This window comes from Micromonospora sp. NPDC050200, assembly GCF_040656135.1.
In the GTDB taxonomy this organism is placed as follows: Bacteria; Actinomycetota; Actinomycetes; order Mycobacteriales; family Micromonosporaceae; genus Micromonospora.
In genome coordinates this window covers 54791-111004 of the sequence record NZ_JBFALG010000009.1, presented here as the reverse complement: position 1 = coordinate 111004, position 56214 = coordinate 54791, and the positions used below count along the sequence as shown (strand labels likewise).

General features: G+C 72.4%; 54 protein-coding genes, 1 tRNA gene and 1 pseudogene (1 of these 56 running past the window's edge). 25 read left to right on the top strand and 31 right to left on the bottom strand.

From position 1 onward, the window contains the following. The 7 genes from AB0I41_RS08945 to AB0I41_RS08915 all read right to left on the bottom strand — a co-directional run. Nucleotides 1-419, bottom strand: the start of a protein-coding gene (locus tag AB0I41_RS08945) for a type II secretion system F family protein (protein ID WP_357103915.1). 439 nt of this gene lie to the left of the window's left edge; 419 of the gene's 858 nt are visible here — the first part of the coding sequence; the start codon lies at nucleotides 417-419; its stop codon lies off the left edge, out of view. Further along, entirely contained in the window at nucleotides 419-1318 is a 900-nt protein-coding gene (locus tag AB0I41_RS08940; protein ID WP_357103775.1) for a type II secretion system F family protein, read from the bottom strand. The genes AB0I41_RS08945 and AB0I41_RS08940 overlap by 1 nt, the downstream gene beginning before the upstream one ends. Before the next feature lie 114 nt (nucleotides 1319-1432). Continuing rightward, a complete protein-coding gene (locus AB0I41_RS08935) occupies nucleotides 1433-2965 on the bottom strand; it encodes a CpaF/VirB11 family protein (RefSeq protein WP_357103772.1) in 1533 nt (510 codons plus the stop codon). A 20-nt stretch (nucleotides 2966-2985) separates the two neighbouring features. Continuing rightward, on the bottom strand, nucleotides 2986-3786 hold the full coding sequence (locus tag AB0I41_RS08930) for a ParA family protein (protein ID WP_357103769.1): 801 nt from the start codon (nucleotides 3784-3786) through the stop codon (nucleotides 2986-2988). Nucleotides 3787-3788: 2 nt separating this feature from the next. Beyond that, nucleotides 3789-4439 carry an SAF domain-containing protein gene (locus AB0I41_RS08925; protein WP_357103766.1) on the bottom strand — a complete coding sequence of 217 codons (651 nt, stop codon included), beginning with the start codon at nucleotides 4437-4439 and terminating at the stop codon, nucleotides 3789-3791. Next, nucleotides 4436-5314 (bottom strand): hypothetical protein, encoded by an 879-nt coding sequence (locus tag AB0I41_RS08920; protein ID WP_357103912.1) that lies wholly within the window; start codon nucleotides 5312-5314, stop codon nucleotides 4436-4438. The genes AB0I41_RS08925 and AB0I41_RS08920 overlap by 4 nt, the downstream gene beginning before the upstream one ends. A 56-nt stretch (nucleotides 5315-5370) precedes the next feature. Then, nucleotides 5371-5937, bottom strand: a complete 567-nt coding sequence (locus AB0I41_RS08915) for a hypothetical protein (protein ID WP_357103764.1) — start codon at nucleotides 5935-5937, stop codon at nucleotides 5371-5373. A 526-nt stretch (nucleotides 5938-6463) separates the two neighbouring features. Between AB0I41_RS08915 and AB0I41_RS08910 the strand changes: the two genes are divergently transcribed. Beyond that, nucleotides 6464-7192, top strand: a complete 729-nt coding sequence (locus AB0I41_RS08910) for an A24 family peptidase (RefSeq protein WP_357103909.1) — start codon at nucleotides 6464-6466, stop codon at nucleotides 7190-7192. Nucleotides 7193-7220: 28 nt separating this feature from the next. On the opposite strand, the gene AB0I41_RS08905 is transcribed toward AB0I41_RS08910, so the two are convergent. Continuing rightward, nucleotides 7221-7838, bottom strand: a complete 618-nt coding sequence (locus AB0I41_RS08905) for a phosphatase PAP2 family protein (RefSeq protein WP_357103762.1) — start codon at nucleotides 7836-7838, stop codon at nucleotides 7221-7223. A gap of 177 nt (nucleotides 7839-8015) precedes the next feature. On the opposite strand from AB0I41_RS08905, the gene AB0I41_RS08900 reads away from it, so the two are divergent. Further along, nucleotides 8016-8501 (top strand): GNAT family N-acetyltransferase, encoded by a 486-nt coding sequence (locus tag AB0I41_RS08900; RefSeq protein ID WP_357103759.1) that lies wholly within the window; start codon nucleotides 8016-8018, stop codon nucleotides 8499-8501. A gap of 28 nt (nucleotides 8502-8529) precedes the next feature. Then, nucleotides 8530-8818, top strand: a pseudogene (locus AB0I41_RS08895) (SAM-dependent methyltransferase). Between the two features lie 233 nt (nucleotides 8819-9051). Here AB0I41_RS08895 and AB0I41_RS08890 read toward each other — a convergent pair. The 3 genes from AB0I41_RS08890 to AB0I41_RS08880 form a co-directional block, all read right to left on the bottom strand. After that, on the bottom strand, nucleotides 9052-9657 hold the full coding sequence (locus tag AB0I41_RS08890; protein ID WP_357103755.1) for an FHA domain-containing protein: 606 nt from the start codon (nucleotides 9655-9657) through the stop codon (nucleotides 9052-9054). Then, nucleotides 9645-11459: a protein kinase gene (locus AB0I41_RS08885; protein WP_357103752.1), complete on the bottom strand. Its 1815-nt coding sequence runs from the start codon at nucleotides 11457-11459 to the stop codon at nucleotides 9645-9647. The genes AB0I41_RS08890 and AB0I41_RS08885 overlap by 13 nt, the downstream gene beginning before the upstream one ends. A 422-nt stretch (nucleotides 11460-11881) precedes the next feature. After that, nucleotides 11882-12322 carry a hypothetical protein gene (locus tag AB0I41_RS08880; protein ID WP_357103749.1) on the bottom strand — a complete coding sequence of 147 codons (441 nt, stop codon included), beginning with the start codon at nucleotides 12320-12322 and terminating at the stop codon, nucleotides 11882-11884. A gap of 97 nt (nucleotides 12323-12419) precedes the next feature. Between AB0I41_RS08880 and AB0I41_RS08875 the strand changes: the two genes are divergently transcribed. Together AB0I41_RS08875 and AB0I41_RS08870 are read left to right on the top strand one after the other, a co-directional pair. Next, a complete protein-coding gene (locus tag AB0I41_RS08875; RefSeq protein WP_357103746.1) occupies nucleotides 12420-15110 on the top strand; it encodes a LuxR C-terminal-related transcriptional regulator in 2691 nt (896 codons plus the stop codon). Between the two features lie 173 nt (nucleotides 15111-15283). Then, on the top strand, nucleotides 15284-16186 hold the full coding sequence (locus AB0I41_RS08870; protein WP_357103744.1) for an alpha/beta hydrolase: 903 nt from the start codon (nucleotides 15284-15286) through the stop codon (nucleotides 16184-16186). Nucleotides 16187-16523: 337 nt separating this feature from the next. Here the strand turns inward: AB0I41_RS08870 and AB0I41_RS08865 are convergent, their stop codons facing one another. Continuing rightward, a complete protein-coding gene (locus tag AB0I41_RS08865; RefSeq protein WP_357103741.1) occupies nucleotides 16524-17564 on the bottom strand; it encodes a hypothetical protein in 1041 nt (346 codons plus the stop codon). Continuing rightward, entirely contained in the window at nucleotides 17564-18061 is a 498-nt protein-coding gene (locus AB0I41_RS08860; RefSeq protein ID WP_357103738.1) for a SigE family RNA polymerase sigma factor, read from the bottom strand. Before AB0I41_RS08860 ends, AB0I41_RS08865 begins: the two co-directional genes overlap by 1 nt. 677 nt (nucleotides 18062-18738) lie before the next feature. Between AB0I41_RS08860 and AB0I41_RS08855 the strand changes: the two genes are divergently transcribed. The 5 genes from AB0I41_RS08855 (at nucleotide 18739) to AB0I41_RS08835 (ending at nucleotide 23052) form a co-directional block, all read left to right on the top strand. After that, nucleotides 18739-18811 (top strand) — tRNA-Lys (locus AB0I41_RS08855). An 856-nt stretch (nucleotides 18812-19667) separates the two neighbouring features. Beyond that, nucleotides 19668-20807 (top strand): tryptophan dimethylallyltransferase family protein, encoded by a 1140-nt coding sequence (locus AB0I41_RS08850; RefSeq protein ID WP_357103735.1) that lies wholly within the window; start codon nucleotides 19668-19670, stop codon nucleotides 20805-20807. Between the two features lie 21 nt (nucleotides 20808-20828). Next, nucleotides 20829-22271, top strand: a complete 1443-nt coding sequence (locus AB0I41_RS08845) for a tryptophanase (RefSeq protein WP_357103733.1) — start codon at nucleotides 20829-20831, stop codon at nucleotides 22269-22271. A 147-nt stretch (nucleotides 22272-22418) separates the two neighbouring features. After that, the gene (locus AB0I41_RS08840; RefSeq protein ID WP_357103730.1) at nucleotides 22419-22655 is read left to right on the top strand and encodes a transposase family protein; all 237 of its coding nucleotides are present in this window, start codon (nucleotides 22419-22421) and stop codon (nucleotides 22653-22655) included. Nucleotides 22656-22914: 259 nt separating this feature from the next. Continuing rightward, nucleotides 22915-23052 carry a hypothetical protein gene (locus AB0I41_RS08835; RefSeq protein ID WP_357103727.1) on the top strand — a complete coding sequence of 46 codons (138 nt, stop codon included), beginning with the start codon at nucleotides 22915-22917 and terminating at the stop codon, nucleotides 23050-23052. 153 nt (nucleotides 23053-23205) lie between these two features. On the opposite strand, the gene AB0I41_RS08830 is transcribed toward AB0I41_RS08835, so the two are convergent. The 5 genes from AB0I41_RS08830 to AB0I41_RS08810 all read right to left on the bottom strand — a co-directional run bounded on the left by AB0I41_RS08830 (nucleotide 23206) and on the right by AB0I41_RS08810 (nucleotide 28778). After that, on the bottom strand, nucleotides 23206-23760 hold the full coding sequence (locus AB0I41_RS08830; RefSeq protein ID WP_357103724.1) for an ATP/GTP-binding protein: 555 nt from the start codon (nucleotides 23758-23760) through the stop codon (nucleotides 23206-23208). A gap of 18 nt (nucleotides 23761-23778) precedes the next feature. Then, entirely contained in the window at nucleotides 23779-24141 is a 363-nt protein-coding gene (locus tag AB0I41_RS08825) for a DUF742 domain-containing protein (protein WP_357103722.1), read from the bottom strand. Then, complete coding sequence (locus tag AB0I41_RS08820) at nucleotides 24134-24565, bottom strand: roadblock/LC7 domain-containing protein (protein ID WP_357103719.1); 432 nt, start codon at nucleotides 24563-24565, stop codon at nucleotides 24134-24136. The genes AB0I41_RS08825 and AB0I41_RS08820 overlap by 8 nt, the downstream gene beginning before the upstream one ends. Then, nucleotides 24562-26931 (bottom strand): nitrate- and nitrite sensing domain-containing protein, encoded by a 2370-nt coding sequence (locus tag AB0I41_RS08815; RefSeq protein WP_357103716.1) that lies wholly within the window; start codon nucleotides 26929-26931, stop codon nucleotides 24562-24564. Before AB0I41_RS08815 ends, AB0I41_RS08820 begins: the two co-directional genes overlap by 4 nt. A gap of 419 nt (nucleotides 26932-27350) precedes the next feature. Next, complete coding sequence (locus tag AB0I41_RS08810; RefSeq protein WP_357103713.1) at nucleotides 27351-28778, bottom strand: hypothetical protein; 1428 nt, start codon at nucleotides 28776-28778, stop codon at nucleotides 27351-27353. A gap of 761 nt (nucleotides 28779-29539) precedes the next feature. Here AB0I41_RS08810 and AB0I41_RS08805 point away from each other — a divergent pair. Beyond that, nucleotides 29540-30019 carry an anthrone oxygenase family protein gene (locus AB0I41_RS08805; protein ID WP_357103710.1) on the top strand — a complete coding sequence of 160 codons (480 nt, stop codon included), beginning with the start codon at nucleotides 29540-29542 and terminating at the stop codon, nucleotides 30017-30019. A gap of 202 nt (nucleotides 30020-30221) precedes the next feature. Continuing rightward, entirely contained in the window at nucleotides 30222-31304 is a 1083-nt protein-coding gene (locus tag AB0I41_RS08800) for an NAD-dependent epimerase/dehydratase family protein (RefSeq protein WP_357103707.1), read from the top strand. Nucleotides 31305-31397: 93 nt separating this feature from the next. Here the strand turns inward: AB0I41_RS08800 and AB0I41_RS08795 are convergent, their stop codons facing one another. The 3 genes from AB0I41_RS08795 to AB0I41_RS08785 form a co-directional block, all read right to left on the bottom strand. Further along, nucleotides 31398-32582, bottom strand: a complete 1185-nt coding sequence (locus AB0I41_RS08795) for a GNAT family N-acetyltransferase (RefSeq protein ID WP_357103704.1) — start codon at nucleotides 32580-32582, stop codon at nucleotides 31398-31400. A 50-nt stretch (nucleotides 32583-32632) separates the two neighbouring features. Continuing rightward, the gene (locus AB0I41_RS08790) at nucleotides 32633-33352 is read right to left on the bottom strand and encodes a protein phosphatase 2C domain-containing protein (protein WP_357103702.1); all 720 of its coding nucleotides are present in this window, start codon (nucleotides 33350-33352) and stop codon (nucleotides 32633-32635) included. A 63-nt stretch (nucleotides 33353-33415) separates the two neighbouring features. Beyond that, on the bottom strand, nucleotides 33416-34609 hold the full coding sequence (locus tag AB0I41_RS08785) for a transposase (protein ID WP_357103700.1): 1194 nt from the start codon (nucleotides 34607-34609) through the stop codon (nucleotides 33416-33418). 38 nt (nucleotides 34610-34647) lie between these two features. On the opposite strand from AB0I41_RS08785, the gene tnpA reads away from it, so the two are divergent. The 3 genes from tnpA (at nucleotide 34648) to AB0I41_RS08770 (ending at nucleotide 36733) form a co-directional block, all read left to right on the top strand. Then, nucleotides 34648-35043 (top strand): IS200/IS605 family transposase, encoded by a 396-nt coding sequence (tnpA, locus tag AB0I41_RS08780; RefSeq protein WP_357103697.1) that lies wholly within the window; start codon nucleotides 34648-34650, stop codon nucleotides 35041-35043. Nucleotides 35044-35104: 61 nt separating this feature from the next. Continuing rightward, a complete protein-coding gene (locus AB0I41_RS08775) occupies nucleotides 35105-35311 on the top strand; it encodes a LuxR C-terminal-related transcriptional regulator (RefSeq protein WP_357103906.1) in 207 nt (68 codons plus the stop codon). Between the two features lie 54 nt (nucleotides 35312-35365). Next, the gene (locus tag AB0I41_RS08770) at nucleotides 35366-36733 is read left to right on the top strand and encodes a benzoate/H(+) symporter BenE family transporter (protein WP_357103695.1); all 1368 of its coding nucleotides are present in this window, start codon (nucleotides 35366-35368) and stop codon (nucleotides 36731-36733) included. Here the strand turns inward: AB0I41_RS08770 and AB0I41_RS08765 are convergent. The 5 genes from AB0I41_RS08765 to AB0I41_RS08745 form a co-directional block, all read right to left on the bottom strand. Then, complete coding sequence (locus tag AB0I41_RS08765; RefSeq protein WP_357103693.1) at nucleotides 36720-36992, bottom strand: hypothetical protein; 273 nt, start codon at nucleotides 36990-36992, stop codon at nucleotides 36720-36722. The two genes, AB0I41_RS08770 and AB0I41_RS08765, sit on opposite strands and share 14 nt — an antisense overlap. A gap of 80 nt (nucleotides 36993-37072) precedes the next feature. Further along, entirely contained in the window at nucleotides 37073-37447 is a 375-nt protein-coding gene (locus AB0I41_RS08760; protein ID WP_357103690.1) for a hypothetical protein, read from the bottom strand. Nucleotides 37448-37476: 29 nt separating this feature from the next. Beyond that, entirely contained in the window at nucleotides 37477-37749 is a 273-nt protein-coding gene (locus AB0I41_RS08755) for a hypothetical protein (protein ID WP_357103688.1), read from the bottom strand. A gap of 81 nt (nucleotides 37750-37830) precedes the next feature. Next, nucleotides 37831-38304 carry a large conductance mechanosensitive channel protein MscL gene (gene mscL / locus AB0I41_RS08750; protein WP_357103685.1) on the bottom strand — a complete coding sequence of 158 codons (474 nt, stop codon included), beginning with the start codon at nucleotides 38302-38304 and terminating at the stop codon, nucleotides 37831-37833. A 39-nt stretch (nucleotides 38305-38343) separates the two neighbouring features. Beyond that, on the bottom strand, nucleotides 38344-39027 hold the full coding sequence (locus AB0I41_RS08745; protein WP_357103683.1) for a FadR/GntR family transcriptional regulator: 684 nt from the start codon (nucleotides 39025-39027) through the stop codon (nucleotides 38344-38346). Between the two features lie 49 nt (nucleotides 39028-39076). Here AB0I41_RS08745 and AB0I41_RS08740 point away from each other — a divergent pair, with 49 nt between their 5' ends. After that, a complete protein-coding gene (locus tag AB0I41_RS08740; RefSeq protein ID WP_357103680.1) occupies nucleotides 39077-40357 on the top strand; it encodes an MFS transporter in 1281 nt (426 codons plus the stop codon). A 9-nt stretch (nucleotides 40358-40366) separates the two neighbouring features. Here AB0I41_RS08740 and AB0I41_RS08735 read toward each other — a convergent pair whose 3' ends face one another. Further along, nucleotides 40367-40723 carry an STAS domain-containing protein gene (locus tag AB0I41_RS08735; protein ID WP_088959356.1) on the bottom strand — a complete coding sequence of 119 codons (357 nt, stop codon included), beginning with the start codon at nucleotides 40721-40723 and terminating at the stop codon, nucleotides 40367-40369. A 231-nt stretch (nucleotides 40724-40954) separates the two neighbouring features. Further along, complete coding sequence (locus tag AB0I41_RS08730) at nucleotides 40955-41764, bottom strand: AraC family transcriptional regulator (RefSeq protein WP_357103677.1); 810 nt, start codon at nucleotides 41762-41764, stop codon at nucleotides 40955-40957. Between the two features lie 31 nt (nucleotides 41765-41795). Here AB0I41_RS08730 and AB0I41_RS08725 point away from each other — a divergent pair, with 31 nt between their 5' ends. The 6 genes from AB0I41_RS08725 to AB0I41_RS08700 all read left to right on the top strand — a co-directional run bounded on the left by AB0I41_RS08725 (nucleotide 41796) and on the right by AB0I41_RS08700 (nucleotide 47502). After that, nucleotides 41796-42362, top strand: coding sequence for a TIGR03086 family metal-binding protein (locus AB0I41_RS08725; protein WP_357103674.1), 567 nt, complete (start codon nucleotides 41796-41798; stop codon nucleotides 42360-42362). Nucleotides 42363-42512: 150 nt separating this feature from the next. After that, on the top strand, nucleotides 42513-42659 hold the full coding sequence (locus AB0I41_RS08720) for a hypothetical protein (RefSeq protein WP_357103671.1): 147 nt from the start codon (nucleotides 42513-42515) through the stop codon (nucleotides 42657-42659). Further along, nucleotides 42656-43357, top strand: coding sequence for an ABC transporter ATP-binding protein (locus AB0I41_RS08715; RefSeq protein WP_357103668.1), 702 nt, complete (start codon nucleotides 42656-42658; stop codon nucleotides 43355-43357). The genes AB0I41_RS08720 and AB0I41_RS08715 overlap by 4 nt, the downstream gene beginning before the upstream one ends. Continuing rightward, complete coding sequence (locus AB0I41_RS08710) at nucleotides 43354-44874, top strand: FtsX-like permease family protein (RefSeq protein ID WP_357103666.1); 1521 nt, start codon at nucleotides 43354-43356, stop codon at nucleotides 44872-44874. Before AB0I41_RS08715 ends, AB0I41_RS08710 begins: the two co-directional genes overlap by 4 nt. 91 nt (nucleotides 44875-44965) lie before the next feature. Beyond that, entirely contained in the window at nucleotides 44966-45382 is a 417-nt protein-coding gene (locus AB0I41_RS08705; RefSeq protein WP_357103664.1) for a hypothetical protein, read from the top strand. 2 nt (nucleotides 45383-45384) lie between these two features. Further along, on the top strand, nucleotides 45385-47502 hold the full coding sequence (locus AB0I41_RS08700; RefSeq protein ID WP_357103662.1) for a bifunctional polysaccharide deacetylase/glycosyltransferase family 2 protein: 2118 nt from the start codon (nucleotides 45385-45387) through the stop codon (nucleotides 47500-47502). Between the two features lie 21 nt (nucleotides 47503-47523). On the opposite strand, the gene AB0I41_RS08695 is transcribed toward AB0I41_RS08700, so the two are convergent. Beyond that, nucleotides 47524-47703, bottom strand: coding sequence for a hypothetical protein (locus AB0I41_RS08695; RefSeq protein ID WP_357103659.1), 180 nt, complete (start codon nucleotides 47701-47703; stop codon nucleotides 47524-47526). A gap of 52 nt (nucleotides 47704-47755) precedes the next feature. Here AB0I41_RS08695 and AB0I41_RS08690 point away from each other — a divergent pair, with 52 nt between their 5' ends. After that, on the top strand, nucleotides 47756-48709 hold the full coding sequence (locus tag AB0I41_RS08690) for a threonine/serine dehydratase (protein WP_357103655.1): 954 nt from the start codon (nucleotides 47756-47758) through the stop codon (nucleotides 48707-48709). Nucleotides 48710-48810: 101 nt separating this feature from the next. Here AB0I41_RS08690 and AB0I41_RS08685 read toward each other — a convergent pair whose 3' ends face one another. Continuing rightward, a complete protein-coding gene (locus AB0I41_RS08685) occupies nucleotides 48811-50907 on the bottom strand; it encodes a S9 family peptidase (protein WP_357103652.1) in 2097 nt (698 codons plus the stop codon). A 91-nt stretch (nucleotides 50908-50998) separates the two neighbouring features. Here AB0I41_RS08685 and AB0I41_RS08680 point away from each other — a divergent pair, with 91 nt between their 5' ends. After that, nucleotides 50999-52375: an FAD-binding oxidoreductase gene (locus AB0I41_RS08680; protein WP_357103649.1), complete on the top strand. Its 1377-nt coding sequence runs from the start codon at nucleotides 50999-51001 to the stop codon at nucleotides 52373-52375. A gap of 51 nt (nucleotides 52376-52426) precedes the next feature. On the opposite strand, the gene AB0I41_RS08675 is transcribed toward AB0I41_RS08680, so the two are convergent. After that, nucleotides 52427-54496, bottom strand: coding sequence for a SpoIIE family protein phosphatase (locus AB0I41_RS08675; protein WP_357103646.1), 2070 nt, complete (start codon nucleotides 54494-54496; stop codon nucleotides 52427-52429). A gap of 172 nt (nucleotides 54497-54668) precedes the next feature. Between AB0I41_RS08675 and AB0I41_RS08670 the strand changes: the two genes are divergently transcribed. Then, nucleotides 54669-56214: HAMP domain-containing protein (locus tag AB0I41_RS08670; RefSeq protein ID WP_357103643.1), on the top strand; the 1546-nt coding region annotated here is incomplete at its 3' end.

Genomic DNA, 56214 nt, shown 5'->3' with positions numbered 1-56214 from the left:
GCGTCCGCCCTCGCCAGCACCGCGCGGTGGGCCAGCAGCCCACAGACCAGCGCCATCCCGATGCTGCCCAGCACCGGTACGACCACCGGCAGCCGCACCCCGCCCAGGAAGAGCACCGCCCCCAGCACGGTCGGTGTGGCCAGCCCGATAAGGGCGGAGACCAGCACCGACAGGGCGTACTGCTCGGGGGTCCTGTCGATCAGGGCGAGCTGCCGGTGCGGCGGGCCCAGCCAACGGGAGAAACCGCCCAACCAGTCCAGGCCCCGGCCCGGGGCGACGGTGCCCGGAGGCTGGTGCAGCCGGCGCAGCGCGGGGCCGAGCGCCGGAACGGCCGGCAACGCCTCCCGGACCGCCAGGAACAGGCCCAGCCCCACCGTGGCGCCGCCGAGCACGGCGATCGCGAGCTGCCAGTTGACGATCACGCGATCGCCTCCTCCGGGTCGGGGGCGGGGAGGAAGCGGGCCGGCGGCGGGGGCTGGCTCATCGACCGCACCCAGACCAGCAGCCCGACGAAGGCCGTGCCGAGCACCGCCATCACCAGCTGCCCGAACGCGGTGCCGTACGGGCGGACGTACTCGGTGTTCAGCAGCCCGTACGCCAGCACGGCCAGGGTCATCCCGGTGAGGAAACGGACCGCGAACCGGGGCTGGGTGCGCTTGGCCTCCACCTCGCGCCGGGTGGCCACCTCGGCGGCGGCGGCCGAGGCGATCGAGCCGAGCACGTCGCCGAGGCGTTCGCCCCGGTCGGTCAGGTGCAGGATCAGCGCGGCCACCACCTGGTCGCAGACCGGGTCGCCGATCTCGTCGGCGAAGGCGAGCAGCGCGCTGCGGGCCGTCCAGCCGGCCTGGAGGCGGGCGGCGAGCAGCCGTACCTCCTCCTGGATCTCCTCCGGGACGGTGGCGATGGTCCCGATGATCGACTGCTGGAGGCCCTGACCGGTGGCGGAGACGTCCTTCAGTCGGCGGGTCCACTCGCCGACCGCCTCGATCCGGGCGATCGTCCGCTCCTCGGCCCGGCCCACCGAGAAGAGCCAGGGCACCCCCGGCACGGCCACCGCCACGATCAGCCCCACCATCGGCAGCCCGGTGAGCAGGAAGGCCAGCGCGCCGGCCGCCACCGCCACGGCCAGCCGGACCTGGTGCGCCCGCTGCTCGCGGCGGCCCACGCCGGAGCCGAGCCAGAGCCGGCGCAGCCCGCGCCCGGCCCCCGGCGGCTTGCGGGCGGGCGCCCGGGTGCCGACCAGCGCGACCACGGCCAGCACCAGCCCGGCGACGCAGGCCGCCCCGGAGACGACGGCGATCAGCTCGACGTTCGTCACGGGACCATCTCCGTTCGCGACTGCGGGGCTCGCAACCCCGGCTCACTCCTCGCGCTCACCGGACCATCTCCGTTCGCGACTGCGGGGCTCGCAACCCCGGCTCACTCCTCGCGCTCACCGGCGCACCGCCGGGCCGAGTCGGCTGTGCCGGGGGCGGCGCCACGCGCCGGTGCCGGCCTCGATGAAGCGGGTCAGCAGCCGGGCGTCGTAGCCGACCCGCAGCAGCTGGTCGCGGATGCGTTCCGGCAGGTGGCGGGGGACGGCCCGGCCGTCGGGGCCGGGACCGAAGACGGAGGTGGTGACGATCCGGTTGCCCTCGCCGACTCCGATCACCTCCTCCAGGTGGGAGACGAACCGGTGCTTGCGCCCGCCGATCGCGGTCTCGTCCTCGACGGTCACGTAGACGATCAGGTCGAGGGCGTTGCCGGCCATCCGCCGGGCCTGGTCGACCGTCATCTCCCGGCCGTGGGCCAGCGCCAGCTCGATGATCCGGTCGCTCACCCCGGCCGGGGTACGGGCGTGGATGGTGCACATCGAACCGCGGCTGGTGGTCATCGCCTGGAGCATCGGCACGATCTCCCGGGACCGGACCTCGCCGACGATGATCCGCAGCACGCCCATCCGCAGCGACACCGGGATCAGGTCGGCGATGCTCACCTCGCCCGCCGGTCGCCCGTCCAGGCCGCGCTCGCCGTGCCCCTCGCGGGACTCGAAGCTCATCACCGCCCGGTGCTTGCGACCACGGCGGGCCGGCAGCAGCTCCCGGCTCTCCTCCAGCAGCACGTACGGCTCGTCGGGCGGGATCTCGTCCATCAGCGCCCGGATGACCGTGGTCTTCCCGGCCCCGGCCAGCCCGGCGACCATGATGTTCAGCCCCGCCCGCATGGACGCGCGGAGGAAGTCGCGCAGCAGCGGGTCGATCATCTCGTCCAGGTCGGGGCGGGCGCCGGCGATCTCCTCCAGGCTCACGTCCAGCGTGTTGTGCTTGCGGATCACCGCGTACGGGCGGTGGCTGACCAGGAACACCGCCGCGAGTCGGCTGCCGTCGGGCAGTTGCAGGTCGAGTGTCGGCTTGGACGTCGACAGGGACCGCTCGGTCGCGCCGGCCCGGCGGGCCGCCGCCTGGAGGATCTCCACCAGCTCGTCGTCGCTGTCGGCGATCGGCTCGACCCAGTCGACGCCCCCGCCGTGCCGGGTGATGCGCACCTGGTCGCAGCCGAGGATGTGCACCTCCTCGATGGTGTCGTCGACCAGCAGTGTCTGGAGCCGGCCCAGCCCGACCAGCTCGGCGGTGACCTGGTCGAGCAGGATCCGTTCCTCGTCGGCGGCCATCGGGGTGCCGGCCCGGCGCACCGAGTCGGCGTACCCGGAGACCACGGCGACCGCGAGCCGGGCCCGCTCGACGTCCTCGGCGTTCGCGTCGAACTCCCGGCCGCGCTGCCACTGGGTGAGCCGTTCGCTCAGCTCCCGCCGCAGCTCGCGGACCACCGCGAAGTCCACCCGCGGGCGCGGCGGCGGGGCGGGCGCGGCCGGTGCGACCGAGCGCGCCGGCGGGTGGTGCCGGCCGTTCGCCGCGGGCAGCGGCGGCATCGTCGAGGTCGCCCCCGGCTGCTGCCGCGGGTCGTGGGAGACCGGCTCAAACCGCATGACGTGTCTCCCCGGGCCGCTCACACCACATCCGGCACCTCCTGGTGCGCGGGCCAGGCCAGGCGGGCCCGGCGGCGGTCCAGCAGCGTCCGGACCGGCGCCTCCAGGGCGCCGGCCGCGCGCATCAACGGCCGCCCGGCGCGTACGGTGCCGCCGAGGCTGAGCACCTCGGCGGTACGCGGGTCCGTCGGCACCGTGCCGATCACCGGCACCCGCAGCGCCTTGCTGATCTCGCTCTTGCCGTGACCGTCGCCGACCACCAGCAGTCGCAGCGTCCCCGGGGGCACCCGGTGCTCGGTGAAGTCCCGTTCGATCGCCCGGATCATCGACCGGGTGGCGGAGAGGTCGGGCAGCTGGGCTCGGGTGACCAGCAGCACCACCGCGGCGGCGCGCAGGACCGGCCACGGTGGACCGGGCACCTGGAGCCGCCCACAGTCGACGATCACGTCGTACGGGGGTTGGCCCTTCTCCAGACTGCCGAAGAAGTCGGCGAAGCGCTGCCAGAGCGGGGTGACGCTGCCCGCCTGGACCGGGTCGACCACGCCCGGCAGCAGCAGCCGTTCCCGCTTCGGCGCGTCCAGGTCGACCAGCTGTGACCAGAAGGCCGCCTCCAGGTTGCCGTCGCGCAGTTCGCCGACGGCCAGTTCGCCGATGCCCCGGGGCCCGTCCAGCGTGCCGCCGAGGTAGCCGGCCAGGATGGTGCCGCCGGCCGGGTCGCACTCGGCGAGCACCAGCCGCCGGTGCCAGCTCAGCGTGCAGGCCAGCGCGGAGGTGGTGACGCCGGGCGAGCCCTTGGCCGAGACCAGCGCGATGATCGCCATGGTCAGGCCGCCTCGACCAGCACCAGGGCGATCCGCTCCTGGGCGGCCAGCACCACCACGGCCGGTACGTCCCGGACGGGCAGCGCCACGTAGACCACCACGTCGTCGTTCTCCGGGGTGGCCGTGTCGATCACGGTGCCGGTGAACCGGGTGCCCGGCGCCTGGCTGTCGTCGTTGTCGGCGGGGGTGCTGACCAGCAGCACCTTGTCGCCGGGATGGAGTTTGCGGGCGGGCACCTGGCTCTGCTTGAGGCCGAGCGCGATCTGCTGCTGCCCCTCGCCGAGCAGCAGGGCGTCGGTGAGCTGCCCCATGGTCAGCAGCGTGCCGGGGGTGAGCCCCACCGCGGCCCGCTTCCCGACCACCTCGTCCAGCTTGCCGGCCGGCACCGGGGCCAGCCCGGCCCCGCCGGAGACCCGCACGGTGACCAGGTCGTCGGCGCTGAGCTGCCGGCCGACCTCGACCGGGCGGGCGACGGCCAGGTAGCTGCCGGTGGCCCGGACCGAGGTGACCGCGAAGGCGGCGCCGAGGCCGCCCAACGCGATCAGCAGCACCGCCAGCCCCAGCAGGCCGGGACGGGTGCGGCGCTGCCGGAGCACCTTCGGTGGGGCGACCGGCGCGTCGACCGGGATGTCGTTGCGGGTGACCAGACTCATCGGGTAACCACCTGAAGCTCGTCGATCTCGATCGGAATCGTCCCGCTGGTCCGGGTCTGGGGGATCACGCCGCTCTCGCCGCCGCCGCGCCAGGTCACCGACCAGTACGTGGTGGCGCTGACCCGGTAGGTGCCGGCCTTCGGGTAGCCGGGGTCGTAGCCGCAGTCCGGCGAGGTCTTCCCGGCGCGGCGCCCCTTCGGGTCGTACGGGGTGCCCTCGTCGGCGCAGGTGATCTCGACGCCGTTGCCCATGGTCCACACGATCCGGTCGACCGTGGCGGTGATCTCCACCCGCAGGCCACGGTCCTCGGCGTCGGCGCCGATCGGGCCGAAGTAGTTCGCGCCCGGGCTGGCCCACATCCAGACCGGCAGGCCGACCAGGCCGGGGCCGGTGTTGCGGCGGGGCGCCACCGCGATCCGGGGCGGCAGCAGGGAGATCGACGCCAGGGCCCGGCGGGCCAGCTCCTCCGGGTCGGGCGGGGTGCCGTACCCGGGCGGTGGCGCGTCGAGCAGTTCCTCGTGCTGGTCGCCCAGGTCACCGCCGTTGCAGGTGACCAGGTACCACTGCTTGCCCTCGGGGGTGTCCGGCGGCTGCGGTTCCTCGAGCTTGTAGTAGCAGCCGTCGGCGTTGTTGAACCAGCCGAGGAACTCGTTGTAGCAGGGCAGTGGCTTGCCGTTCCACTGGCACTTCGGGGCGCCGCCGCCCGGGTCGCCGCCGGTGTCCCCGCCACCGCCCGGGCCGGGGGTGCCCGGGTCGTCGTCCCAGATGCTGCAGTCGTTCTGCCCGGGCGGGCACTCCGGCCCCGGCCCCTCGGCGGCCGCCGGGAGCGGCGCGGCGAGCGCGACCAGCAGGGCCAGCAGCGTCCCGGCGAGCAGCCGCCGGGGCGCCCCGGCCCGGGGTCCGCGGCCCGGGACGCGCCCTCCTCCCCGGGTCAGCACGGCTGGTCCTCGTGGGCGGCGCCGGAGTTGATCAGCCAGCGGCCGTCCGGGTACCGGGTGGCGGTCGCGGTGGCCAGGTGGCGGCCGCCGCCGGAGCCGGGCACCACCCGCCGATCCTTGGCGTACACCAGCCGGTAGCCGGTGGCGTCGAGGCAGTCCTGGATCTCCACGGTCTGCGGGACGGTGTCCAGGCTGACCGAGGTCACCGTGGGGTCGGAGCGCAACGTGCCGGTGCGGACCGCGCCGTGCGTCCGGGCCTGACCGATCGCCACCCGGACCCGGGTGAGCAGCGGGTCGGCCAGGAAGCGGGTGAGCGCGGGGTGGCGCGGGTCGCTGTCGCGGCTCGCCTCCCGGGACGCGGTGAGATATCCGGAATAGGCGGTGAGCGCGGCTCTCTCCGCGGCCCGTTCCTCCTCGGTCGAGTGCCGGGGCTCGGCGGCGGGCTTGCGGGCGGCGGGCCGAGCGGCCGTCTCCGACCCGCCGCCGCAGCCGGCGGCCGACCCGACCACCGTGGCGATGACCAGGCAGGTTGTCCATCGGCGGGGATGCCGTGTACGCAACGCCGTGCCCTCCTCGGTGCCACCCGGCGGCCCGCTTTCGGCGGCCCCCGGGCATGCGGCAGCGCGCCCGGATCATGCCGTCCGGACCTCGATCTCCCGCTGTCGCATTTACCTGTGCGGATCTTCTACGAACCGGTGGAACTGATGTCTCGCCTGGCCTCCGACGCTGTTGACGGGGGTTGCGCCGTACCCAAGGGGCGAGCATAGGCTCACGTCCGCCGATGCAACAGAGGCAATTCAACCGAACACTCTCAGTGATGACTGGAGGTGATCAGGGGTGGACGGCGGCGAGCCTGACGCGTCGGGGCAGGTTGCCACGCCCGGTCGGGGCGCGGGTGCGGCCGGTTGGCCGGTCCCGGTCGCCGATCCGGCAACGCGGCCGGAGGATATGGGACCTGTCGATGCGTCTCGCCCGATCCGTCCCCCCGGCGAGAAATCCGCGCCGGGGGATTCCCGGGAATGCGGCGGCCCGGCGGGCGCCAGCGATCCGCACCCACTTCAGGCGCGGGACCGTCACCCGAGTCGGATCCGAGGATCACTCTCCGTACGCGCCATCGCCGCCCTGGCCGTGACCCCGCTGCTCCGGCTCGCCGTCGCCCGGTACGCCGTACCGGCGGGGACGCCGAACCGGACGGGCTGCGAGGGCTGCGGGGAGCCGATCCGGCTCGGCCGTGCGGGGCTCGGCCCGGCCGCCCGGTGCCCGGGCTGCGGAGCCCGGGTCGGCGCGCCACCGGGCAGCGTCGAGCTGGCCGTGCTCGCGGCCCTGGCGGTGCTGGCGCTGGCCGACGCGACGCTCGCCGAGCGGGCCGCGCTCGCCTGGTGGCTCGGCTGGGTGGTGCCGCTGGCCCTGGTGGACCTGGCCGTGCACCGGCTGCCCGACCGGCTCACCTGGCCGGCCGCGGCGGGCACGGCCGCGCTGCTCGGGGTGGCCGCGCTGACCGACAGCGGACCCATCCCGTGGCTGCGCGCCCTGGCGGCCGGGATCGGGCTCGGGCTGGCGTTCGCCGCCACCACGCTGCTGCTCGGCCGGCGCGGCTTCGGCCTCGGCGACGCGAAACTGGCGCTGAGCGTGGGCGTGCTGCTCGGCTGGTACGGCTGGCCGGTGCTGGTGATCGGGCTGCTGCTCACCTTCGCCCTCTCGGCGGTGGTGAGCCTCGGGCTGCTGCTGGCCCGCCGGGTCAGCTGGTCGAGCCACCTCCCCTTCGGCCCCTTCCTGATCCTCGGCACCTGCGCTGCCCTCCTCCTGACCACCTGACCCGTCACCGGGCCGGGTCGGGGTCGGGTCAGGGATGGTCGGCGGTTGCCCGGAGAGGGTCGGCGCGGGCGGTGCGGCGGGCCAGCAACTCGGCGGCGGGGCGGGCGGCCAGCGGCGTACCGGTCAACGTCACCAGGGCGCCGAGGAGGAGGCCGGCGGCCACGTCGTGCGGGTAGTGCACGCCGACGAAGACCCGGGAGAGCGCGGCGAACAGCGCCAGCGGCACGGCGACCAGCCCCAGGCGGCGGGAGAGCAGCAGGGTGGCCGCGGCGAGTGCCCCGGCGATGGTGGCGTGGTTGCTCGGGAAGGACCAGTCACCGACCGGCGGGCAGTGCCCGGCCACGACGGTCGCCGCTCCCCGGCAGGGCCGATCCTCGTCGAAGAGGCCCTTCAACGCCTCGCTGCACCCGTACGCGAGCACCACGACGACCGGCGCGACCAGCGCTAGCGCCCGCTCCCACGGACCGCCGCGTAGCAGCCGGGGTGCGGCGGCGACCAGGAACAACACGCCGAGCAGCAGGATCGCTCCCTCGGTGAAGTGCACCGCGAACCACTGCACCGGTGCCGGGGAGGAGCCCGCGACGTCGGTGATGTCGCGGTACCAGTCCACGCTGATATCGGGAACATCGGTCGTACCGGTCTGCATCATGACCACCTCACCAAACGTTCATACCCCGGTTACGTTCGACAGACGGTACGAATCACGAAGCCGGCCGGCACCGTGCGATGGTGAGGGTCTGGCCCTGACCTTCGTCCCAGCGAGTTCACCGCCTCCCCGCCCGCCCGGCGGCCGGCCCGCCGCTGCGCCGGCTAGGGTGGCCGGATGTCCGACCTGCAGCGGCTGACGGCCCACCACGCTCCCGCGCTGCTCCGGTTCGAGCGGGAGAACCGGGCGTACTTCGCCCGCAGCGTGCCGGACCGGGGCGACGACTACTTCGCGCAGTTCGACGCCCGGCACGCGGCGCTGCTGGCCGAGCAGGCCGCCGGCGGGTGCCACTTCCACGTCCTGGTCGACGACGACGGCGAGGTGCTGGGCCGGTTCAACCTGGTCGACGTCGCCGACAGCGGCGCCGACCTGGGCTACCGGGTCGCCGAACGGGCCGCCGGGCGGGGCGTGGCCACCACCGGCGTACGGCAGGTCTGCGACCTGGCCCGCGACGCGTACGGCCTGAACAGGCTGACCGCCGCGGCCACGCTGGACAACCCCGCCTCGCTGGCGGTGCTGCGCCGGGCCGGTTTCACGCCGGTCGGGGAGGTGCTGCTCGACGGCCGCCCCGGGTTGCAGCACGTCCGGGAGCTGGCCGGCTGACCCCCACTTCGTCGCCGACGCCGAGGACCTGTACGCCGCGGTCGCCCGGCTACGCGAGGCCACCGTTCCCGGCAGCCACCTGGTGGTCTCCCACCTCACCCTGGACGGCACGCCGCCGCTGCCGGCCCAGCAGGGCCAGGCGATCTACCAGCAGCAACGCGCCGCTGGCGCCCCGCACGCACGCCGAGATCCTGCGCTTCCTCGACGGGTACGACCTGGTCGAGCCCGGCCTGGTGCCGGTGGCCGAGTGGCGGCCGGACGGCGAGCCGCAGGAACGCGTCTCCCACGGGTACGGCGACGTCGGCGTGCGCCGCTGACCCCGACCCGGGCGGAAACCTTCCCCTTTTCGACACCTGTCGGCGCACCGCCCGGCCTGGTGTGATTCCTGGCGGGCGCCGTCGGCCACCTCCTCCGGCCCGGCCGCCCGGCGCATTGGGGAGACGTGCGCCAGCGACGTCGTCGGGTCCCTCGCGGGCGTGACGCGCACGGAGGAAACAGGGGGGTGTGCCCTCCGGGCCGCGCGGTGCGTGGTCCGGAGGGCACGCATGCGTCAGTCGCCGGGTAGGGCGGCAGCTCCCCGGCGGACCGCCTCGCCGGCCAGCCGGGACCGGCGCCGCTCGTCGTTGGAGACCAGCCCGAACTTGTCGTACAGGTTGGCCAGGTGCTTCTTCACCGCGCTCTCGCTGACCCCGAGCGCGGTGGCCAGCGCCCGCACCGTCGGCGGCTCCGGGAAGGCGGTGCCGCCCTCGACGTACGGGCGGCAGAGCACCTCGACCAGCTCCTGCTCCCGCCGGGTCAGCGCCGGGGGCGCCGGCGGCGGCTCGATGCCCACCGTCCGGGTGCCGTCGAGTCCCGACGGTGCGCGGAACAGCAGCCGGGCCGGGCCGATCTCCACCCGGTCGCCGTCGCGCAGCAGCCGGGCCGCCCGCACCGGCCCGCCGTTGACCGTGGTGCCGTTGGTGCTGCCCAGGTCGCGGATCGTCCAGCCGGACGGGAAGCGTTCCACCAGGGCGTGCAGCCGGGAGACCAGCTTGCTGTCGATGGGCAGCTCGTTGCCGGGCGCCCGGCCGATGGTCAGCGCGTCGGCGGTCAGCGGCACCAGCCGGACGGCGCCCACCCCGTGGACCTCGAAGTAGCCGTCCGTCACCGGTCGCACCAGGGCTCGGTGGTGGCACTGGTGGCAGCCTTCGACTGGTCGGCGGTCACCGTCGCCGTGGCCGTGGTGCACCGCCCCGCCGACGGGTACGGCTCGGTCCACAGCTCGTACGGCTGCCCGACCGCGCGCTGCCGGGCCGTCGTCGGCCGGTCGGCGCGTACCGCCAGGTCGACGCTCCAGGTGCCGCCGCCGGTGGCCACGTTGTCCCGGTACTGCTTCCACACCCAGACGTACGCCATGGTGGCGCGGCAGCTCGGCGACCAGTACTGCTTGACGGAGATCGCCCGCAGGCCGCCCGCGTGCCCGTACGCGGACGCGCCGACCTGGTGGGCGTCGGCGTAGCAGGGGCCGGGTGGCGCGTCGTCCCGGCTCGCCGGCCGGGGCCGGCCGGTGCCGACGACCGGGGTGGAGACCCGCTGGCCGGCAGCGGTCAGCTCCAGCGACGCCCGGATCGGCCCGGCGGTGTGCGGGACGGCGACGAGGCGTACCCCGCACCGGCCGCCCGGCGCGAGGGGTCGGCTGGTGCACCCGTCCGCGACGATCCGCAGGTCGCCCCGGGCCGGCCCGGTCAGCATCAGCCCGGCCAACCGGACCGGCCGGTCCGTCTGGTTGCCGACGGCCACCACCTGCTCGGGTGACTCGGCGTTGAGTTCCAGCTCGCCGAAGGACACCTGGGCCGGCAGCTCCACCGGGGCGGGCGTGGGCAGCGCCCACGACCCGCCGGTGGCCAGCACCGACGCCAGCGCGACGAGCAGCCCGAGCGAACGGGCCAGCGCGTGCCCGCGTACCCGGGACGGCTGGTGCGCGACGGTGGCTGACAGCGACAGGACGGCCCGGCGGCGGTCGGTCAACGACATGGGCGTGGGCGTGCCGGCGGACCGTTGCGGCGACGGCCCGGCGGGGTCGCCGCCGACGCCGCCGAGGACGAACGGGGTCACCGGCAGGCCCGCCACCGCCTGCGCCGCGCGCAGCTCCTCGGCGAACGCGGCGGCCGTCCCGGGCCGCCGCGCCGGATCCTTGGCCAGCGCGCGTTCCAACGCCGCGCACACCCCGTCGGGTACGCCGAGCGGGCGCAGGTCCGGCACCGGGTCGACGGTGATCCGGTGCAGCAGCGCCGCCAGCGACTCCCCGTCGGCGGGGGCGAAGGCCGGGGCGCCGCGGATCCAGTGCAGCACGGTCGAGGCGAGCGCGTAGACGTCGGCGGCCACCGCGGGCGGCCCGCCCCGCAGCACCTCCGGCGCGGCGTGCAGCACGCTCGCGGTCACCTTCCCGTCCATGCTGGTCGGGCGGGCCGAGCGGGGCCGGGCCTGCCCGAAGTCGGCCAGCTTCGGCTCGCCGTACCCGGAGATCAGGATGTTCTCGGGTTTCACGTCGCGGTGCAGCACGCCCGCGCGGTGCGCGGTCTCCAGCGCGCCGGCCACCGCGATGCCCCCGGCGACCGCCTCGCGCCAGTCGCCGGCCGCGCCGGCGCGCAGCCGGTCGCCCAGCGAGCCGCCCTCCTCGTGCGCCATCAGCAGGTACGGGTTGCCGGCGGCGGTCCGGCCGGCCTGGTGCAGCGTGACGATGTGCGGGTGGTCGGAGAGCCGGCCCAGCATCCGCAGTTCCCGCTCGAAGCGGGCGCGGGACGGGCCGTGCCAGTCGGCGGCGAGCACCTTGACCGCGACCCAGCGGGAGAAGTCGGGCTGCCAGGCCCGGTAGACGACGCCGAAACCGCCCCGCCCCACCTCGACGGCGTCGGTGCAGCCGTCGACCCCGAGGACGGTGCCCGGGCTGTACGTCACCGAGTGCTCGCTGTGGACCATCGCCGCTGAATGCTACCGATGGGTCGCCAGCGCGGGGTCGGCCGTTCGTAATCCGGACACTTCGCCGCCGTGGGGGCGCGCCACCCGTCCGCTGCCTGCACCACCGGAACCAGCGCCGTCGAACCCGCAGTTCGTCACCGCGCAGGGTCCCGTGCTGGTGTCGTCCATCGCCTGGGCGCCGTGTGGGCGGTCGTCTCGGGGACCTGGTTCTGCGGGTTTGTCCACGCGCTCGACCGGGGCCGGGCCCGGGTCGAGCGGCCGGCATTCCGGCGCGGCATGGAAGCCGTCACCGGTTTGACACTGCTCGGACTGGGGGTCGCGGTGGCGGTCGGCGCATAGGGACTCGCACCTGAACCGGCGGATTGCCGGCGAGTGGCCGCCCGGCGGGGCGGCCACTCTGCGCAAGCTCGATCCCAGCGGTGTCAGTCGCGGTTCGGGACGACCCCGGACGTTCCCGCGGCCTTGCGAAGACCGGCGAACTGCAGGCCGGTGAAGCCGGCGACCACGACCGCCTGTGTGATCACCAGTGCGGTGCCAAGGCCGGTCAACGGGAACCAGCCGGCGATGAGCAACTCCACGCTCGCGACAACCCAGGCGATGTTGGCAGCCATCACGACGCCCACGGCGGCCTTGCTGACCGTCGGCCGTGAGGCGAGAAAGAGCAGGGCCGCAGCGTAGGCGACCAGGAACGCACCGATCGGGTAGAGGAAGACGGCGGGAAGGCCGAACATCTCGCCGAAGATCGCCGCGGCGACGACGTAGACGATGCCATTGGCGCCCGAGCCCACCGCATCCTGCTTGAGGGCGAAGCGGAGCAGCTTGGCGTCGGCGGCGGTCGGCACGGTGCTGGCGATGGTGGCCATTGCGGAGGTCCCTTCGTGGTACTGACGGCGTGTGACCACGAAGCTACGGAGGACTGCCCCCGAGTCGAATCAGTCATCGTGACGGTAGGTTCCTGACGTGCTGCACGGACGAGCCGGGGAACAGGCGGAGATCGAACGGCTCCTCGCGGCGGCCCGGACCGGCCAGAGCGGGACCCTGGTCATTCGCGGCCCGGCGGGGATCGGCAAGTCTGCGCTGCTCGACCATGCCGCCGGACGAGCTGAGGGCATGCGAGTGTTGCGCGGCGTCGGTATCGAGTCCGAGGCGACGCTGCCCTTCGCCGCACTCCATCTGCTCCTGCGCGCCGGGCTCGACCGGATCCACGCACTGCCCGACGTGCAGGCCAGCGCACTCAACGGCGCCCTGGGGCTGGGCGACATCGCTCCGGAGAGCCGGTTCCTGGTCGGGCTGGCCACGCTGAGCCTGCTCGCCGAACTCGCGGGGAACGGCGCGCTGCTCTGCCTCATCGACGACGCACAGTGGTTCGACCAGGCATCCATCGACGCGCTGGTGTTCGCCGCCCGCCGCCTCGAGGTCGAAGGCGTCGTCATGATCTTCGCGGCCCGCGCGGGTTTCCAGGCCGCAGGGCTGCCCGAGCTCCGGCTCGGCGGTCTGGACAGTGCGGCCGCCGCCGCCCTGCTCCCCGCCGACCTTGCCCCGCAGGTGCGAGAGCGCCTCATCGAGGAGTCGGACGGCAATCCCCTGGCGCTCATCGAACTACCCGCCGCACTCAGCGCCGAACAGCGGGCGGGACGCTTGTCACCGGTGGGCGCGATGCCCGTCGCCGATCGGGTCCAGGAGGCGTTCCAGGCACAGATAGCCACGCTTCCCGAGCCCGCACGGACGGCGCTGCTGATCGCGGCGGCGGACGGCTCCGGCGAGCTTGAGACGCTGGTGGCTGCGGGTGCCTCCCTCCAGGGCCTGGAAGCAGCCGAGCGGATACGGCTGATCGAGGTCAGGGGGACCGTTGTCGGTTTCCGCCATCCCCTGATCAGGGCTGCCGCCTACCAGAGCGCACCGGTCACCCGACGCCTTGCCGTACATCGAGCCCTCGCCGACGCCCTCCCGCGTTCAGCCGCCGTCGATGCGGCCGACCGGCGGGCGTGGCACCTGGCCGCCGCCGCGCTCGGTCCTGACGAGGAGGTCGCACGGGAGTTGGAGGAAGCGGCGGAACGGGCACGTACCCGCGGCGGCCACGCGGCGGTCGCGGCCGCCTACGAGCGGGCCGCCGAGCTCACCGCCGATCCGGTACGACGGTCCAGCCGGCTGGCCGGCGCCGCGCTGGCCGCGAGTGACGCCGGCCTGATCGGTCGTGCCGCCGCGCTCGCCGACAGCGCCACGCCCGATGCCGACGATCCCGAGCTGATCGCCGCGTTGATCCAGGTACGCGCCCATCGCGAATTCGAGTTGGGCACACCGCTCGCGGCGGGTCAGATCATCATGGACGGCGTCCCTCGCGTGGTGGCCCACTCCGCCGAGCGGGCCACCTGGCTGCTGGTGGAGGCCATCCGCTGTGCCTGGTACGCCGGTGACAGCCGGCTGGCGGAGGAGGCCGCCGCGAGCCTCCGCGCGCTCCCCGCGATCGGCTCGCCGCTGGCCGGCGGGGCGCTCGGGCTGACCCGCCTGATGAACGGTGACATCGGCGGTGGGATCAAGCTCATGAGCGAGGCAGTCGACGTACCCGCGCTGACCGGGCTGGGGGTGCCTGGACTGACCTTCGCTGCCTCGCTGTGCTTCCCGCTGGCCCGTGCCGCCCGCTGCGAGGAGATCACCGGATGGGTCGTGGCGGACTGCCGGCAGAGCGGGATGATCGGCTGGCTCGCCTTCGCGCTCGAGAACCAGGGACTCGCGCAGGGGTGGCTCTGCCGGTACGGCGAGGCCAGAGCGGCCCTGGACGCGGGGCTGCGGCTGGCGGCGGAGCTGGGTCACGAGCACCGGGTCAGCCACCTCACGTGCTCCCTCGCCTGGGTGCTCGCTCACCAGGGCGATGCGCAGGGGTGCCGCGCGAAGGCCGAAGAAGGGGTGGCGCGAGCCGACAAACAGGGACTGGTCCTTGCGGCGGCCATCGGGCGCTGGGCACTCGGGCTGCTCGAACTCGGCCTGGGCCGTCCGGAGGCTGCCCTCCAGCAGTTGGCGGCCATCCCGCCGACCGGGATCGCCGCCATCTCGGCCGCAGACCAGATCGAGGCGGCCATCCGCAGCGGCCGGCCGGAGCTGGCAAAGGAGCCGCTTGCCCGCTACCTGGCCTGGGCGCGGCACGTCCGGCAGCCGTCGACGGACGCCATCGCCCTGCGCTGCCGCGCCCTCGTCGAAGAGGACGAGGCGCACTTCGCGCAGGCCGTACACCTCCATGAAGAGGACACCCAGCCGTACGAGAAGGCGAGGACGCAGCTCGCCTACGGCGAGTGGCTACGACGGGCACGGCGGCGGGCGGACGCCCGCGCGCAACTGCGCGGCGCCCTGGAGACCTTCGATCGACTCGGCTCGGAGCTGTGGGCCGAACGTGCCCGTGCGGAACTGCGCGCGACCGGGGACGTGCCGGCAGCGCCGCGCAGGACCGGCGACCCGCTCAGCGTGCTCACCCCCCAGGAACGCCAGGTCGTACGGCTGGCCGCCGACGGCGCGTCGAACCGCGACATCGCCGCCCAACTCTTCCTCAGCCCGCGGACCGTCGGCTACCACCTCTACAAGGCGTTTCCCAAGCTGGGCGTCACCTCCCGAACCCAACTGGCAGCCGTCGCCCGGTCCTCGTCGCTGCGGGACCGGTGAACTCCTCCGCAGGTGCGTTGATCATCCGCAATCGGGCGGATGAGGGGGCGGTTTGACGTCGATGCCTGAGCTCAACCCACGGACGTCGTCGAGAAGAATGGGACGTGTTGATGCCGTACCACCAGCGCGGCTGACAGACAGCCGGGTGAGGCTGGGTCGGCTGCCGTGCAGTAGTGCTGCCTGTAGCGGGGAGGTCGGCGGTGACAGGGGTGGAACGACGTACAACGGTCGTACGACTGGAGGCGGGTCCGGTCGAGTATCGGCTCGAACAACGGGGTGAAGCGGCCGTGGTTGTGTTCCACGGTGGACACATGCGGGCGGGCCTGGCATTGGGTGAAGAGGTATTCGCGGAGGCCGGCTACACGCTGCTCGTGCCATCGCGTCCCGGCTATGGCCGCACGCCGCTCTCGACCGGAACCACGGTGAGCGGCTTCGCCGATGCCACCCGCGAACTGTGCGACCACCTCGGCATCAGCAAGATCGCTGCGGTGGTCGGCATATCGGGCGGAGGACCAACGGCGGTCACGATGGCGGCCCGCCACCCCGACCTGGTGGCTCGGCTGATCCTGCAAAGTGCCGTCGGCTGGCTCACCTGGCCTGACCGCCGCACCCGCCTGGCGGCACACGCGATGTTCGCCGCCGCCACCGAGCGGGCCACGTGGGCCGCCGTGCGCGCCCTCATGCGGCTGGCACCCGACGCTGGCCTGCGGATGCTGCTGTGCGACCTGTCCACCCGACCGGTCCGAGACGTCATGACGGTGCTGAGCACCGAGGACCGGGCCACGCTCATCGCTCTGTTCTCCCACATGCGATCGGGCTCCGGCTTCCTCAACGACCTGCGCCCGTCCCCTGACGTGACCGCCGACGTCGGGCAGCCCACCGTCGTGATCGCCACGCCCAGGGACGGGGCCGTACCCTTCGCCCACGCCCAGTCCCTGACCACCGCCATTCGCCGCGCCGAACTGGTCGGAAGTCAGGCCGACAGCCACTTCATCTGGCTGGGCCCCGACTGGCCTGCCATAGCTGAGGAGATTCGCGACTTCCTCAACGGCCCGGTGAAGTCCACCGGCCGATAGGCGTGTGCACGTGCGAGAACGGATTCCAGGACCATCGTGATACGGCTCATCGAGGTGAGCGCGAGCGGCCTGTCCGACGAACACGATCACTGACTGTGCGATACCTCGAGCAGGTGAACCGCGGTGCCCCCATCCGTGGCTGTCATTGCGGCGTTCACTGGTCGATCGAGCACTCTCTCTTCCCGCATAGTGAGTGCCTGCTCCTGCAGGTGCTACTTGCCGATTAGGAAGCTGAGTTTGCGGCCGGGAGACTTCACGCCGAAAGTGCAGAAATTCCGCGCCGACCATGCGTTGGACTTGGTGGTGTTCTTGGAGGGCGCCGCTGTCCGGCGGTGTTTCACCAGGTGTTGGGGTCGGCGATCGTTGCGGCCGGCCGGTAGCCGCCCAGGACGGTCAAACCATCCGGCTCCGTGTAGCCGTGGCCCCACCCGTCGAGGAACAGTTCAACCTGGCAGGGCTTGACCCACATCTCCAGCACGTCGCTGCCCTGTCGGCGCACGCGGTAGGGCCCGGCTGTCAGATCACCGGCCTCGGCGCCGACGGCCATCGCCGGGCGCTGAGCTCGAACGGTGAGCCAGCGACCGGAGGAATCACCCACCACGAGCGATCCTTCGGCGAAGGCATCCGGGCGGTCCAGGCTGAGCTGGACTGAGCATTCCAGCAGGCGGGCGCCGGCGGGCAGCGTTTGCAGGCGGAACGGTACCGCGCAGCGGTGGGCGCCGTTGAAGCGCACGCGGCCTGCCGCGCCAACCGCCTCGTCGCGGTCGTCCGCGTAGATCTCGAGTCGAGCCCAGAGGCCGTCGACCGGTTGCCAGCGCACAAACCACAGGCCGGATCTGTCCGGCGGCGCCGGATCCACCCAGGCGGTTCCCGGCCGCTCGCCGACGCGTACGTCCGCCGGCGGCTGGGGCTGGCCCGACGATGACAACGTCTGCCGGACGCCGTCCAGCGTCGCCGCGCTGCCTGCCAGCACGAATCGTGCCGGGCCGGTCCCGCCCTGGAACTCGACGCTCTCGATGCCGCGGCCCGTGGTCCAGGTGGCGTACTGGGCGCCGGAGACCAGGTTGTCGGCCGTGAAATGCACGACGGCGGGATCGGTGCCAACGAGGTCGGGCCGCTCGGCGGCGCCCGGCTGGTTCGGCGACGCCGGCAGCAGAAGCGCTGCCTGCCCGGCCGTCCGACCGAGCGGAATCACCATGAACACGGCCGCCACGACCGCACAGGCTGCCGCCACGCACGACGTGACTATCCCGCGACGTCGTCGCCGCAGGCGGCGCCCGCGAAGAAGTGCCTGTGCCACGATCGGCGCCGGGTCGACGTCGGCTCCCGCACGGGCGTCGAGCGTCACGGCGAGGCGCTGGCCGAGGTCGGACGACATCAGAACACTCCCATCGGGTCGGCGGCGGATCGGCCCAGCCGCTCGCGCAGCGCCGCCAGGGCGCGCTTCGCGTGCGTACGGACCGTGCCGGTGGCGCAGTCCAGGATCTCGGCGGTCGTCGAGTCGTCGAGATCTTCGTAATACCGCAGGACGATCACCGTGCGTTGACGCGAGGGCAAGGCGCGGACGAGCTGCCACAGGGCGTCCCGCTCGGCGACCTCGGCGGTCTCGTCGCTCGTATCCGGGCGCTCGCTCACGGCGGTGACCAGGACCTCCCGGCTGCTGCGCCGACGCCACCACGAGTGGTGGGCGTTGACGAGCATTCGGCGCACGTACAGGTCAGGTTGCTCCATCCGGGAGATGCGCCCCCACCGGGCATATGCCCTGGCGAGGGTGTCCTGGACGAGGTCCTCGGCCCGGTGCTCGTCGCCGGTGAGCAAACGGGCGAGTCGCAGAAGCGCCGAAACCCGGGCGAAGGCATACTCCTCGAACGTCACAACCTATTGAACGCCGTGGGATGCCGGTTCCGTAGACAACGGCCCCCGGCACTGCGCACCCCGCGGGGTAGCAACTCCCGTGCTCCAGCAGTTCCGGGACTGGGCACGAGGACCGCTTCCGACGCGTCTACGCGGTCAACTTCGAGCCGCTGCTGGCGTACGCGATGCGGCGCGTCGAGCAGCCCGAGGACGCGGCCGACGTGGTCGCCGCACGACGACATCGGCGCGGACCGAACCACGACTCAAGATCGCCACTTTGGATCGTCGACCTCTACAACACCCGCAGACGCCACAGCGCCTGCGACGGTATGTCAGCAATCGATCTACAAACGCACCATGGTCGAGGTCCGAGGAACCCAGGCCGCATGACGGAGTCCTCCGCAGGTCACCGATCGCGTCGAGGCCGTCGGACGGTGGCCGGCCCGGTGGTCAGCGGCCCGTCCGAGAGCCCTGAGAGGTGGTCCTTTGCCCGCCGAATCGCAAGGTCCTTCTGCAAGCGTGCAGTCAAGTACCTGATCGACAAGGCAAAGTCGTACGTCTGGCGGGCGTTCTAGTGGGCGGTTGGCAAGGCATCGCACCGGTGGCCAGCAGAGACGAGGCGGGGTTGACCGCCGGCAGAGCGTTGGGGAAAGCCGCGCGCCTGGCCTGCGGGGGCTCGGGTAGCCTTGTGGCTCGGCGGGCCGCTAGCTCAATTGGCAGAGCTGAGGACTTTTAATCCTTAGGTTCGGGGTTCGAGTCCCCGGCGGCCCACAAAAACTGACCATGATCAGCGAACATAGCCACACGTCGCATCGTTTCATCGCGATGGCTCGTGGGACTGTGATCTTATGGGTGGCCACCTTCGTCTTGCAGGACCGACCCTGCGGCACCCGACTGCGAGCCCGTCGACCGTCACCCTCGTCCCGCTGCTCACCGACGTGTCGGGCTCGATCGCCCCGCTCGCCGCCGTCGAGACCACGACGTACGCCTGGCATCCCCTGGGCGCTGCCGCTCTTCCTCGTCGCCCTCCGCGCCCTCGCTTCGTCTACTGTGGGGAGCCGGCCCGGGTCCGCGCTGCGGGGATTCCGGCCCGTTCAGCTTCATTGCGGCCGCCGGCTAACGCCAGCATGGACGAACAACGGACATAAAGTATGATCAACTCGATGGGGTCGTGGTGGCCGATGTTGGCTCGGCGTCCTGCCGGGGTGAATCCGCGAGGCGTCGTACGCCTGCCGGAAGGTGGTGTGCGCGCCGGTGCATCGCTGCGTGGAACTGGTCGTCTTGATGAGTGGGCGGACCGTGCGCAAGCTGGCTGCGACAGAGCGTGAGGGTTTCGATAGGTCAACCTAACCTTAGGTAGCAATTCGCGCTCAATCTGTGATCTTCGTCTCACTCGACAGGGATCGACCAGACATTCACCATGTTTAACACGTGGTGATCGTCTCGCCGGTCAACCGGGCTGCGCCAGAACCTCGCAGGTGGTGGCGCGGTCCGGAGGTTTGTCGGTTGAGTCGACGCACAGTGGCAGCCGCCCCGACGCCCGGCAGAAGGGATCGAGCTCAGAGCGCAAGCAGGGGTCGTGTGGATTGAGAGACCAGTCACGTGGGGCAGCCCGAAGGGAGAGCTGATGACGGGCCCGTCGATTTTCGACCACTTAAGTGGCCAGCTGGCGCGATTGTGTGAGATTGCCGATATTGATCCAGGTGCTCCGCTGGGATTGCTGGGAGACCTGCTCGGACCTACTGGGTCGCGTCCGCTCTCCGAACCTCCGCTATGGCCGTCGAACGTTGCAGATGATCACACTCCTGTGGAGTTCTCCATCGCTTGTAACGTTGATGAACCGCCCACCTTGCGGATACTGGGTGAGGCACTGGGGTCGCCACCCGATCTGGCCACGAACCGATCCGCTGCGTACCGATTCCTCAATAAGCACGCCCACCGATTCGGCCTGTCGATGTCCCGATTGGCTCTGGTGCAGGACCTGTTTGACACCGTGCACCCGCAGGGCGTTTTTACCCTCTGGCATTCCCTGGTATTTCGGCGCGGCCGCCAGCCCGAGTTCAAAGTCTACTTCAATCCAGAACTCGCTGGAGTTGGGCGAGCGCCTGATCTGGTTGAGGAGGCATTGCGTCGGCTCGGGGTGGGAAGGGCGTACCAGACCATGGTCGACCACGCCGTCCGCCCAGGCGAACTGGGTCGACGAGATCGTCTGACGTTCTTCGCGCTGGACCTGCACGACGGACCGCACTCACGCGTCAAGCTCTACGTCACTCACCACGACGCCGAGGTGCAGGACGTGGTCCGGGCCGCAGGCGCGGTCGACGGCGTTGACGTGGCAGACATCGCCGAATTCTGTGCGGTGGCCGGAGGTGGCCGAGAGCATTTCGACGGGCTGCCGCTCGTCGGCAGCTACACCTTCACCAACGGGGCGGACGAGCCGGTCGGGTACAGCCTCTACGTGCCGATCCGCGGTTATGTGAGCGACGACGAGGAGGCTCATGACCGGGTGTCGGCTCTGCTGGCCCGGTACGGGTTCGACGGGGGGGAGCTCGATCGGGCGATCAAGGCGGTGACGCGGCGACCTCTGTGCGACGGCGTCGGGCTCATCGCGCACGTCTCACTGCGGCTGGGCCCGCCGCGACCAGGCGTCACCGTCTACCTGTCAGCCGAGGCGTACCGGGTCGATCCGCCGCGCCCGCCGCAGGTATCGGCAGACGGACGCCTGGCGGAAGGCCCAGCCGACCGCGCCGTGGCCGAACACGTCTGATCTCTCAGGAAGCGAGCACCGATGGATCTGCAGAAGATGGTCCCGCCGTACCGGATCAAAGTCGTCGAACCGATTCCGTTTCTCACTACCGAGGAGCGTCGGCGGGCCCTCACGGAGGCTGGCTACAACCCGTTCAACCTTCGGGCGGATCAAATCACGATCGACCTGCTGTCCGACTCGGGCACGGGCGCCACCTCGTCCGCCCAAGAGGCCGCGGCCGCGCTTGGTGACGAGTCCTACGCGGGGGCGCGGTCATGGTTCCGGTTCCGCGACGAGGTGCACGACCTCACCGGCTATTCACATATCCTGCCGGTCCACCAGGGCCGGGCTGGTGAACGGATCCTGTTCACCAGCCTGCTGAAACCAGGCCAGATCTGTATCAGTAACACTCATTTCGACACCACTCACGCCAACGTCAAGCTTGTGGGAGCCGAGCCGCGGGACCTTCCGTGTCCCGCGGCGGCCGACCTCGACAGTCCGGATCCGTTCAAGGGCAACATTGACCTCGATGCGTTGGAGGGCATCCTGACCGGGCCCGAAGGGCACCGGGTCGGCTTGGTCCTGATGACCATCACCAACAACGGTCTCGGCGCGCAGCCAGTGTCGATGGCCAACCTGACAGCGGTCAGGGATTTGTGCCGGCGCCACGGCGTGCCGTTCTTCCTGGACGGGGCGCGGTTCGCGGAGAACGCATGGCTGGTCAGCCAGCGCGAGTCGGCATACCGCGACTGGACGCCGCGGCAGGTCGCTACCGCGGCGTTCCAACTCGCCGACGGGTGTGTGGTGAGCCTCAAGAAGGACGGCCTGTCAGCCATCGGCGGGTTCATCGGATTGCGCGACGACGCCCTGCATGCGGCCTGCGAGGCCAACCTGATCGCCACCGAGGGCTTTTCGACGTATGGCGGCCTCGCCGGGCATGACCTTGAACGCCTCGCGCAAGGGCTGCGGGAAGTGGTGGACCCCGCGTATTTGCGGGCCCGTGCCGCGTCCACCGCCAGACTGGCTCGTCTGATCAACGATGCCGGTGTGGACACCATCCAGCCAGCGGGTATCCACGCCCTCTACCTCAATGCCGGCAGGCTGCTGCCGCACCTGTCGCCGCACGAGTTCCCCGGGCACTCCCTCGGGTGCCAGCTGTACCTTGACGGCGGTATTCGTTGCGCCGAGTTGGGGTCGCTGTATCTGGGGAGCATGGACGACCAGCACCGGCTGGTGACCCCGGCACCCTTCGAGCTCGTACGGTTGGCCATCCCCCGCCGTGTCTACACCGACACGCATTTCGAGTACGTGGCAGCGGTGCTGGCCGACATTGCCAAAGACCCGGAGCGGGTACGCGGATACCGCATCGTTTCATCGCCGCACTTGCTGCGGCATTTCAAGGTGCGGTTGGCGCCGGTCGAGGCCACGGGCACGGCAAAGTCGCAGGGGGTCCGCTTCACGGCTGTGGGTAACGGCAAGGGCTGAAGTTGGCAGACGGGGCACGGACCCGGTGATCTGGTGGTTCTCTGCGCCAACCGATCATGAGCAGTGCCGTGCCCGCGTCGCTGTCATCGCTGATCGCCCCGGTCTGTGACCAGGCTGGTACGCCCAGGAGGCCGGTCCAGGTGGGGTATGTCGGGCCAGCGGGTGCTGCTGGCTGCGTTGGCGCAGGTGCCGGACCCGCGGGATCGGCGCGGGGTGCGCCATCCGGCGCCGGCGGTGTTGGCGTTGGCGGTCGTGGCGGTGTTGGCCGGTAGCCGCTCGTTCTACGCGATCGGGCAGTGGATCGCCGGAGCGGGCCAGAGGAACCCTCAAGGCTGTTGGTGCCCGCCGGGATCCGGGCACCCGCCGCCATCTGGGCCCGGATGAGAAGACCGCGCGCAGCTTGTGCGCCCGTGTCGACGCCGACGCGCGTTGGATACGGCGCTGGGTAGGTGGGTGGCCCGTCGGGCGTTGCTGGCCGCGCGGCCAGGGCACGAACCAAACGCGAGCCACCGAAGGGGGCCCGGGCCCGCCGGCGGGCCAAGCCCGCCGGTCACCGCCTGGACCGGGACCGGGGCCGGCACGAACTGCGCACCATTCAGGTGCTGCCCACCCCGGCCGGGCTGCGTTTCCCGCACGTCGGGCAGTGTTCCTCATCGAGCGGACCGTGACCGAGAAGGGCAAGACCAGCTACCAGGCGATGCTCGCGGCGCTACGTCACCACGCCCGCAAAGACCGCCGAGTCCTCAAACACCTGGGCCTGCCGATCAGCAAGAACAGGTAGGGCGCCGACTTCGCCGTGCCCGTGCCGTCGAGGCGTACGTCAGGGAGGCCGCGGGATAGCGGAGACATCCTCGATTCGTTCGCTTGCTCGGGCTGGCTGATGCGTCGCGCCGACGCGCAGCCAGCCGCTAGCCCCGAAGCCGCTCCGTCAGGATCAGCCTGCGATCGGCAGGCGGGACAGGGCGTGCCGAACCAGTTCGATCAGTGCCTGCTTGCAGGACGTGCGATCACGGGCGTCGCACCATAGCAACGGGACGGCAGGGTTCAGGCGCAAGGCCGTCCGAATCTCCTCATCGCTGTATAGACATTGACCGAAGAACCGGTTGACGGCGACGACGAAGGGGATTTCGCGCCGCTCGAAGTAGTCGATGGCGGAGAAGCTGGTGTCCAGCCTTCTGGTGTCGATCAGCACGATCGCGCCCACGGCACCCTGCGAGAGCTCGTCCCAGATGAACCAGAATCGGTCTTGGCCGGGGGTGCCGAACAGGTAAAGCACGACGTCGGAATCGATGGTAATGCGTCCGAAGTCCAGTGCCACCGTCGTGTTGGTCTTCTCTTCCACGCCCGTCACGTCGTCGACGCCGACGCTGGCCTGGGTCAGGACCTCCTCGGTGGTCAATGGCGGAATCTCGCTGACCGTTCCGACCAGGGTGGTCTTGCCGGTGCCGAATCCGCCAGCCACAACGATCTTGACCGATTTTGGATCCACGTTATCAGTTCCTCTTGTCTATAGCCTCTGGAGGCCAGCGAGCACGCTTTCCAGCAGTCCGCGATCCGCGATCTTCTGCTGCGCCGGAGATCCGATTGCCAGAAACCCCTGCTCGAGAAGAACATCAACCATGACTTTGGTAATTGTGAGCGGGCGATGCAGGTAGGCGCCGATCTCAGCTATTGACATCCAGTTGCGGCACTGGTGGACGATCTCCAGGTATTCCGGCTCCAAGCCGATCGGATCAAGGGGCAGGGCGATGACCTGGGTCGCCAGATCCAAGGTGCTGTTTCGCGGACTCGTACGGCCGTTGACAAGAACGTACAGGGGCACGAATCGGCCGGCCACGGCCTCGTCGTCGCCGTCCCACATGTCATGCATGGCCCGCCCCTGACTGGCCACTGGACGATGCGGTGGTGCGCGTCTCGGAGCCGAGGTATCTACCGATACGGGTCACCATGCGGCTCATCTCGAACGCGACGGTGCCCATGTCGACGGACTGCTCGCACAGCACTGCCAGGCGGGCGTTTTGCCCGGCCGCAGCGACGAACATGGTGCGATCCTGGTATTCGATGATGACCTGCTGCACCGATCCACTGCGGAAGCGCCGGCCCATACCCGCTGCGACACTGTGCAGGGAGGACGCACCGGCAGCCAGGAGCTCCGCGGCATCCTGCGGGAGGGACGTCGACTTCTGGACGACCAGACCGTCGGTGGACAACACGAGTGCATAGACAACGTCGGGAACCTCAATGAGTTCGTCGAGGATCCACGTCAGATCGCCGTGTGATGCCGAGTTGGTCACGCTTTCCCACCCTGCTCGTCTCTGGTCTTAGGTTGATCGTCGCTGGCTGCCTGACCGGCGGCCCAGGATCGTTGATACCGCGCGAACCGCTCCCGAGCATCCTCAGGACGCTGCGCGGGCCGCGCAGCCTTCCCTGCCTCATCGTGTACCGAGTCGTCATCGCGCAGCCCGGGCGCGAGGTGCTCCTGGGGCTGCCGGAGCGGGAGGGCAGGGCGGGCGCCGGCCCGTGGTCCGGCAGCGCCGGTGCCCGTCACGCCAGGAACGGAGGTTTCCGGCTGTCGAAGAGTGCCGGCACTGGTGTTTTGTTGGTGGTTTCTCACTGTCCCGCCCGCCCTGTCATGCCGTCGGTCTTGCTTGCCGGCGGAGCTGGGTGGTGCCTGAACTGAGCCCCGCGAGACGACCGCAACCCCTGCCGCAGGCATGGTGGCGGTTTCCGTCTTCCTTTGGTCACCGTTGCGCGTCACCGTCGTGGCCAGCGCGGGCTGCTGGGCCGTCTCCGTGCCATCCGTGCTGGGCTCGGCAATGACGAGGCGGTCGGGTAGAAGCACGATCGCCAACAGCCCTCCATAAGCCGAGGTGCGCAGGCTCACCTGGATGCCGTCGCGCTTGGCCAGCTCCGCCACCACGTGCAGACCGACCTGCGCACCGTCCTTCAGCGCCGTGACGTCCGGCGCGGGGGCGGTGGCCAGCAGCTCGTTCGCGCCTTCCAGAGCATCCGACGCCATCCCGACGCCGGCGTCCTCGATTTCCACGGCGATGCCGTGCTTGGCCTCGTTGCAGGTAACCCACACCGTCGATCCGGGAGGGGAGAAGGCGAGGGCGTTGTCCAACAACTCGGCCAGCAGGTGCACCGTGCCTGCGACGGCCTGCCCCACCAGCGCCACATCAGGCGCCTTGCGCAGGGTGATCCGCTGGTAATGCTGTGCCTCGCCGAAGGCGGCCAAGAGCACCCGGCGCATCGGCACGGGGTTCTGGAAGCGCCGGCCGATCTGGCCACCGGCAAGGATGATGAGGTTCTCCAGGAAGCGCCGGGTCTGCGAGAGTTGATGATTGATGTCGAACAGCTGCGTCAGCAGTTGTTCGTCGCCGACGCGGTCTTGCAGGTCCTCGATGACCCGCAGACCGTGCTGAAGTGGGCGCTGCGGGCGGCGCGCGACGCCCATGAGCATCGCGACACCAGCGGCCCGGGTCTTTGCCTCGTCGATAGCCGCGCCCGCTGCGGCCTGCAGCGACCTTCTGATGACATCCGCCACCTGTCCGATCTCGTCGCTTCCGTAGTCCTGCATTGGAAGATCGACGGTGGCGTCCACTTTTTCGCGTCGGCGCAGGCGCTCCATCAGTGCCGGCAGCTGCTGATCCACCACTGCGGTGGCATCCTTGCCGAGCTGCGCCAGGCGGACGGACAGCGCCCGGTCCACCAAGACCTGCGACTGGCGAATGGCCCATACGATCGCGGTGACCGCGATGAGTAGCGCAAGGAGGCTGCCGAGCGTGGCGGTCCACAGCTGGTTGTTGCCGGTGCGCAAGGTCTGGGCCGACACCTTGTCGGCTTGCTGGATGGTCAGATCGACCAGATCGGCGGACACCTGACGGGTAAGGGCCTCCCAGCGAGTCCTGTCGATTCTTACCCCGCGTGGTGGACCGTCACGCCACGTGCCGCCAGCGATGAGGGTGTTCTCCGCAGCGATGAGGTCCTTCCAGTGGGTGCTCCCGGTAAGGTCCTCGTAGCGCTTGCGCGCGTCGGGGTGCAGATTTGGCGCGATGTTGGTCAGGCTGGCGTGATAGGCACCCACCAGGTTCGCGAACTCGAGATAGTCCTGCTGCTTCAGGCCGCCCAGCGCGAAAGCCCCATCGATGATCGATCCGGTTCGGGACATCAGGTCGCTGACTCGGAAAGCCTCGGTAGCCGTGATTCCGCCCTGGGCCGCCGTGACGTCGGGAACTATTCGGGCCTGGGTATCGAAAAGGCTGGTCGCGGAATCGAGCAAGTTGTTGTAGAAGTCGTAGGCGGCCTCGCGGTCGGTCGTGCGGGAATCGATCCTGCTTCGTACGCTCGGAAGCTGGTTCAGATATTCCGTGAACGTCTTCCAACTGGTCGCAATCGACTCCGGCGCATTGGCCAAGGCAGAGTCGGCGGCGGCGCGCATCTCGGACAACCCCTCATCGGTCTGTTGTCGTTGATTAAGCAGCCCTTGGATGCCCGTCGCCGGCCGGGCCAGGTAGGCGATGCTCAGTCGCCGCTCCTGTTGGACCGAGGCGAGTGCGGGAACCGCCGGGATCGACACCTGGCGAACGCCCTTGGCGACCTCCCGGTTGATGAAGCCTTGAAGAACAAGGTACCCGGACGCCACCAGCCACAGGGTCAAGGCGACGACGCTGGGAATAAGCACCAGTCTGATGACCCGTCGCTTGATAGACTGTTCTCGGACATCGCGCCGACGTGACGTGGCCGGCCGATCGTGATCAGCCGAGCCAGGAAGCGTACGTGCGCGGTCGGCCTGTTGATGCGCCAAGTCTTGTCCAATCATGGGCAGCCCGAAGGAACCAGCGGGCGAATACTGCTGGCAACGGCGATGCGTGCGCAACCTTACCGATTGGTGCGCCTCCAGCACTAGCCCACTTGCCCCATCCGGAGCCAAATGGTGTTTCCTGGGCGGTGGACTATCACCTTTCGTGGTCGGCCTGATTCGTATCGTTAACCGGGGTGGGGGTCGGTGCCGGTGTGCTGGTCGGTCGGGTGGGGTGACCAGGGGTGCGCACGCCGTAAGGTGCCCAGGCCCGGCGGCTAGCTGTGCGGTCCGCGGACCACCGAGGCGGCACTGGCGTTCGTGGGAATCGACTGTCGATGGTCACTGCCGGCACCACTGCGGATCGGCCCGGCGTTCTTGCCTGCCGGAGACCGGCGGGCCATCCACAGTGAACGGGCGAGGGCCGCCGGGCGCAGCAGGGCCGACGGCGGGGCGAGCAGGTGCTGGACGTTGATAGCTGTCCGGTGCACCCGGGGCGACACATGACTCGCCAGCATGACCTGTCGCAGGTACCAGTTGAGCTGGTCGGTGCCGGCGGGCTTGGGGCCGGTGGTCTCCGGGTACATGAAGTCGCCGCCGGTTGCCATCTTCCAGGGCGTGTCCACGATTTTGCCGGCAGCCCGATAGTAGGCGCGTGTCATGTTCTCCGAGACCCGACCGAAGCGGTCCAGGCATCGTCCGAGCGCCAGTGCCTCCAGCGTCGCCACCGTCATGCCCTGGCTGTAGACAGGGTTGAAGCTGCATATTGTGTCGCCGAGAGCGACATAACCTGCCAGGGGGCAGCGCAGCCGCTCGAAGTACCGCCGCCGGGCGGCGGGAAACTTACGGGCTCTCCGCTCGCTCACCGGCTCGCACTTCGCGATCAGGTCGGCGATGAAGGGTGCGGGCAGGCCTGCGGCGAAGTCGGCGTATCCCTGCGGATCCAGCGGCGCGTGGTCGCCATGCCAGCCTCCAATCGTGACCACCCAGCGGTCGCCCTCGATCGGGAAGGCCACGCCGGCGCGCTTCTGGTGCGGTGGGGTGCCGGCAATCAGGGTCAGTACCCCACCATCGGGCAGATCACCCCGGCCGCGCCGGAGGAGTTGGGTGGTGTAACCGACGTCGACCTTCACTGTGGCGATCTCCGGTGTCGGCGAGGCCAGCGTCTTCAGCCAGCGGTTCGACTGGCCGCCCCGGCCGGTGGCGTCGACGACGAGATCCGCGGCGATCGGCTCGCCGCCGTCGGTTTCCACGCCCGTGACCCGCCCGGGCACCCCCGTCAGGCCGCTTACCGCCACCCCGCCGCGTAGCTCCACATTGGGTAGCGCGCGTACCCGTTCCCGAATGGCCGACTCCAGGTAGGCCCGGCTGAGGCTGATGCCCAGCATGCCGGTGGCGAATCGGATGCGCGGCGCTCCCATCTGGACAAACAGTGCGTCGGCGCCCGGGTCGAAGGGGACGGCACCGCCCTGGATTAGCTCCTCGGTGAGGCCGGGGAACAGTTCCTCGAGTCCCAGTCGCCCCCCGATGAGCAGTGCGTGGGGATGCATGCCGTGCGGTATGCCGCGGCGCTCGCGAGGTGTTTCCGGTAGCTCGTCGCGGTCGAGGACGGTGACCAGGTCGAATCGCCTGGACAGGGTCGCCGCGGCAGCCAGTCCGCCGATCGAGCCGCCGATGACAACCACGCGTTCGCCGACCATGCCCATGGTTTCTCCTCCTGCCGCTGACCTCGCACAGACGCATGTCGATGTAGCCTATTGTCGCGCAGAAGCTACCTCTTGTAACCGACCAGTTTTTACGTCTTCGGGTGGGCCGCGCGGGAACGAGCACCTCGCCAAGCGGCCGCTCTGCCTCGGGGTGGCCGCGTTTCGCGGCGGTGGCAGCTCCCGACGGGCCTGGCGGGAGCAGCCCCGACCGGCCGATGATCTGGGCCCATCAGGTCGCGCTGGTTCTCGCTGCCGTGCCCGGCGACGGGGCGGCGCCTCTCCCCCTCCGGGGGATCCTGGCCTGAACCTGGCCTTCAGCGTCGAACGAGCAACACAGAACAGCGGCACCCGGCCCCAATGCCAGGAACGCGGCTTCCTCGGCGATGCGGGCCTTCGGCGTGCGCTCGTCATCCCGGCTGGCGCGGGGCGGGTAGTGGGCGCCGATGATCGACGGCCGGGCCGGCCAGGTTGGGTGATAGCCGCGTGGACCACGCGGATCGCGTCGGCGACCGCGACCAGTGGCCCCGTTGGGCGAAGTGGGCCTCGGGCGGTGGTTCGGGGTCGTGGCCGGACGGGTGCGGTGCCTTCGGGCCCGTCGGGTGAGAAGAGCTAGCGGCCCGCCGCGCCAGGCTACGGGCCTCACCCGCCGAGGCGTTCCGGCTTCCGGCCGTACGTCGATGCCCCGTGCCCCAGACGCTCACGCATGCCCCCGAGTCTCTCGACCATGGGCAACAGGGCCACGGCGGGTGAGTCTGGAAGGCATGAGGACGTTCTCGCTCGCCGCCGCCACCGGGGTCACCGGGCTCATGGCGGGGCTGTTCTTCGCGTACTCGTGCTCGGTCATGCCGGGTCTGGCCGCGGTCGACGACCGTACCTTCGTCGGGACCATGCAGTCGATCAACCGGCGGATCCTCAACGGCTGGTTCCTGGCGGCCTTCCTCGGCGCGGCGCTGCTGATCGGTCTGGCGGTGGCGCTGCACCTCACCGTTGGCGGCCGGGTGCTGGCCTGGACGGTGGCGGCGCTCCTGCTCTACGGCGCCATGCTGCTGATCACCATGCGCGTCAACGTGCCGCTCAACGACCGGCTGGCCGCGGCCGGGCCGGTGGACCGGGTCGTCGACCTGGCGGCGGTGCGGGCCAGCTTCGAGGCAAGTTGGGTGCGGTGGAACCTGGCCCGCACGGTCACCAGCGTCGCCGCCTTCGCCTGCCTGGTGGCCGCGCTGGTGTCCCGGCGCGCCTGACGGGGGTGATCGGCGGCGGTGTCCCGAGCTGCGGGCCGAGGAAAGCCGATCAAGCGCCGGGACATCGGGGGCGGGTCTGAACCGGCGGGAGCGGGGAACCGGGACGGGATGAGGACGAGCAGGAGAAGAGCTGGGTACGCCACTCGCCCCGCCCCTGACCGCCCGGGGGTTGGAGTCCGGTTCAACGGGTACGGCAGCCCGCATGCGGATCGTGATCGTGGGCGCCAGCGGCAACGTGGGGACGGCGCTGCTGCGCCGGCTGGGCCGGGAGTCGGGGCTGGAGCTGGTCGGCGTGGCCCGGCGGCTGCCCGGCCCGGACGCCGGTGAGCCGTACGACCGGGTGGAGTGGCACTCCTGCGACGTCGGGGCGCCGGGCGCGGACGGAAAGCTCGCCGCGGTCTTCGCGGGAACCGGCGCGGTCGTGCACCTGGCCTGGCAGATCCAGCCCAGCCACGACCAGCGCACGCTCCACCGGACCAACGTCGGCGGCAGCCGCGCGGTGATCGAGGCCACCGTCCGGGCCGGCGTTCCCGCCCTGGTGTACGCCTCGTCGGTGGGCACCTACGCGCCCGGCCCGAAGGACCACCCGATCAGCGAGCGCTGGCCGGCCACCGGGGTGCCCGGGTCGTCGTACAGCCGGGACAAGGCCGAGGTCGAGTCGATGCTCGACCGCCTCGAATCCGAGCACCCGTCGCTGCGGGTGGTGCGGCTCCGGCCCGGGCTGACCTTCCAGCGGGACGCCGGCACCGAGATCACCCGGTACTTCCTCGGGCCGCTCGCCCCGGTCCGGCTGCTCCGCTTCGGGCGCATCCCGGTCGTACCCACGAACCGCCGGCTGCGGATGCAGGCGGTCCACGCGGACGACGTCGCCGACGCGTACGCGAGGGCGGTCCTGGGTGAGGCGCGCGGCGCCTTCAACGTCGCCGCGGACCCGGTGCTGACCCCGGAGCTGGTGGCCCGGCACTTCAAGGGCTGGACGATCCCGGTGGCCGCCCCGGTGCTGCGCGCCGCCGCCGCGCTGACCTGGCGGTTCCGGCTGCAACCGGTCGACGCCGGCTGGGTGGAGCTGGGCCTGAACGCGCCGCTGATGTCCAGCCAGCGCGCCGAGACCGAGCTCGGCTGGCACCCGAGGGTGGACGCCGTCACCGCCCTGAAGGACCTCTTCGCCGGCATGGCCGCCAGAGCCGGGACGGCCGCCCCGCCCATGTCCAGCGCCCCCGACCTGCCCGGCCGCCCCGCCGGACTCCTCAAGGCCCGCACCCCCGGCCACGGCAACCCCTACTGAGGGCCCGGCGAGGCGGGTCAGCCCAGGCGGAGGAGGTGACCGTGGGTGGGCGCCGAGGAAGAGCGGGTAGCCGGCGAGCGCGGTGACGCCACTTTAGAAGTCGGCGAAGAGGTAGGGGAGGTCGCGGGGGAACAGGCGACGCAGCTCGGCCGCCGCGTCCGGGCCGACCGAGCCCAACCCCCGCACGTCCACCTCGGCCGGGTCGAGCACCCCGTACGCGAGCGCGGAGAGCCCGGCGGCGGTGAGCGTCGCCGACGGCGCCGGGCCGCCCGCGGCCAACTCAAGCTGGCCGGTGGCGCCGTCGAGCAGGTGGGTGCCGGCCAGCCAGCGGTCGCCGACCAGTTCGACCCGGACCCGGCCCGGGCCGGTGGGGAGGCCGGCGAGCGCGTCCAGCGAGAGCAGCCGGGCCATCGGGGCGAGCGAGCCGGACCGGGACACCCGCGCCTCCACGTGCACGGCCAGGTCGGTCAGCCAGAGTTCGGGCAGCTCGTCGGCGGGCACCTGGAGGCTGATCCGGTCGACCTGGTCGACGTGCCGGGCGAGGAACTGCAACAGCAACGCCCGGGCGTACGGGTCGGTGGCGAGCAGGTCGTCGCCGAGCAGTTCGCCGTCGTGGTCGTCGATCCGGTACGTGAGCGCGCCCGTGGTCGTACCGTCGATCCGGGCGGTGACCAGCCAGCGGTCGTCGCGGTCGCGCAGCCCGACGGCGCGGAACTCCGGGAAGATCGCGAAGCCGTGCCGTTCCCGCACGCAGCGTTCGGTGAACGCCCGGTAGCCGGCGTAGCCGGCGCCGATCCGCTCCCAGGTCACCTCGCCGGGCAGCTCGGCCCGGAGCAGCGGGTCCAGGTCGGCGGGGGAGAACCGGACGGTACGCGCCCGGGGCAGCCCGACGTAGCCGAAGCGCTCGTAGAAGCCGGCCCGGAACGGGTGGAGCGCGGTCAGCGGGTGCCCCTCGTCGCGCATCTCGTCGAGGAGTTGGTGCAGCAGCGCCCGCACGTGACCCCGCCGGCGGGCCAGCGGATGGGTGGCCACCCCGGCCACGCCGGCCATCGGCAGCACCCGGCCGCGCAGGTTCTGCCGCATCGGGATGGCGCTCGCCGCCGCCCGGGTCTCCCCGTCCTCCTCGACGATGAGCGTCCGGTTGCCCCTGTTGTACGGCAGGTACCGGTGGAACGCCTCCACCCGCTCCCCGCTCAGCGGGGACGCCTCGAAGGCGTACGCCTGGAGCGGGAAGCTGGTGGTCAGGCGTTCCTCGGCGGCCAGGCGACGGATGAGCATCCGTCCATCCCAACCCGGCCGGCGGTCCTCCGCAACCCGATTGGTCCGGTTCAGGCTTCCGTCAGGTCGGAGACCACCACGGTGACGTTGTCCGGCGCGCCGGCCTGGTGGGCGAGCTTGACCAGCTGCTCGCCGCAGAGCTGCCGGTCGCCGTACGTGGTCAGCGCGGCGTGGATCGCGCCGTCCTCCACGTAGTCGGAGAGGCCGTCGCTGCACAGCAGCAGCCGGTCGCCGACGAACATGGTCAGCAGCCCGATCGCCGGCGGGCCGTCCCCGCCCTGCACCGCGCGGGTCACCAGGGACCGCTGCGGGTGGTGCCGCGCCTGGTCGGGGGAGAGCGCACCCTGGTCGACCAGCGTCTGCACGTAGGTGTCGTCCCGGGTGAGCTGGGTCAGCTCCCCGTCGCGCAGCAGGTAGCAGCGGGAGTCGCCGACCTGGGCGAGGACCAGGGTGTTCCCGGCGAGCAGGCCGGCGGTCAGCGTCGTACCCATGCCGTCGCGGGCCGGGTCGGCGGAGATGGCGGCGCGGATGCGCTGGTTGGCGGTGGCGACGACGGCCCCCAGCGCCTCGGCGGCCTCGTCGGCGACGGTCGGCGGAACCAGCTCGTCCAGGATCCGGATGACGATCTCGCTCGCCAGCTCGCCCGCGGGGAGTCCACCCATGCCGTCCGCCACCGCCACCAGGCGGTCACCGGCGAGGGCGGAGTCCTCGTTGTTGGTGCGGACCAGGCCGACGTCGTTGAGGATGGCCGAGCGGAGGATCAGCGTCATGAGACAAGCTTGCCAAGAACTACCTTGATCCGTCTCTACCCGGTAGTGCGTAGGCTGGCAGAATTAACGCTTCCCCACGGCTGAAAGCCGGGGGATTTCTGGCTCAGACCGCACGGCGCCACCGCCCCGGGGGGTGGTGATCGCGCGTCTTACGTCGTCGGCACCAGCACGGTCACGCTCTACCGTGGCGAGGATTGCCCTCGCGGCGTTCCGGTCGCGACAAGCGGTGTGCCCGCAGCCGTCGCATCGGAAGGTCCTCACGCCCAGTCCGAGGCGTTCCTTGGTTCTCGTACCGCACTCGGAGCAGGTCATCGTGGTGTAGGCGGGCGGGACCAGCACCACCTTCCGGCCCGCCCGCTTGCCACGGTCGATCAGTTCCCGCTTGGCAGCTCCGATCGCAGCGTCTGCGACCTTGCGAGCCATTGTCGTTCTCGTCAGGAACGTCGGCTTGAAGTCCTCCACGGCGATCACGCTGTGGTTGTCCACGACCTTCTTTGCCCACTGGCGGGCGTCGTGGGCGTTCTGCCTGGCCGCCTTCTTGTGCAGCTTGGCGGCCTGCCGCTTGGCCCGCAGGTAGCCCTTGGAGGGCGCGCTGCCTCGGGGGCGGCGCCGGCGGCTCATTCTTCGCTGCACCTTGGCCAGCTCGGCGGCGCACCGCTTGCGGTGGCCGAGGTACGGCAGGTCGTAGGCCGGGTTCGTGGTGGTGGCGGTGGTGGTGACACCCCAATCCACGCCGATCGTCTTGTCAGCGGCCGGCGCCGGAACAACGTCACGCCGAACTACGAACGAGGCGTACCAGTGGCCCAGCGAGTCCCGGTAGACGCGCACGCTGGTCGGGTCCGACGGCAGCTCGCGGGACCAGACCACCCGGATCTCGATGCCACCGGCCAGCCGCAGCCGGCGGTCGCGGATGGTGAACCCGCGCACGGTGTACTCGAGGCTGGGCAGTGTTTCCTTGCGCCGCTTGACCGCCGGCCGTCCGCGGCCCTTTACCTTGTAGGAGTGCCCGAGGGCGAGGGCGTAGGTGCGCAGCGTCTGCTGCTGGGCGACCTGGGACCCGTCCCGCAGCCACCGCGACCGGCTCCGCGCCTCGGTGAGCAGTTTGGACAGCTTGCAGTAGGTGGACTTGCCGCCGGATTTCTGCTGGTGGACGGCTTCGTTCCACAGCCACCGGCACCGACCCCACTCGGACAACAGCGCGGCCACTGCGGTCGCGCCGGGACGCAGCCAATAGGTGTACCGCACAACCTCGTCCACACCAGACACTATACACCACCGTGCTGTATAGTGGCCGAGTGGATGAGGTTCGCTCGAACAACAACGTCGTGTACCGCTGCACCTACCACGTCGTGTGGTGCCCCAAGTACCGACGGCCCGTCATCACCGGCGAAATCGACACCCGCCTCAAACAGATCATCCGCGAGGTGTGCGCCGAACGAGACGCGCCCCTCGCCGAACTGGACACCACGCCCGACCACGTACACCTACTCGTCACCTGCGACCCCCAGTTCGGCATCCACCGCCTCGTCAAACTGATCAAAGGCCGATCCTCTCGCCTGCTACGCGCGGAATTCCCAACTCTGCGCTCCCGACTACCAACCCTGTGGACCAACAGCTACTTCGTCGCTACTGTCGGCGACGCAACCCCGGAGGCCGTCAAGCGCTATGTCGAGAATCAACGCAACGCTTGACCGCCCTAACCTCCCCATGGGCCAGGGGTTTCTCGGGCGACTTCGGATGATGCCGGTGTCCATGATCGGCGAGCTGGCCACCGCCCCGGTGCTGGGCTGCCTGGTCGCCGGGATGTCCAACAAGCAGGCCGCCCGCGCGCTCGGTATCTCGGTCCGTACGGTCACCGTGCACGTGTCGAACCTGCTCCGCAAGACCGGCTCGGCGTCGCGTACGGAGGCGGCGCTGTGGGCGGTACGGCACCGCGTACCGTCCCGCCCGTTCCACTGAGCGGTCCCTGACTAGGGTGACCGCGACACACGGACGCGGAGACGGGAGTGTGCGGTGGCGGGACGGGTGCAACCGGTGCTGGCCGGCGTGGTGACCGCCCTGGTCGGCTTCGCCAGCTCGTTCACGGTGGTGCTGGCCGGGCTGCGGGCGGTCGGCGCGGACGAGGCCCAGGCCGCCTCCGGGCTGCTCGCGGTCAGCGTCGCGTCCGGGCTCTGCGCGGTCTGGCTGGGGCTGCGGCACCGGATGCCGATCGCGATCGCCTGGTCCACTCCGGGCGCCGCGCTGCTGGTCGCCACCGGCCCGGTTCCCGGCGGCTGGCCCGCCGCGGTCGGCGCGTTCGTGCTCTGCGGGGTGCTCATCGTGGCCGCCGGCCTCTTTCCCGTGCTGGGTCGGGCGGTCGCGGCCATCCCGGGCCCGGTGGCGGCGGCGATGCTGGCCGGGGTGCTGCTGCCGCTCTGCACCGCACCGGTCCGGGCGCTGGTCGAGGTGCCCCGGCTGGCCGCGCCGGTGATCGTCACCTGGCTGGTGCTGCACCGGTTCGCCCGGCGGTGGGCGGTACCGGCGGCGCTGGTGGTGGCCGCGGTGGCGATCGCGCTCACCTCGCCCGGCCGGGGCGTCGGCGGGTTGCGGCCGGTGGTCGAGCTGACCGCGCCGGCGTTCACCGTGCCCGCGCTGGTCGGGCTGGCGCTGCCGCTCTTCCTGGTCACCATGGCCGCCCAGAACGTGCCCGGGGCCGCCGTGCTGCGCGGCTACGGCTACCAGCCGCCGCTCGGCGCGGCGCTGCGGGTGACCGGGCTGGCCAGCGCGCTCGGCGCGCCCGCCGGAGGGCACGCGGTGAACCTCGCGGCGATCACCGCCGCCCTGGCGGCCGGGCCGGACGCCCACCCGGATCCCGAACGGCGCTGGATCGCCTCGGTGACCGCCGGCCTGGGGCTGGCGCTGCTCGGGCTGGGCGCGGGGGCGGCGACCGCACTGGTGCTGCTCTCGCCGCCGGTGCTGATCGAGGCGGTGGCCGGGTTGGCGCTGCTCGGCGCGCTGGCCGCCGCGGTCGCCGCGGCGGTCGCCGAGCCGGAGGGCCGGGAGGCGGCCGTGGTGACCTTCGTGGTCAGCGCCTCCGGGGTGAGCCTGCTCGGGGTGGGCGGCGCGTTCTGGGGGCTGCTCGCCGGTTGGCTGATGCTGGCGCTCTTCCGCCGCCGGGCCGCGTCGCCGCCTGCCGCGTCGCCGTCGGCCACCGGGTCCGCTCCGGTCACGGTGCCGGCCCCGTCCCGCGCGCCGGAGACCGGGTCGGCCGAAACCGGGTCGGCCGGAATCGGGTTCGGCGAAACCGGGTCGGGCGGAATCGGGTCAGGCGGAGGTGGGTCGGGCGAAGGTGGGTCGGGTCGGACCGCGTCGGCCGAGGCCGGCGAGGTCACTCGGCGTTGACCGTCACGTCCACCGCCATCACCCGTAGCCGCACGTCGGAGACGTACCGCTCGACGGTCGCCGTGAACTCCGTCGCGTGCTCCAGGCTGTCGAACAGGACCAGCGCGTGCCCGGTCTCCGCGTCCGCGTGGTCCGGCCCCCACCAGCCACGCACGAACCCCGGGCTCTGCCGGACCACCTCCGCCATGTGCGCGAACTGCGCCCGCTGCTCCTCCGGACCGTCGCCGGGCATCCGCTGTTCCCCGATGACCATGTACATCCGTCCACACTAGATCGGACTCCTGCTGCTGGCGCGGCGGTCGCGGCCCGATTTGCGGCGTGTCGCGGTATCCGCGCGGGTCACTCCTCCGGGGGGAGGTCGCCGACGCCGACGCCGAGGCGTACCTGGCCGTCGGTGACGGTGGCGATCTGGTCGGCCAGCACGTAGACCGCGCCGGTGCGGGCCAGCTCGGTGGAGACCTTCAGGTAGCCGGTGCGCAGCAGCCGGGCGGCGAGGTCGGCGGGCACGTCCGGCTCCCCGACCGCGGCCGACTCGATCAGCTCGTTCAGGCTGCCGCCCGGGTCGGCGGTCGGCGCCTGCACGGTCACCGCGTTCGGGTCACCCCGCTGCACGAGGTCGACGGTGCCGACCTCGACGCCGACGGTGTCGATGACGCGCATGCCGGTGGTGATCCGGGAGATGGCCGTCTGCTGCTCGGTGCCCTGCTGCTCCATTCCCGGGCGGTTCCCGGCCCGGCGCGGCGCTAAACGCCGGGCGGGTTCTCCCCGGCGCTCGGCGGGGCCCAGGCGCTCGGCGGGCGCGGGGAGAGCTCCCGCCAGCCGTCGGTCCCCGCCAGCAGGGCCCGGACGGTCTCCTCGGCCTCCTCCGCGCTGCCGTACTCGTAGAATCGGGAGACGCCCTCCGCACCGCCGGCCCGCTGCTCGACGTGCCAGCGGTCGGCGTCCACCCGTAGGAAGACGTCCCGCCGGGCCAGCCGCCCCCATCTGCCGTTCCACCAGTGCCTGCGCTGCTCCATGGCCGGACTCTATCGAACATGTGTACGACCTGGGGCGGCCCCTGTGGGATTTCCACAGGGGCCGGTGTGCATGCTGTCGGGTCAGCGCGGCGCCGGCGGCTCCGTACGCCGGCCGAGCACGTCGTCCAGCGCGCCCCGCTGCTGCACCGGGGTGGTGTGCCCGCCGGCGACCAGGGCGTCCCGGATCTCGGTCAGCAGCTTGACCTCCTCGCTGGGCGCCGAGGGCGGCGGCTCCTCACCCCGCTTGCGGCGCTCCGCGAGCCGGTTCATCGGGTAGACGACCAGGAAGTAGAGCGCCGCCGCGGTGAGCGCGAAGGTGATCACCGCGTTGACGAAGTTCACCCAGTCGAACGGAATGCCGCGGAACGTCGGAGTCGAACCGCTGATGCCGTTCTTGTTGCCGGTGATCAGGACGATGATCACGCGGACCAGTGGTTCCAGGAACGATTTGGTCAGCTGCGTGACCACGCCCGTGAACGCGGCACCGATGACGACACCGACCGCGAGGTCGACGACGTTGCCGCGCATGATGAAGTCTTTGAAGCCCTTGAGCATCCGTACTCCCGTGCTGTCCGATTCTGCGTCCGGGACAACCTATGCCCCGGGCGGCGGCTCCAGAAAAGCGCCGGCCTCGATCGCCGCGCGCGCCGGATCGCCGTCCCGGATCGCCGCGACGAGTCGCGCGTGGTCGACGTACCGCTCGGGTTCCAGCGCGTCCCCCATGCGCTGCGCGACGCTGCTGCGCAGCGCGGCCCCGACCGAGGCGTAGAGCTCGGCGAGCATGCCGTTGTGGGCGGCGGCCACCACCGCCGAGTGCAGCGCCCCGTCGGCCTCCACGAACTCCGCCACCCGGCCCGAGCACCAGGCGGCCTCCCGGATGGCGAGCGCCCCGTCGAGCGCCGCCAGGTCCTCCGGCGTACGCCGCAGCGCCGCCAGCCGGGCGGCCTCCACCTCGAAGGCGCGCCGGACCTCGATCACCTCGGCCATCCGGTCGTCGGTCAGCCGGCGGGCCACCACCGGGGCCAGTTCGTCGGTGGACACCACGTACGTCCCCGAGCCCTGCCGGCACTCCAGCACCCCGGCGTGCACCAGCGCGCCGACCGCCTCGCGGACCGTGTTCCGCCCCACCCCGAGCGCGGCGACCAGCTGCGGCTCGGTCGGGATGCGCCCGCCGACCGGCCACTCACCGCCGAGGATCCGCTCCCGGAGCTGCTCGATCGTCTGGCGTACCCGGTGACCGCGCGGGGGCGCGGCGACGGAATGGACGGCGCGTGTCACCGGTTACACCTCCTGCCGAAATTCATCCCATGATTGTAGGTTCGAGGTCATGACCCCGCCACCCGCCGCCACCGAGGCCCCCGCCGCCGAGCCGGCCGCGCCCACCGTCGACGTGGCGTCCCCGCCGGCCGCCGCCGCGCCCCCGGCCGGCGGGGGTGCGCTGGTGCTGGTCGGCATGCTGCTGGTCGCGCTCAACCTGCGCGCCGCGGTGACCAGCCTCGGTGCCCTCCTCGACGAGGTACGCACCGGGCTGGCGCTCTCCGGGGCGATGGCCGGCTTCGTCACCACCCTGCCGACGATCGCCTTCGCCGGCCTCGGCGCGCTCACCCCGTGGCTGGTCCGCCGCTACCAGCCGGCCCGGGTGCTGGTGGTGGCGATGCTCGCCCTCGCCGCGGGGCAGGTGCTCCGGGTGGCCACCGACTCCGCGCTGGTCTTCGTGCTCACCAGCGCGCTCGCGCTGGCCGGCATCGCGGTGGCGAACATCCTGCTGCCGATGCTGGTCAAGCAGTACTTCCCGCACCGGACCGGGCTGGTCACCGGGGCGTACACGATGGCCCTGACGATAGGCACGACGGTCGCCGCCGCCTCCGCGGTGCCCGTCGCGCACGCCTTCGGCTCCTGGCGGGCCGGGCTCGGCGTCTGGGCCGGGCTGGCCGCGGTGGCCGTACTCCCGTGGGTGCCGCTGGCGCTGCGGGCCCGCGCCGCCCGGCGGGCCGCGTCCCCGACGGCGGCCCCCGCCGCGCGGGTGCGGATCCGGCCGGAACGCACCCGGCTCGGCTGGGCGATGGCGGTCTACTTCGGCGCGCAGTCGCTCAGCGGGTACGCGATCATGGGCTGGCTGGCGCAGCTCTTCCGGGACGCCGGCTACCCCGCCGAGACCGCCGGGCTGCTGCTCGCCGGGGTGACCGCGCTCGGCGTGCCGGTCGCGCTGGTGATGCCGACGCTGGCCGGCCGGCTGCGCACCCTGCGGCCGCTGGTGCTGGCGCTGACCGCGGCCTCCACCGCGTCGTACGTCGGTCTCGCCCTCGCGCCGCACGGCCTCGCGCCGCTCTGGGTCCTGCTGCTCGCCCTGGGGCAGGGCGCCTTCCCGCTGATCCTGACCACCATCGGCCTGCGCGCCCGGACCGCCGAGGGCACGGTGGCGCTGTCCGCCTTCGCGCAGAGCACCGGCTACGTGATCGCGGCCCTTGGACCGCTGCTGGTCGGCGTCCTCTACGAGGCGACCGGGGGGTGGACGGCGCCGCTCGGGTTCCTGATCGGCGCGCTGGCCATGCAGACGGCCGCGGGCATGGTGATCGCCCGTCCCCGCTTCATCGAGGACGAGCGGTGAGGAAAGAGGTCAGGATGAGGCCGGCGTCGGGTCGCCCGCGACGGCCTGCTCGACCGTCGGGTACGTGTGCAGCACCTCGACCAGACCGCTGACCTCGAGGATGCGCAGCACGCCGCGTTGCGGGGCGGCCAGTCGGACCACGCCACCGGCCTCGTCGCAACTGTTCTTCGCGCGCACGAAGACCGACAGCCCGGTCGAGTCGCAGAACGACACGTCGGCCAGGTCGAACACGAGACGGCTGCGGCCCTTGTCGAGCAGATCGGTGATCTGGTCCTGCAGCTGCGGTGCGGTCGCCATGTCGAGCTCACCCGCGACCGAGACGACGACCACGTCGCCGCGCTGTTCCGTGTGCACCGTCAAGGACATTCGGACCTCCTGTTATCGCTGGAACGGTATCCCACGAATGCGGGAACACGCAGAACGGGAGAGGCGTCCGGTGTGCCTGATCATTTCGCGCTGCCAGCCGGACTTCGCCGGTTCCGCCGGTTCCTCCCGGTGACCCGCCGGTTCCTTGACGGAGAGTGATTTCCGGTTAGGGGTCGCAGGGGGTCCGTGGGGGGTGGGGTGACGGTGGGTGAGGGATTTGGGGGGCGTTGGTCAGCGCAGGGAGCGGACGTAGGCCGTGGGGGAGACGCCGGTAACGGCGGTGAAGTCGCGTACCAGGTGGGCCTGGTCGCTGTAGCCGAGGTCGGCGGCGAGCGCGGACCAGTCGGGCGGCCCCTCGCCGGCCCGCTCGATCGCCTCCTGGAGCCGGTAGCGGCGGATCACCCACTTCGGGCCCACCCCGACGTGGTCCAGGAAGAGGCGCTGCAACCGCCGCGTGGAGATGCCGTGCCGGCGGGCGAGGTCGTCCACCCGCAGCACACTCCGGTCGGTGCGGATCGCCTCGGCCAGCGCCATCGCCTCGACCGCCGCCGGGTCCGGCTCCGGCGCCCAGGCGGTGAGGAAGGCGTCCAGGGCGAGACTGCGCTCGGCGTCCGTACCCTCGCAGCGGCCCGCGCCACCCGCGGCGGCGGCCCGGGCGGCGGCGGGGACCTCGGCGAGCGGGCGGCGCTCGCCGGTCAGTTCGGCCACCGGGCGGCGCCAGAACGGCCGGAAGCCGCCGGGGCGGAACTGGATCCCGCTGACCCGGCCGGTGCCGGTCAGGGTGATCGAGAAGAGCCGTCGGCCCACGCCGGTGATCTTGGCGGTCTCCGGGCCGCCCTCGGTGCGCCGGAAGACCAGGTTCACGGCCGGGTGCGGCACCAGTTGCTGCGCGAACGGCGCGCTCAGCTCCCAGTCGATCAGCCAGTAGAGCTCCACCCAGGGTTGCAGCGCGGGGGCGGGCAGGTGCCGGCGGAAGCGCACCTCCCGTCGCAGCCGCTCCGGGTCGAGGATGCCCCGGTTGTCCCCGCGTGGCTGTCGCATATGTTCAAGACCACCTCCGTACGCTGGCTCTATGGCAACGAAGACTAGTGATCTGCTGGCCGCCGCCGCGCCGCGCACCGTGGTGGTGCTCCAGGCGATCACCGACGATCAGCTGGACCTGCCCACGCCCTGCCAGGACTTCACCGTCCGTGACCTCGTCAACCACGTGTACGACGTGGTGGTCAACTTCCAGGCGCTCGCCGCGAAACGCGAGGTGGACTGGTCGGCGAAGACCGATCACCTGACCGAGGGGTGGCGGGACCGGTTCGCCGCCGAGACCGGGCGGCTGGTCCAGGCGTGGGCCGACCCGGCCGCCGAGGAGGGTGCCTCGCCCGGCATGGGGCTGCCCCAGGAGACCATCGGCCTGATGGGGGTCATCGACCTGGGCGTGCACGGCTGGGACCTGGCCCGGGCCACCGGGCAGCCGTACCAGCCGGCGCCCGAGGTCACCGCCGCGGGACACCGGTTCCTGGACGGGATGGGCCCGATGGGTCGCCAGATGGGCGCCTTCGGCCCGGAGGTGGAGACCGGCCCGGACTGCACCGAGCTCGACCGCCTGCTCGGCCGCGCCGGCCGCGACCCGGGCTGGAGCCGGTGAACCGCATCGACGGTGCTTGACGCCAGCTGTTCATCGAATGAATAGTGTGGCGATGTCCACGTCGCACGTCCTGCTCGGGCTGCTCGCCGGCGGCAACCGGCACGGGTACGAGCTGAAGCGCGCGCACGACACCCGGCTGCACTGCGCGAGTTGACCGACGTCAAGCCGGCGCCCTCGGCCATCCTCGACGACGTCGTCTCGGCCGGCTACGCCATCGCCCACCTCGACGCCGACCTCGGGTGGCTGCGGACCACCCTGGACCGGGTCGCCGACCGGCACCGGGAGGTGCACTCGTGACGCAACTCCAGGCTCGCGGCGTGGTCAAGGCGTACGGGCCGACACCCGCCCTGCGCGGCGTCACCCTCGACGTCGCCGAGGGCGAGATCGTCGCCGTCACCGGTCCCAGCGGCTGCGGCAAGTCGACGCTGCTGCACTGCCTGGCCGGGATCCTCCGCCCGGACGCGGGCCAGGTCAGTTGGCGTGGCGAGCGGATCGACACCTGGTCGGAGAAGGCCCGGTCCAGGCTGCGCCGCACCGAGTTCGGGGTGCTCTTCCAGTTCGGGCAGCTCGTCGCCGAGCTGACCGCGGCGGAGAACGTCGCCCTTCCGCTGCTTCTCGCCGGCACGGCGCGGCGAGAAGCGCGGGCGGCGGCGCTCGGCTGGCTGGACCGGCTCGGCGTGGCCGAGGTGGCCGACGTCCGGCCCGGCGAGATGTCCGGCGGGCAGCAGCAGCGGTGCGCCGCCGCCCGCGCCCTGGTCACCGAGCCCCGGGTGCTCTTCGCCGACGAGCCGACCGGCGCGCTGGACACGCTCACCGGCGAGCAGGTGCTCATCCAGTTGGTCCGGCTCGCCCGCCAGCAACGCACCAGCATCGTGCTGGTCACCCACGAGCCGCGGATCGCCGCGTACGCCGACCGGGAGGTGATGCTCCGCGACGGCGCCGTCGACGCCACCGGGCTGGGGGTCGACCTGCCGCTCGCCGGCGGCGCCCGGTGAAACCCGCCGTCCTGCTCCGGCTCGCCCTGGCCGGCAACCGCACCGACACCGTCCGGGTGGTGCTCACCGCGCTCAGCGCCACCCTGGCCACCCTCGCCGGCCTGGCCGCGCTCACCGTGCTGGCCATCCCCACCCCGCCCGGCGACCGGTGGACCCAGTCCGAGCAGTACGGCAACGCCCTGCTCCGCGAGCCCGGGCTGCGCGGCGGCACGGCGCTGGCGCTGTTGCTGCTCGCCATCCCGGTGCTGGCGCTGGCCGGGCAGTGCGCCCGGCTCGGCGCCCCGGCCCGGGACCGCCGGTTGGCCGCGCTCCGGCTGGCCGGCGCCACCCCCGGGCAGGTGACCCGGATCGCCGTGGCGGAGACCGGGCTGGCCAGCCTGTTCGGCACGCTGGTCGGGCTCGCCGGGTACCTCGGCGGCCGGGCCGTGCTGCACCGCCCGGACGCTCAGGGCCGGCTCGCCCTCCCCACCGACGTGCTGCCGTCGGCCGGCGCGATCCTGGCGGTGGTGCTCGGGCTGCCGCTGGTGGCCGCGCTGGCTAGCGCCCTGCTGCTGCGTGGGGTGACCACCACCCCGTTCGGCGTGGTCCGCAGGGCCCGCCGGGAACGCGCGCCCGGGCCGTGGGCCGGTCTGCTCATCGTCGGCGGGTTGGTCGCCTTCGCCGCCTTCGACCCGGTGCTCGACCGCTACCAGGACCTCCACCGCGAACCGCCGCTCTGGCTGCCCCCGCTGCTGCTGGTCGGGGGCGGCCTGGCCGCGATACTCGGGGTGGTGGTCGGCACCGGCTGGCTGTCGTACACCTCGGGGCGGCTGCTGCACCGGTACGCCCGGCGTCCCGCCGCGCTGCTGGCGTCCCGCCGGTTGACCGCCGACCCGTGGGCCGGCAGCCGGACCTTCGCCGCCCTGCTCGCCGCCGTGATCGTCGGGGCGGGCGCGGCCGGGATACGGGCCGCCTTCGCGGCCGAGATCGAGCTGCGCCGGCTCAACGGCGGCAGCCTGGCCGGCAGCGACGACTTCTACCTGGGCACCATGGACCTGATCGACGTGGCGATCGCCGTGGCGATGACGATCGCCGCCGGTGGACTGGTCGTCGCCCTGGTCGAGGGGATCGCCGCCCGCCGGCGCGCGTACGCGGCGCTGGTCGCGACCGGGGTCCCGCGCGGCACGCTCGGCCGGTCGATCGCCTGGGCGGCGTTCGTCCCGGCGGTGCCGGCGGTCGTCCTCGCGCTCGCCGTGGGGGCGCTGCTCGCCGGTGGCCTGACCCGGACGCCGAGGAGCGCCGGGGGCTATTACCAGCAGGTCTGCGACGCGGGCGCGGAACTCTGCGCCAACCCGGCGACGAGCGCCCGGTACACCCGGACGGAGTGGGTGCCCGAGGTGACGGTGACGCCCGACGTACCGCTGGCGCAGCTGGCCGGGATCGGCGCGGGCGCCCTGGCCGCGGTGCTGGTGACGGTCGGGGTCGGCCTGCTCTTCCTGCGCGCCAGCACCGCCGTCGAGGAGCTGCGCACGGCCTGAGGGTGTAACACCGGGTGAGGCCGCGGCGCTAGTGGCTGCGGAGGTCCGCCAGCGGGGTGGAACCGCGGGGGCGGCGCAGGGAGATCACCAGATGTACAACCAGCCGGGCGGTGCGCCGCCGGTGTTCGTCGACCGGACCGGGAAGCGTCGCCGGGTGATGATGATCGCCGGCAGCGCGATGGGGCTCGGCCTGCTCACCAGCCTCGGGCTGATCCTGGCCGGGATCTTCGGCGACAGCACCGTCCCGCTGCCGGGCTGGACCGACCCCCGGGCCCGCCCGCCGGTCGCCGGCGTGGACACCCCGGAGGAACTGGGCCAGCCGGCCAGCTCGACGTCCCCGTCGCGGCCGTCCTCACTCACCAGCACCGCTCCGGTACCGACGCGGACGGCGGGCCCGCCCGCCGCCACGCCCGCGTCCCCGGCGGCGCGCCCGTCCGCCAGCGTGCCCGGTCAGGGTGACGTCCGGCGTACCAGCAAGCCCAGCCGCTCGCCCGGCAAGCCCCGCTGACCATGGCGCGCCACGTCAACCGCCGGGACCCGCGGGCCCACTGGGTGCTGCTCCTGCTCGGCCTGCTCCTGCTGCTCGCCGCACTCACCGTCAACGGGCTGGTCACCGGGATTGGCGGCGGCTCCGGGCCGTCCGCCGCACCGGACGCGCCGGCCCCGAAGGAGATCACCGGCGGTGGGCCGGTGCTGCGGCTCGACCAGCCGGAACCGGTCAGCCGGCGGATGCCGGACCGGACGGTCGCGCTCACCTTCGACGACGGGCCGGACCCGCGGTGGACGCCTGAGCTGCTCGACGTGCTGCGCCGGCACCGGGCGCACGCCACCTTCTTCGTGGTCGGCTCCCGGGTCAACGAACACCCCGAGCTGGTCCGGCGCATCCTCGCCGAGGGGCACGAGCTCGGCTCGCACACCTACACCCACGCCGACCTCGCCAGCGTCTCCGGCTGGCGGGCCGACCTGGAGCTGTCGCTGACCCGCAAGGCGATCGCCGCGGTTACCGGCCGTGAGGTGACGCTGCTCCGGCCCCCCTTCTCCTCCACCACCCCGACGCTGAACGCCGCTGGGTACGACGCGCTGCGCGCCGCCGCCAGGACCGGGCACGTGGCCGTGCTCGCCGACCGGGACGCCAAGGACTGGCAACGCCCCGGCGTGCCGGCGATCGTCCGGGCGGCGACCCCGCAGCCGGGGCGGGGCGCGGTGGTGCTCATGCACGACGGCGGCGGTGACCGCGACCAGACCGTGGCCGCCGTGGACCAGCTGCTCACCCGGCTGTCCGAGCAGGGTTACCGGTTCACCACCGTCTCCGAGGGGATCGACGCGCCACCGTCGACCGTCCCGGCCGGCGTCGGCACCCGGCTGAGCGGCCACGCGCTGCGCTGGACCCAGACCGGGGCGGAGTGGGCGGCCACCGCGATGAACGTGCTGCTCGCCGTCGCGCTGGTGCTCGGCGTGGCCCGGCTCGTCGTACAGGTGGCCTGCGCACAGCTCCACGTCCGCCGGGTACGCCGGCCCCGGCACCGCCGGCCGCCGGTCACCGCGCCGGTCTCGGTGATCGTGCCCGCGTACAACGAGGCGGCGAACATCGCGGCGACGGTGCGCTCGCTGGTGGCCAGCGCGTACCCGGCGCTGGAGGTGATCGTGGTGGACGACGGCTCCAGCGACGGCACCGCCGACATCGTCGAGCGGATGGGCCTGCGCGGGGTGCGCGTCATCCGGCAGGCCAACGCCGGCAAGCCGGCCGCGCTGAACACCGGCATCCGGGCCGCCCGCGCCGGGCTGCTGGTGCTGGTCGACGGGGACACCGTCTTCCAGCCGGACACCGTGCACCGGCTGGTGCAGGGCTTCGCCGACCCCACGGTCGGGGCGATCTCCGGCAACACCAAGGTCGCCAACCGGCGCCGGCTGCTGGGCCGCTGGCAGCACCTGGAGTACGTGATCGGCTTCAACCTCGACCGCCGGATGTACGACATGCTCGAGTGCATGCCGACCATCCCCGGCGCGATCGGCGCGTTCCGCCGCGAGGTGCTGCTCGCCGTCGGCGGCGTCCCCTCGGACACCCTCGCCGAGGACACCGACCTGACCATGAAGGTGCTCCGGACCGGCTGGCGGGTGGTGTACGAGGAGGCGGCGATCGCCTGGACCGAGGCGCCCTCCTCGCTGCGTCAGCTCTGGCGGCAGCGCTACCGCTGGTGCTACGGCACCATGCAGGCGATGTGGAAGCACCGGCACGCGCTGCGCGAGCCGGGGGCCGGAGGCAAGCTGGGCCGGCGCGGCCTGCCGTACCTGACGGTGTTCCAGATCGTGCTGCCGCTGGCCGCCCCGGCGGTCGACGTGTACGCCGTCTACGGGTTGTTCTTCCTGCCCTGGTCGACGCTCGTGCTGGCCTGGGTGGGGCTGCTCCTGCTCCAGGGGCTGACCGCCGCGTACGCGCTGCGGCTGGACCGGGAGGGCTTCGGTCCGCTCTGGGCGCTGCCGTTGCAGCAGCTCGTCTACCGGCAGGTGATGTACCTGGTGGTGGTGCAGTCGGCGGTCACCGCGGTGATCGGCAACCGGCTCCGCTGGCAGCGGATGGTCCGCACCGGCGAGGCGGCGGCGCTGATCGACGCGGGCCCGGTCCGCTGAGTCGACGGGGCGCGGTCGGCGTCAGCGGGCGGTGAGCAGACCGGCGGACCAGGAGACGGCCAGGCCGATCGCCATCGAGCAGCAGCAGACCAGCAGGGCGGCGGCCACCACCGCGAGGATCACCCAGGTCGGACCGCGCCGGGCCGCCCCCGGCGGGGGCCCCTCCGCCCCGGTCGGCTCCTCGTCGGCGGTCCCGGTCACCCTGGCAGTCTAGGGGCGGCGGACGCTCGCGGCGGTGGGGCAGGATGGGTCGATGGAGCTGATCTCGATCGAGGATGTCCGGGCCGCCGCCGACGACATCGCCGGAACGGTCGTGCGTACCCCGCTGCTGCCCGCGCTCTGGGACGACGAGTTGTGGCTCAAGCCGGAGAACCTGCAACCGGTGGGGTCGTTCAAGCTGCGCGGCGCGACCCACGCGGTGGCGCGGCTCGACCTGGCCGCCCGGTCCCGGGGCGTGGTGACCCACTCGTCGGGCAACCACGGGCAGGCCCTCGCGTACGCGGCCCGGGCGTTCGGGGTGCCGTGCATGGTGGTCGTCCCCGAGGGGGCGCCGCAGGTCAAGGTGGACCGGATCCGCGCGCTCGGCGCCGAGGTGCGGCTCGTCCCGCGGGCCCGCCGGCTGCCGGAGGCGGAGCGGATCGCCGCCGACACCGGGGCCGCGCTGGTGCCGCCCTTCGACGACCGGCGGATCATCGCCGGGCAGGGCACCATCGGGCTGGAGATCGTGGCGGACCTGCCCGACGTCGACGTGGTGCTGGTGCCCGTCGGTGGCGGCGGACTCTCCTCGGGGATCGCCACGGCGATCAAGGCGTTGCGCCCGTCGGCCGCGGTCGTCGGGGTGGAACCGCTGCTCGCCGCGGACGCCCGGGACTCGCTCGTCGCCGGCGAGGTGGTGATCTGGGACGTCGAGCGGACCTACCGGACCAGCGCGGACGGGCTGCGCACCAACCTGTCCGAGCTGACCCTGGCCCACCTGCGGGAACGCCTCGACGGCATCGTCACGGTGACCGAGGAGGAGATCGCCGCGGCGATGGGCCGGCTGGCCCGCGAGGCCCGGCTGGTGGTGGAGCCGAGCGGCGCCGTCGCGGTCGCCGCTCGCCTCTTCCACCCCGACGACCTGCCGTCCGGCCGTACGGCCGCGGTGATCACCGGCGGCAACCTCGACCCGGCGGTGCTGGCGTCGATGCTCGCCGCGCCCGCCGCCTGAACCCCTCGTGCGCCGGCACGGAAAGTGTGGCCGTCCGACGTCGAACAGGCCCTCTTTGTGGGAAAGCGCAGCCGGCGGGGCACGGGGCGGATCGGGTCGGGTCAGGCGCGGTTGAGGCGGTCGAGGATCCAGGCGTTGATGAACGCCTCCTCGCGCCAGGCGTCGTACCGGCCGCTGGGGCCGCCGTGCCCGGCGCCCATCTCGGTCTTGAGCAGGTAGTCGCCCTGCGGGGCGGTGGCCCGCAGCCGGGCGATCCACTTCGCCGGCTCGTGGTAGAGCACCCGGGTGTCGTTGAGACTGGTCACCGCGAGGATGGCCGGGTAGTCGACGGCCGTGACGTTCTCGTACGGGGTGTACGACTTCATGTACGCGTACACCTCCGGGTCGGCGAGCGGGTTGCCCCACTCCTCCCACTCGGTGACGGTCAGCGGCAGCGACGGGTCGAGGATCGAGGTGAGGGCGTCCACGAAGGGCACCTGCGCGACGATCCCGGCGAACGCGTCGGGGGCCAGGTTGGCCACCGCGCCCATCAGCAGCCCGCCGGCCGAGGCGCCCCGGGCGACCAGCCGGTCGCCGGCCGTCCAGCCAGCCTTGACCAGGTGCCGGGCGCAGGCCACGAAGTCGGTGAAGGTGTTCTTCTTGGCCAGCAGCTTGCCCTCGTCGTACCAGCGCCGGCCCAGCTCGCCGCCGCCGCGGATGTGCGCCACGGCGAAGACGACGCCCCGGTCGAGCAGGGAGAGCCGGGCGATGGAGAACCACGGGTCCATGCTCGCCTCGTACGAGCCGTACCCGTAGATCACGCAGCGGGCCGAGCCGTCCCTCGGCGTGCCGGCGCGGCAGACCAGCGAGATCGGCACCCGGGTGCCGTCGTCGGCGAGCGCCCAGTCGCGGTGCTGCTCGTAGTCGGCCGGGTCGTACGCCCGCCCGTCCGGCCCCGGCCGGACCGGCTTGCGCCGGCGCAGCACCATCTGCCGGGTGACCAGGTCGTAGTCGTACACCGAGTCCGGGGTGACCAGCGACGTGTAGCGCAGCCGGATCTCCCGGGTGTGGTACTCCGGGTTCGCGTCCAGCCCGACGCTGTAGATCGGCTCCGGGAAGTCGATGTCGTGCGTGTCGCCGCCGCCGACCGGGATGACCCGCAGCCCGGTGAGGCCGTTGCTGCGCAGCGAGACGACGAGGTGGTCGGAGAACGCGTCGACCGACTCCAGCCGGGTGCCGGGGGAGTGCTCGATCAGCGGCACCCAGTCGCCCGGCGCGTCCGCCGAGGTGTACGCCAGGGCGAAGTCCTCCGCGCCGTCGTTGTGCAGGATCAGGAAGCGGTGGCCGTGGTGCTCCACCGTGTACTCCACGCCTTGTCGGCGCGGGGCGATCACGGCGGGCACGCCGGTGGGGTTGCCCGCCGGGACGACCCGGACCTCGCTGGTGACCTTGCTGTGGATGTCGATGAGCACGAAGCGCTCGGAGCGGGTCAGGTCGACGCCGACCCAGAACCGCTCGTCGTCCTCCTGGTGGACCACCACGTCCTCGCCCGACGGGGTGCCGACGGCGTGCCGCCACACCCGGTTGGGGCGCCACGCCTCGTCCACGGTGACGTAGAAGAGCATCGTGGCGTCCGCCGACCAGGCGGTGCCGTAGAAGGTGTCGGGCACCTCGTCGGCGAGCAGTTCGCCGGTGGTCAGGTCCTTGATCCGCAGGGTGAACCGCTCGTCGCCGGCGAAGTCCGTCGAGTACGCCAGCCAGCGCCCGTCGGGGCTGACGTCGAACGCGCCGAGGGCGAAGAAGTCGTGCCCCTCGGCGAGCAGGTTGCCGTCGAGCAGCACCTCCTCGCCGTCGAGCGGGGCGCCGTCGACGCTGACCGGCGGGGTGGTCTCGCCGTCGTGGACCGCCCGGCGGCAGTGCACGCCGTACTGCTGGCCCTCCACCGTGCGGGTGTAGTACCAGTAGCCGTCCTTGCGGCTGGGCACCGACAGGTCGGTCTCCTGGGTACGCCGGCGGGTCTCTTCGAACAGCTCCGCGCGCAGCCCCTCCAGGTGCGCCGTGCGGGCCTCGGTGTACGCGTTCTCGGCGGTCAGGTGGGCGATCGTCGCCGGGTCGTCCTTGGCGGCGAGCCAGGCGTACTCGTCGACGACGGTGTCGCCGTGGTGGGTGCGCTCGGCGGGCACCCGCTTCGCGACGGGCGCGGGGGTCTCGGTGGTCACGGCGTCACGTTACCGGCCGGCCGCCGCCCGCGGCGCGGCCTCTTCGTCCGACCCGCCGCCAGCCCGTTCGAACATGTGTACGATGAGCGCCATGGCGGCAGCAGCACGTTCCACCGGCGCAGCGGAGATCACCCGACGGCTCACCGCGATCTGCGGTCCGTCCTTCGCCCGTTTCGCGGGCGCCGCCGACGAGGTGGCCGGGCGGGCTGCCCGCTGGGTGGCGGTGCCCGGCGGCGCGGACGCCGCCGCCGAGGTGCTGCGGCTGGCCGCCCGGCACGACCTGACCGTGGTGGCCCGGGGCGCCGGCACGAAGATCGACTGGGGTGCCGCGCCCGCGCGGGTCGACGTCATGCTCGACACCGGCCGGCTGGCCGGCATCGGCCATCAGTCGGTCGGCTCGCCGGTGACCGAGATCGGTGCCGGCACCCCGCTGCGCGCGGTGCAGTCGACTCTGGAGCGCACCGGCCGGCGGCTGCCGCTGGATCCACCCTCGCCCGGCGCCACCCTCGGCGGAGTGCTCGCCGCCGACGAGGCCGGCCCGCTGCGCCACCGGTACGGCACCGCCTGCGAGCAGTTGGTCGGCCTGCGCTGGCTGGACGCCGACGGCGAACTGGTCTGCGCCGGCACGGCGGAGCCGCCGGCCGGGCCGGCGCCCGTCGGGCTCGACGTGGGTCGGCTGCTCTGCGGCTCGCAGGGCGGGCTCGGGGTGCTGGTCTCGGCCACGATGCGGGTGCAGGCCGCGCCGGCCGGCCGGGTCTGGGTGACCCGGCCGGTGTGGACGCCCCTGGAGGTCCACGACCTGGTACGCGCGGTGCTCACCGCCCGCCTCGACCCGGCCGCCGTCGAGCTCGACCTCCCCGCCGCCGGTTCCCGGCCGCGCCGGCCGGTGCACCCGTCCCTGGCGGCGGCCCGCGCCAACCATCCCTCGACGGCCGGGCGGCGGGACGACCCGTGGGCGGCGCGGGACGGCGCCGGCACCCTGGCGGTCCTGCTCGAGGGCGGCCCGGCCGAGGTCAGCGAGCGGGCCGAGCGGCTGGTGACGCTCTTCGAGGGCCGGGCGAGCGTGGCCGAGGCGGCCCCGCCGTGGTGGCGGCGCTATCCGTTCGGGCCGGGCGACACCGCGCTGCGCATCGAGGTGCCGATCACCGACCTGCACGCCGCGGTCTACGCGCTGCGCGACGCGGCCGGCGCTCCCGTCCCGGTGCGCGGCTCCGCCGGCCTGGGCGTGGTGCACGCGGCCCTGCCCGGGGCGCTGCCCGGCGACCGGGTGGCCGCGATCCTCGCCGCCGTGCGCGGGGTGCTGCTCGCCCGGCGGGGGCGGTGCGTGGTGGTCAACGCGCCCGCGCCCGTCCGGCAGGCCGTCGACGTGTGGGGCGAGGCGGCGGTGATCCCCCGGCTCCGGGCGGCGAAGGACCATCTCGACCCGCACCGGCGGCTCGCCCCGGGCCGCCTGCCGGGCGGTCTCTGAGCGGCGCGGCGGGCGGCGAGCAGCGCGCCGCCGGACGGGGTGACCCTCAGATCAGAGGGCGTCGTTGCGGAGCACCAGGATGGCGATGTCGTCCCGGGGCGCCTCCACCGAGAAGTTGATCGCCGTGGCGCGCAGCCGGGCGGCCACCACGTCGGCCGAGTACCCGGCCAGCGGGGCGGCGGCGGCGCGGAGGCGGTCGACGCCGAACAGTTCCCGGCCACGCCGGCGCTCGGTCACCCCGTCGGTATAGAAGACCAGCGCGTCGCCGGGCGCGAGCGGGATCTCCGCCGTCGGCGAGGTGATCGCGTCGATCAGGCCCAGCGCGGTGCCGCCGGTGCCGACGAAGGACGCGCCGCCCCCGCCGCGCAGCAGCACCGGGCGGTCGTGGCCGGCCAGGTGCAGCGAGACGTCGAGCTGCCCGTACCGGCCCGGCCCGACGGTGGCGAGCGCGAGGGTGCAGTAGCGCCCGCCGCCGCGCTCCACCAGCGTCTCGTTCAGCCGGGTCAGTACCTCGGGCAGTGGCTTGCCGTCGCCGACCAGCACCCGGATCACGTCCCGGACCAGGCCGGTGACGGCGGCCGCCTGCACCCCCTTGCCGGAGACGTCGCCGATGACCACCAGCCAGCGCCCGCCGGGCAGCGCCAGGACGTCGTAGAAGTCGCCGCCGACCTCGGCGTCGCCGCCGGTCGGGACGTACTCGGCGGCGAAGCCGATGCCCTCGACCACCGGCAGCACCGGCGGCAGCAGCGACTGCTGGAGGGCCTGGGCGACCCGGCGCCGCTCGGCGTGGATCCGGGCGTTCTCGATGGCCAGGGCGGCCCGGCGGGCGACGTCCTCCAGCACGGCGACCTCGTCCGGGTCGTGCCGGTGCCGCAGGTGCCGCCCCACGGCCAGGGTGCCCAGCCGCTGGCCCCGGGCGATCAACGGCACGGCGAAGCCCTCCATCGGGGGGCCCAACGGCACCTGCGCGGCGCTGCGCGACGCCTCCCGCAGCCGGGCCTGGACGGAGTCCGGGCCGGTCTCCTCGAGCACCTTGTGCAGCTGCGGCAGCATCGACTCGTCGGCGTGGCTGGAGGCGGCCAGCCGCAGCCGGCCCCACTCGTCGGTGGTGTGCACGGCGCACCACTGGCCCAGCCGGGGCACCACCAGCTGCGGGATCAGCGCCATGGTCAGCTCGACGTCGAGCGACTGGGCGAGCAGTTCGCTCGCCTCGGCGAGGAAGGTCAGCCAGGCCTGCCGGCGGACGTCCGCCCGGCGCAGCCGGTCGTTCTCCAGGTGCAGCGACAGCCGCTCGGCGGCGAGCACGGCGAGCGGTCGGGCGTACGCCGAGGGCGCCGCGTCCAGCTCCAGTTCCCCGGCGTACGGGCGGTGCACCGCCAACGGCACCTGGAGCAGCTCGTTGCCGGGGCGGGGCTGGCGGCCGTATCGGGCCAGCGGCTGGGTGCCCTGCCCGTCGCCCCGGTCCAGCCGGATCACGCCGCCGGCCGCGCCCACCATCTCGGCGACCCGGGTGAGCAGGTCGGCGGCGAAGTCGGGAAGCGGGTCGTCGGCGTTCGGGTCGGGGCTGGTCTGGGTCAGCTCGCTCATCGCGGCGGCGCTCGGTGCGGCACTCGCCGGGACCGTGCCCTCCCCGCCAGCGGCCGGGACGTGCTCCATCGCCACCGGGTCGGCCGGCGCGGCGCCGGGGCGGTCCAGCCGGAACCAGACCCCCTTGCCGGTGGGCAGGTAGGTCGTCCCCCAGCGGCTGGCGAAATGGTCGACGAGCAGCAGTCCGCGGCCCCGCTCGGAAATTTCGTCGATGTCCTCGGTGTCGCTGCGGATGCCGACCACCAGCTCGTCCACCGGCCCGCCGGCGAAGTCGGAGACGGTGACGGTGAGGCCGACCATGTCGGCGACGACCTCGATGTCCAGTTCGGTGCGGGCGTGCTCCACCGCGTTGGTGGAGAGTTCGGTGGTCAGCAGCAGCGCCTCGTTGAGCAGGTCGTCGAGGTCGGCCTCGGCCAGCACCGAGCGGACCAGCGCCCGGGCGGCGGCGGGCGTACGCCGGTCGGGGGGCAGCCGGACGCGTCGGATGTGCTCGTCCCGGCCCCCGTCCGCCGCGGGCCCCGTCTCGGCTGACACCCCCGTATCCTCCACCGCCGCCGGGGCGGGTGCCAAGCCGGACGTCGAGGCACGGATGGTGCCACAGCGGGCGCACGGCGCACTTCACGTCCGTGGCGTCGACATCCGCGTGGGCACAATGATGGGATGGCGTTGTGTCGGCATGCGCCGGAGGCCCCGAGCTGAGCGAGGAATGATGAGCGCGAAACAGTCGGTGACCGCGGATCCGTCCGCTTCCGAGCACGCGGCGCTTCTCGTCGAGCTGGCGGAGGCGCTGCGCCAGGTACGGGGCGGCGACTTCAAGGTCCGGCTGCCCCGGCGGGCGGGTGCGGCGGGCGAGGTCGCGGACGCCTTCAACGACGTGGTGTCGATGCAGGAGCGGCAGCACCTGGACCTGCGCCGGATCAGCCGGATCGTCGGCCGCGACGGCCGGCTCACCGAACGCCTCGACGAGGAGGGGTTCGACGGTTCCTGGGCGGAGGGGCAGCGGGCGATCAACTCGCTGATCGACGACCTGGGCCGGCCGACCACGGAGATCGCCCGGGTGATCATGGCGGTGGCCGACGGTGACCTCTCCCAGCACATGGCGCTGGAGATCGACGGTCGCCCGCTGCGCGGTGAGTACCTGCGCATCGGCCGCACGGTCAACACGATGGTCGACCAGCTGTCGTCCTTCTCCAACGAGGTGACCCGGGTGGCCCGCGAGGTGGGCACCGAGGGCAAGCTCGGTGGCCAGGCCGACGTCCGGGGCGTCGCCGGCACCTGGAAGGACCTCACCGACTCGGTGAACACCATGGCGTCGAACCTGACCGGGCAGGTGCGGTCGATCTCGCAGATGGCGACGGCGGTGGCCAAGGGCGACCTGTCGCAGAAGATCACGGTCGGCGCGCGCGGGGAGGTCGCCGAGCTGGCCGACACGATGAACTCCCTCACCGACACCCTGCGGCTCTTCGCCGAGCAGGTGACCCGGGTGGCCCGCGAGGTGGGCACCGAGGGCAAGCTCGGCGGTCAGGCGGAGGTGCCGAACGTCGCCGGCACCTGGAAGGACCTGACCGACAGCGTCAACTCGATGGCGTCGAACCTGACCGCCCAGGTGCGCAACATCGCCCAGGTCTCCACGGCGGTGGCCCGGGGCGACCTGTCGCAGAAGATCACCGTCGCGGCGCAGGGCGAGATCCTGGAGCTGAAGGACACCGTCAACACGATGGTCGACCAGCTCTCGTCGTTCGCCGACGAGGTGACCCGGGTGGCCCGCGAGGTGGGCATCGAGGGCAAGCTGGGTGGTCAGGCGCAGGTGCGGGGCGTTTCCGGCACCTGGCGGGACCTGACGGAGAACGTCAACCAGCTCGCCGGCAACCTGACCAGCCAGGTGCGGAACATCTCGCAGGTCTCCACGGCGGTGGCGAAGGGCGACCTGAGCCAGAAGATCACTGTGGACGCGCAGGGCGAGATCCTGGAGCTGAAGAACACCGTCAACACGATGGTCGACCAGCTCTCGTCGTTCGCCGACGAGGTGACCCGGGTGGCCCGCGAGGTGGGCACCGAGGGCAAGCTGGGTGGTCAGGCCCAGGTCAAGGGCGTCTCGGGTACGTGGCGGGACCTGACCGACAACGTGAACTCGATGGCGTCGAACCTGACCTCGCAGGTGCGCAACATCGCCTCGGTCACCACGGCGGTGGCGAAGGGCGACCTGTCGCAGAAGATCACCGTGGACGCCCGGGGTGAGATCCTGGAGCTGA

Coding starts and splice junctions, on each gene's coding strand:
- AB0I41_RS08935 (WP_357103772.1), bottom strand. CDS start 2,965: ATGCGGTTTGAGCCGGTCTCCCACGACCCGCGGCAGCAGCCGGGGGCG.
- AB0I41_RS08930 (WP_357103769.1), bottom strand. CDS start 3,786: ATGGCGATCATCGCGCTGGTCTCGGCCAAGGGCTCGCCCGGCGTCACC.
- AB0I41_RS08925 (WP_357103766.1), bottom strand. CDS start 4,439: ATGAGTCTGGTCACCCGCAACGACATCCCGGTCGACGCGCCGGTCGCC.
- AB0I41_RS08905 (WP_357103762.1), bottom strand. CDS start 7,838: ATGCAGACCGGTACGACCGATGTTCCCGATATCAGCGTGGACTGGTAC.
- AB0I41_RS08900 (WP_357103759.1), top strand. CDS start 8,016: ATGTCCGACCTGCAGCGGCTGACGGCCCACCACGCTCCCGCGCTGCTC.
- AB0I41_RS08885 (WP_357103752.1), bottom strand. CDS start 11,459: ATGGTCCACAGCGAGCACTCGGTGACGTACAGCCCGGGCACCGTCCTC.
- AB0I41_RS08880 (WP_357103749.1), bottom strand. CDS start 12,322: ATGGCCACCATCGCCAGCACCGTGCCGACCGCCGCCGACGCCAAGCTG.
- AB0I41_RS08865 (WP_357103741.1), bottom strand. CDS start 17,564: ATGTCGTCCGACCTCGGCCAGCGCCTCGCCGTGACGCTCGACGCCCGT.
- AB0I41_RS08850 (WP_357103735.1), top strand. CDS start 19,668: ATGACGGGCCCGTCGATTTTCGACCACTTAAGTGGCCAGCTGGCGCGA.
- AB0I41_RS08845 (WP_357103733.1), top strand. CDS start 20,829: ATGGATCTGCAGAAGATGGTCCCGCCGTACCGGATCAAAGTCGTCGAA.
- AB0I41_RS08840 (WP_357103730.1), top strand. CDS start 22,419: ATGTCGGGCCAGCGGGTGCTGCTGGCTGCGTTGGCGCAGGTGCCGGAC.
- AB0I41_RS08825 (WP_357103722.1), bottom strand. CDS start 24,141: ATGCATGACATGTGGGACGGCGACGACGAGGCCGTGGCCGGCCGATTC.
- AB0I41_RS08810 (WP_357103713.1), bottom strand. CDS start 28,778: ATGGGCATGGTCGGCGAACGCGTGGTTGTCATCGGCGGCTCGATCGGC.
- AB0I41_RS08805 (WP_357103710.1), top strand. CDS start 29,540: ATGAGGACGTTCTCGCTCGCCGCCGCCACCGGGGTCACCGGGCTCATG.
- AB0I41_RS08800 (WP_357103707.1), top strand. CDS start 30,222: ATGCGGATCGTGATCGTGGGCGCCAGCGGCAACGTGGGGACGGCGCTG.
- AB0I41_RS08795 (WP_357103704.1), bottom strand. CDS start 32,582: ATGCTCATCCGTCGCCTGGCCGCCGAGGAACGCCTGACCACCAGCTTC.
- AB0I41_RS08790 (WP_357103702.1), bottom strand. CDS start 33,352: ATGACGCTGATCCTCCGCTCGGCCATCCTCAACGACGTCGGCCTGGTC.
- AB0I41_RS08775 (WP_357103906.1), top strand. CDS start 35,105: ATGATCGGCGAGCTGGCCACCGCCCCGGTGCTGGGCTGCCTGGTCGCC.
- AB0I41_RS08765 (WP_357103693.1), bottom strand. CDS start 36,992: ATGTACATGGTCATCGGGGAACAGCGGATGCCCGGCGACGGTCCGGAG.
- AB0I41_RS08760 (WP_357103690.1), bottom strand. CDS start 37,447: ATGGAGCAGCAGGGCACCGAGCAGCAGACGGCCATCTCCCGGATCACC.
- AB0I41_RS08755 (WP_357103688.1), bottom strand. CDS start 37,749: ATGGAGCAGCGCAGGCACTGGTGGAACGGCAGATGGGGGCGGCTGGCC.
- mscL (WP_357103685.1), bottom strand. CDS start 38,304: ATGCTCAAGGGCTTCAAAGACTTCATCATGCGCGGCAACGTCGTCGAC.
- AB0I41_RS08740 (WP_357103680.1), top strand. CDS start 39,077: ATGACCCCGCCACCCGCCGCCACCGAGGCCCCCGCCGCCGAGCCGGCC.
- AB0I41_RS08735 (WP_088959356.1), bottom strand. CDS start 40,723: ATGTCCTTGACGGTGCACACGGAACAGCGCGGCGACGTGGTCGTCGTC.
- AB0I41_RS08730 (WP_357103677.1), bottom strand. CDS start 41,764: ATGCGACAGCCACGCGGGGACAACCGGGGCATCCTCGACCCGGAGCGG.
- AB0I41_RS08725 (WP_357103674.1), top strand. CDS start 41,796: ATGGCAACGAAGACTAGTGATCTGCTGGCCGCCGCCGCGCCGCGCACC.
- AB0I41_RS08705 (WP_357103664.1), top strand. CDS start 44,966: ATGTACAACCAGCCGGGCGGTGCGCCGCCGGTGTTCGTCGACCGGACC.
- AB0I41_RS08700 (WP_357103662.1), top strand. CDS start 45,385: ATGGCGCGCCACGTCAACCGCCGGGACCCGCGGGCCCACTGGGTGCTG.
- AB0I41_RS08690 (WP_357103655.1), top strand. CDS start 47,756: ATGGAGCTGATCTCGATCGAGGATGTCCGGGCCGCCGCCGACGACATC.
- AB0I41_RS08680 (WP_357103649.1), top strand. CDS start 50,999: ATGGCGGCAGCAGCACGTTCCACCGGCGCAGCGGAGATCACCCGACGG.